The following is a 45,193-nucleotide window of genomic DNA, read 5'->3' as shown; positions in this document are numbered from 1 at the left end:
GATATGCCCCGGCAAGCCGGGGCATAGTGACGGCTCCGCTGACGCTCCGCCAAATTCCCGCGCAAGCGCGGGAATTGAATTCCGCAAGCGGAATTCCAAAGGAGTGTCAATTCGCGCAAGCGCGAATTGAAAGCACCCGCGCAAGCGCGGGCGCCGAGGCTGGCAGCAAGGGGGGTGCATCACGCTTGCGCCTGTGTAGGGCTTGGGAATCCCAGCCACTACCCCCGCAACGGGATGACGGGCCATCGGCCTGACGGGGTGCCGGCCGCACCTCAGTGACGGGCTCCGCTGCGCTTCACCCGAACCCCTCCCCCAACCTGGAAGCCGCCCTGGCACGTTCACCGATACCCCGTCAGCATACACGCCAACCTATCGCCGCGACACAGGATCTATCGACGTATCACCCGAGCGAGCGAACACCCAGCGCGGCTGATGCATCACGGCAACTAGCTGTGTAGCGTTTGGATCCTGGCCCCGCCACCCCTGCCTTGACTAGAAAACTTCCGGCAGAATTCAGAATTGAGCGGACCCTAAATCGCTCAGCCACAGAACGGAAGCCCCGATATGCAGATGCTGAAATTCAGCGTGCGGAGGTACCGGAGCCGAACGGCCCCTCAGGGCCGGGCGGCGCAACCGACCACCGGCATCGGCCACGCCTCGATGCGTTTGAGCGTCACGGTCGGCACCACCCGAGACGCAGCTCCGCTGATGCCGCCTACGGTCCGCACCGGTCCACGGAGCCGCACGCGAAGCTGCCTCAGCCACAGACCCTGGCCGAGGCGTCGCAGGAAGCCGCCTATGGGCCCCGTACAGACCTCGGCCCATCGATCCGGGCCAGCCCGGGAGGAACGGCCTGAGGCGCGCTTGGGGGCCTTCGCGGGCGCAGTAGCCGTACAGACCGGGTGGCGGCTACGGGCCGGGAATGCCCGAGGGCTACGCAGCGTCGGCTGTACCGGTTGGTGCCGTCGGTAGCGGGGTTGCCCACCGTGGCGGAGGCCCTGGTGTCGCCCCGCGCGCGCGTGCGTCTTAGGGAAAAGAGGGCCCGCGCGGAAAACCGGCTCTGACCTGAGCTTTTGCGGAAGGCGATGTGTCGGCGCTGACACATTGACCTGCGGAAATGTGTCCGTGGTGCCACAGCGACACCCGTATTTGGCAACCCTGCTTGTACAAATTTGGAACATTGCTGGTGAGGGCTGGTTTCGAGGAAACAGGCCTCGAAACCGTTGTGTCGGCGTCGACACCAAAGCGCCACGCCAGCGTGTACAAATCTGCCAACCGAGCTTGAACAACTGCTAGTGTCCGGCGCGACCCCCAAGATCGAGGACAGGACCACCGTCGATGCCCCGCCAGCCCAAGCGCTCCGCCGCCGGCCGCGGCAAGGCCCGGATCACCGCCGTGCCACCCGGTGGTGACAGCGCCTTCCGCGAGACCCTGTCCTCCCGGCTGGGCAAGGACATCAAGCCGCCCACCCGTAAGCGGCCGGTGCAGCAGATGGACGTCAGCGTCCGGTACACCTACCGCGCGCCGCACGACATGTACGGGCGTTCCGGCTACAGCGTGGTGTCCAACGACTTCCTCGCCGACGTCCTGGCCGTGCTCATCGCTCAGCACGGCATGTCGCCGATCCAGTCCGCGGTCCTGCTGTGGTGCATCGGCCGGCAGCGCGAGGGCTGGCTGCGCGCCACCCACAAGAAGATCGCCGACAAGCTGGGTGTGGAGCGGTCGAACGTGACCCGGGCGATCGGCCGCCTGGAGCAGTGGCACATGATCCAGCGCGTGGACAGTGGGCTGATCTTCGTGAACCCGATGCTCGGGTTCGAGGGCAACGGAGACGTGCAGCGCGAGATCCTGGACTCCTTGCGCGACAAGGACGGGAAGCTGCCGGAAGACGTCTTCCCGGCCCTGAACGCCCCGCCGCCACCGCGCAGCGTCCAGCTGGAGCTCGGTGTCGAAGACGGGGAAGATGAAGTGGTCGACGAAGAGGGGCGGGCATGCTGATCCAGGCGAGCGCCGGTTTCGGAATGCTGTACCGGCTGGACCTCACCAAGGCCGCGATGGAGCTGCTGAGCGTCCTCATCGAGCGCCAGGAGCCCGGCGGCGAGGTGAACGCCTCCCAGGCCGAGCTGGGGGCCCGCGTGGGCCTGTCGCGGAACTCCGCGAACACCGCGATGGGACTGCTGGAGAGCAGGAACCTCGTGCTGAGGCCGAAAGACCGCAAGTACCGGACCTACTACCTCCACCCCTACATCGCCTCCTACGCCTCCCAGGAAGAGCTGGAGGAAGCGATCGAGGACGCATCCGAGCGCATCGAGGCCGGCGAACTGCCCGAGATCACCGTTCCGCTCTACGAGACCGCGCCGCCCAAGCGCCAGAGCCAACCGCTCCGGGCTGTCCGCGCCGCCGGCTGATGCCGCCCGCCATCACCCGCGGGTGATAACCAGCCGCGAAATGTGCCCCTGACGCACAGGAATGTGCGTCAGGGGCACATTCGTCTGTCCCAAGCGGTGAGCACCCGGTGCGTACGTCGTTCCCCTCCAGGGGAAAGTCACAGCTTAGGCGCGGGTGGTCGGTAGCACCAGGTAACCGGTTTGTTCTGGTTCTCCAGAACAACCAGCGGCTGCTCCGGCTCGTGCGTACATCGGTCCCCTCTGCGGGAGACCGCAGGCAGCCGTCCCGCACGGTGGCGCTGCTGCCACCGTTTCGTGGCAGCAGCGCCACCGAACAGCGCCGTAGGTCAGCAGACTCTGACCTACGGCGCTGTATGCAGCCGCGCATAGATCTCGCCCGGAGCATCGCAGATCTGCGATGTTATGCAGCCGCCGGGCCGGGCCCACGGCTGTGCTGGCTGTCGCGGAACAGCGGGCGCCGACCGTGAGCAGCGGGGCCGAGGGGCGTGCTGCACCGGCCGGGTCGGCCTGCTACCCGTGCAGCACCCGTGTGCCGCCTGGCCCATGCAAATGCTGCGCTGCACCCACGACACCGCCCTGCTGCAACCCCACCAGGACCACGAGCAGCACCCCACCGACGACGTCCGCCACCCACTCGTGCTGCGACTCGCTGCACACCACGGTGAGCAGCACGACCAGGAGTAGCGTGCCCCGTCGCCGCAGGCCCTCGGCTCGCACCTCACACCCTCACACCGCGCCTCGCCCACCTGGGGAAACGAGGTGTGTGCCTCACAGGAGCAGCCGGGAGCGGCGGTCTACAGGACGGTGCCGTGCAGGGAGCGGCGGTCGCCGGACATCGCGTAACGGCGGGCGGCGAGGCCGTGCTCGAGTTCCTCTCCGATCGCCTCGCACAGCGGGGCGAGGACGTCGGCGGCGTCGGTGTCGGAGAGGTAGGCCGGGGCGACTTCGAGCATCAGCTCGTCAATCGCGTGGGTGCTGGCGGCGAGGTCGTCGACGACGGCGCGCAGCGCGGCGAGGGCGGGATCCGCCGGCGGATCGACAGGCGGCGGAGGCGGGGCGGTACGAACGTCGCGGACGGCCTGGCGGAACACGGCGCGCACGGTCGGCTCATCGATGGCTTGGAGGCCGCTGTGGGCGAGCGTGGTGAGTCGGTGGGTGATCAGCTCCGCGACGTCGCCGCTACGGCTGGAGACGGCGATCAGGGCGCGCTGGGAGAGGCCGTAGTCGAGCGCGGCCGCGGCGACCGGGTCGGTGTCTCGTGCGAGACGTCTCGGTGCCGGCGGCGACGGCGCCGTGGATCGCGGCGAGGGAGCGGGCGACGTCCAGGAGCCGGTACGCCTGGGTGCGGCTGATACCGAACTCCGCGTCGCAGTACGCCTCCCAGCTCGGCTGCCCGAGAGGTGTCCAGACACGGGCGGCGTGCGCGTCGCGGACCCGGGCGGCGAGCACCGTCACGGAGCGCCGGACGTCGTCCATCGCCTCGCGCAGCCCAGCCGTCATCTCCCGGGCCTGCGCCGCGCTGAGCGGCGGCCGCGTCGGTTCGGCGACGCCGCCCTGGTCCTGGTCGTGCTCGCCCATGATTCCATCGTCCTCCGCGCCGGTGGGCCGGACCAGGGCGTAGGGAAGCACGGACGCAAGCTCCAACTCACAGGCTCACAGGCTCACAGATCACCGCGTCTACCTGGGGAGATGGGGTGTGAGGCTCATAGCTGGAGCCGGGGCCGACTCCAGCTAGAGCCCCAGATCGCGCCGGGCTTCCAGCCCGTACTCCCGCAGTTCTGAACCGTCCGTCCCGTAGCACTCCCAGCCGTCAGCCACGTACTGCCGGACCATCTGCCGCAGCAGTTCGCCAGTGGGCGAGGGTCCCAGCGCCACATGGACCACGACGACCGGGCCGGGCTCGTCATAGCTGTCCCACCAGACGGGAACCTTGCCCTCGCGCTCAGGCACCAGGTGGTGCTCGACCGAGCGCACCGGCAGTTGCACCGGCCCCGGCAGCGGGCGGGCCGTCTCGCGGTCAACGACACGCAGCGACGCAGCCATGAGGTAGGTCCCGATCTGCGGGACCGCTGCGGCCCGGTAGCCCTCGGTCCGCTCCAGCGCGCCGAGGTAGCCCTTGGATGGCTCGCCGACCTGTCCGACGCTTTCATAGAACTCGACTCGCACTCCCAGATTGATCACCTGGGGATCCTCCCAGCCCGGCACTGCGGCGTCCGGCGATCCCAGCGGATCGGCTGGGAGACGCCCTGCCCAGGCAAGAATCCCGTTCTCATCGACATCGGCGGCCGCTGTGTCACCTCGGGCGGCGGGGCAGAGGCGCTGTCAGGTGTTGGCGCTGAAGTATGCAGCGGCAGCGTCGATGAATCGGTCGTGTGCGGCCCGTGCGGCGTCCTGCGCTGCGGTGAGCTCCTCGATGCTCGTGGCAGCATCGACCATGTCGTAGGTGGCGACGACCATCGCCTTTGCGGTGGCGTGGACAGCCGGGTCGGGCACGAGGAGCCGCAGCGCAACCAGGGGGCGGGTGATGGCGGAGCGGGTGATATGGGACTTGGCTCGCAGTTCTTCCAGCTCATCGTTGCTGGCGCCGCGCAGCCGAGCCTCTCCGCGCATCCACAGGGCCCGGCGGTGGTCGGAGTCGGCGGAGGCGAGCGTGGTCACCGCGTCGAGCCTGTCACGGCGCAACTGCTCAGCGGCGGCTGCGCGTTCGGCGCGGCCAGCCGCCAGGTGTTGGAAGGTGCCGGTGACGATCGATCCGAGGAGCGTCCCGATGACGGCAACGAGAGTGGTGATCACGGGCTGCTTCCTTGGTCGGGTGTCTGGTCCCGGGCCAGAGCTGAAACGGGTGCGGCCACCGTTGATCATCGTGATTTGTGTGGAGTAACGATGAGACGGTGGCCGCACCCCGTAGGGCTCGGAGAGTGTCGGTCCGTACGTGGTGACGGTCCGTGCCGTGGCTGAGGAGCGCGGCAAGTCCTGCATCCATCGCGCCACTGTGGCGGCCGGCGCGCGACCAGCACGAGACGATGATCAGCCAGATGACGACTCTGGCCTGCCCACCTCGCTGTGCGGCTTCAGATGGTCGACGGAGGAAGACCGCCCCGTGAGCGGTTTGCCGGACTGCCGCGAATGCCTCCGCGAGCTCCAGCTCGGTGCCGAACGGCCCCGCGGCAACTGGTAAGCAGTAGCCACCCGGCTGACTACGCGTTGCCGCCCAGGGTGGCCACTGGTGGATCCGGCCGTGGATACGATGCGAAACGCCCCGACCCCGGCAGCTGCAAGACACTGTTGGCGAATTCGGTTCAGAAGCTTCTCCTGATCCTTGCGTGACAGAAAGGTGTGCTCGCGTACAGGCGGATGAGTCCGAAGCAGCTGTGCCCGCCCAAGCCGAAACCAGGTGGTCGCGAGCTGGTGCAGGAACCAGAGGATGAGTAAAAGGCGTCTCCCAGGCGATCAAGCTTGAGGGGATGGCAGAGTGCGGATCTACATCAGTGCGGACATGGAGGGCGTCACAGGGCTCGTTGACGCTGACGACGTCCAGCCCAGCGGCCGGGACTACGAGCGTGGACGGCTGATGATGGCTGAGGACGTCAACGCCGCCGTCCGTGGCGCCGTCACGGCCGGCGCCACCGAGATCACCGTCAACGATGCGCACGGCCCGATGCGCAACCTCCTACCCGAGTCCCTGCACCCGGCAGTCCGCCTCATCCGCGGCAAGCCCAAGCACATGGGCATGTTGGAAGGCCTCAACCCCGAACACGACGCTGTCATCTGCGTCGGCTACCACTCCCGGGCCGGGGCACTCGGCGTTCTCAGCCACAGCTTTATGGGCCACGAGATCGAAGACATGTGGCTGGACGGCCGACCCGTCGGTGAGATCGGCCTGACCCACGCCACCGCGGCCGCCATCGGCGTTCCGGTGACGGTTCTCACCGGGGACGACTGCGCCTGCACAGAGATGTCGGAACGCGACGCCTCGGTGAGAACTGTGGCCGTGAAGTACGCACGGGACCGATTCGCGGCGGATCTACGCCCTGCGGAAGAAGCACGTGCGGCCATCGAGAAAGCGGTCGCCTCCAGTCTCTCCACACCGCCGAAGGCACCGGTGGCCCCTGCGACCCCATCCACTCTTACAGTGCGCTGGCAGTCGGCTTCAGTGGCCTCGACCCTCCTTGGAATCCCAGGGGTTACCTCAACAAACAGCCGGACGGTGCAGGCGCAGGGCACTCTCCCCGGCCTTTACCGGCTGTTCGGCGTGTGGATGCGGGTGGCAGCGTCCCTGACCAACCAGCCACCGTATTGCTGACCGTCACGCGAGCGCGCGACGGTCAGCAGCTTCCGCCCCCCTCGCGCTCTAGGAGCAGGAGTTCTGCGCGGGGGGGGGCGGAGCGCTGCCAGGTGAGAAACGCGCGTCCGGGCCCGTGGGGTATCGGTCCACCAGGCGTTGAGGCGGTGGAGGTTCATCGCGGTGGCAGTGAGCTGGTGCTGTAGCCGCGCCTTGGCCAGGCCGTGATAGCGACATCGCCGCAGGCCGAAGGCCCGAACGCCTTGGGAGATCGTGCCTTCGACACCGGCTCGGTGTGCGTACTGTTTTTTCCATTCCTGGGTGTCTTCCTGGGCCCGCGCCTGCTGGATCGCCTCATACTCTGCTTGTGGGCGGAGGGTGATCCGGCGGCCCATGTCCGACTTGTTGTTGGAGCGGGTGCACTGCTCTCGGGCCTTGCAGGGACGGCAGGCGGCTGTCGGAAACCGTGCTCGGACTACGGCTGTCCCCTCCTGGGAGCGGTCTTCGGCCCATCGGCTGCTGGTCGCGCCGTTCGGGCAGGTCGCCTGCTGGTTCTCCCAGTCGATAATGAAGTCGGCCTGGGAGAAGCCACTGCCGTCCTTGGTCTGCCAGCTGGTGGATGCGAGAATTGGGCCCACCAGGTTGACTTTGTGGTCTCGGCGGGCGGTGACTACTTCCCGGGCTGTCGCGTAGCCCGCGTCGACCAGGTGGTGGTCGGGCAGGAGCTCGCGTTCGGCGAGGTGGGCGTGGATCGGAGCGACCAGGCGCACGTCCTGGACGGTGGAGTCGGTTGTGGCGACGTGTGTGATCAGGTTTGGGCTGTCCGGCTCGCAGATTTCGGTGAGGTGGACCTTGTAGCCGTCCCAGAAGATGCCGCGTTTCACGCTGCCCCGCGCGTCGGTGTCGTAGGGCGTGACAAATCGCTCCGCGCCCGGCGGGCGGTCCTTGAGGTCCCGGCGGTGGACCTGCCCGTCGTCGACGAAGTACTGCTGGATCCACATCTGCCGCAGGGTCTGGACCCGGTCGAGCAGCTTTAGGGACGGCGGGGCGTCCGGTCCGTGCAGGGCCGCCAGCAGGCTCAGCCCGTCGGCGCCGATCTGCTCGATCAGCTCGGTCTGCTTGACCTTCCCCTTGGGCAGGCGGGTGTCTTCGAACCGGATCGCGTACCGGTCGAACCACTCAGGTGGAACCCAGCCGGCCAGCCACTCCGGCTCGCGGACGGCCATGCTGTTCAGCGTGGCTCGCAGGGTCTCACCGAGCCGTACCAGTCCGTTGATCTGCCGCGCGGCGGACAGCACGATCGTGGAGTCCGTGCGCGCACGGCGGCCATCCTTGAGCAAGCCGCGTTCCGCGGCGGCCTCAAGGACTCGGTCCAAGAGCAGGATCCCGGCGTCTCCTGCGATCAGCCGGTCCCTGAATTCCGTCAGTACCGAGTGGTCGAATCCCGGATCGGCCAGCTCCAGCCCCAGCAGCTACTTCCAGTCCAGCCGCCCGCGCACCGTGTCCGCGGCCTGCCGGTCCGACAGTCCCTCGGCGAACTGCATGACCGACACCAGCGCCAGCCTGCCCGGCGACCACGCTGGCTTCCCCCTGTTCGGATACAGTCCGGCGAAGTCGGCGTCCAAGAACAGCTCGCCCAGCTCGTCACGGATCCGCATCGCCAGGCTGCCCTTCGGGAACGCAGCCCGTGCTACCCGAGCTGTCTCCTCGGGGACTCCGTCGATCTTCCTGGCGTGCAACGACACCGGCCCTCCCCAAACGTGACGTCGGCTTCCACGACCACAACGGGTCGTGGAAGCCGACGTCACGTTCAGCCCCAGGATTCACCAACAGTGTCGCTGCAATGCCGGGGTCGGGGCGTTGTCACCAGGTGGCTACCCGAGCCAGACGATGTCCAGCGTGGCGGGAGGAGCTGCGGGGCTCAGAGGCTCCATCCGATGCGGTTGAAGACGTAGCCCCGCTCCGCCAGCTCGCTTCGGGAGTCGGTCTGCTCCCGCGCCCACACCAGCGGGAGGACCAGGTCCTCGGTGGGATCGGCCGTCGGGTAGTCGGCCCAGACGTCTCCCTCGTTGTCCAGCCACACGCAGGCGTACTGCGCGGACCTGTCCACCTGCGGCACTCCGAAGGTGGAGACCAGTTCAGTGCGGCAGACAGCGATCCGGGACAGGACATACCAACTCGCCTCGGGAGATGGGACGGCCCTCAGCCCACACCAGCGGCAGCACGTGGTCGTCCAGCGGCACGGTGGGATAGTCGGCCCACACGCCGCCGTCCTCCTCCAGCCACATGGCGGCATGGGTGTCGGCGGGAGGGGTCTCCGGTGCCGTGACGCAGGCTCGTACGCGATCAGGAGGGCGGGCCTCCTGACGCTGGCCGGGCTCACGGACGGCGTCGACGGCCGGGAATTCCGTGGTCACGATTTCCCCTGCTTTCAGAAGTCCAGGTCCAGATAGTCGATGTCGTTAATGGCGACGTCCGAGAGTCCCAATGCGCGGGCACCGCCGTCCTGGAAATACACGTCCTTAAAGCCTTCGGCGATGATTCCACGCATCTCCTGGTCGCTGGCTCCGGCGTCGCGGGCGTCGAACAGGCGCTGCGCATACGTGGGAGGGAGGTGCACGGTGAGGCGTCGGAAGCGTCCGTCGTCGGTCGTGCCGACCGGCGCGGTGTACCCGAACCGGGCTCGGGTCTCCACTGTGATCCCGCCGGTGGTGGCGGCCTGGCGCTGGCGACGCTTGCGCACCTGCGGCTGCCACCGCTGCCGTACGGCGTCGTCGATCTTCGCGGCGACGTCGGCGCGGGCGTGCTTGCGGGCGCCGCGCCGATAGCGGTTGACGGAGTCGGCGGTGACACCGATCTCCTGCGCGACGGCCTTCGCGCTGCCCAACTGCTTGAGCAGGTAGCCGATCTGGCCCTTGAGTGTCTTGGGCGGCTCCCGGGTGAAGCCCTCCCGGTCGGCCCGCTCGATCGCGTCGTGGATCTCCACGGCGGTATTCAGCTCCCTTCGGGGGTGGGGTCCTGGCCGTCGGGGTCGACCAGGCGGAACCAGGTCTCGCGGGTCTCGTGGAGGTCGTGCCTCCAGAGTTCGAACCGACGCGATCCCCGGTGGGCGCGCATGGAGAGCTGCAGGGCCTCCATGCGCGCCTCCAGGCGGTCCAGCGTCCGATCCAGCTCCGCGCCGGCCTCCAGCGACGACGTGCCGCTTATGGCGGATCCGCCGTAAGCGGCGGGCCGGCCGGTGTCGGTGGCCACGGTCTACTCGCCTTCGTCCAGGACGGCGTCGCCGCCCTTGATGTGGCGAGCGGGGTTGTAGCCCTGCTCCATCAGGTCGACCGCCCACAGCATCGACTGGGCGCCCTCCAGCTTCGCCAGGCCGGGCGTGGGTCCGAGGCGGAAGGCGCCCGGTTTCGGCTTGCCGGACTCCGCGTAGGGCAGGAAGTCCAGCGGGCTCGGGCTGGGAGCGGGGTAGACGACGCAGTCGGAGAGCACCGCCAGCGGGTACAGGCCGGTGAACTCCGCCATCTTCAGCATCTTGCGGTGCATGTTGACCCGGGCCTTGGAGATGACGGCGGCGCGGATGTCCGGGCGCCAGGTCGGGCGCTGCATGGCCGGCCACGGGTCGCCGTCCTTGTAGCCCTTGCCCTGCGGGTTCTCGAACAGTTTCCCGATGCCGCCCTTGACCGTGGCCTTGATCGCCGCGAGTACGGCGGCCATCGCCGGGTCGACGTCCTTGTGCCGCTCCATCGCCGCCAGGAACTGAGCGTCCGGCAGGTCCTTGGTGACGCCGAGGTCAGCGAGGGTATCGACGTACGCGGTCTTGAGCCGGTCGTGCCACGGGTCCAGGTACGCGCCGGTCTCACGGCGCAGGTACGCCTCGATCGGCTCCACGTTGTAGCCGAGCTCCTGGGCGTAGGCGACGGTGTGTGTCTGGTACCAGGCAGGTCCCGTCGGACGCTCGCCAGTCGGCGTGAACGGCGAGGGCAGGCGCGGATCCAGCTCCACGTGAGAGAGGTCGACCAGCCAGGAGCCAGGGATCTTCGGGTTGAACTTCGGGCCCACGAAGTGGTCGGGGGCGGACAGACCGACGACCAGACGGGCGGCGGCCGCGAGGAAGGCGGTGTTCAGGTCCAGGCCCACCGCGTGCGGCAGCGTGCACTCCTCATCGGTGAGCAGGTCCACCGGCCGCACCCACTGGTACGCCTCCTCGTGCAGGAAGCCGCCCTTCCAGCCGGAGTGGTAGACCGCGGGGTGCTCGTGCTGCCCCTCCGGCGGCGCCGGGTCCATCGGCTCCGTGCCCAGCGATCCGGGGTTGTGCCCGCTCACCCAGTTGCCGGTCTCCTCATCGCGCACCGGGCGCGTGGGCGGGCGCAGCGCGGTCATCAGCTCCAAGCCGTTGACGGCCGTGCCACCGCGCGGGGTGATGACGCGCTGGGCGTAGATCCCGAGGACGCGGGCGACGTCGGCCGGTTCCATCTCGGACACGCCGGGCCAGGCCCGGGAGTCGAGGGCGTCCCACGGCAGGATCGCCAGCTGCACGCACTGCCGGTCGCGGCCCTGGGCCTTGCGGTAGATCCGGGCCCACGGGCCGAAGCCGCGCTGAGTGAGCTGCCACTTCGCCTTCAGGACCTGCTTGACGACCGGGTGGTCCTCCGGCAGGCGCAGGCCCCGGCGGTCCTCCAGGCGCTCGGGCAGCCCGAACCGTGCGGCCGCGGCTGCTGTGAGCACGATCAGCGGGTCCTGATCTTTGCCGTGGCGGTGCAGCTTCGGCGCACCGAGGCCGGACTCGCGCAGCGTCCACTCCACCAGCTGGGGGATCGTGGCCGCGGGGCAGTCCAGCACGATGCCGTCCGCGCCGTACGCGGAGCCGTCACCGTCCAGCACGGCGAGCGGGCCGTGCGGGAACCGCGGGTCGGTCGCGGGCTTGACGGCCTTCTTCGCCGCCGGGCGCCGCGACGACGTCGCCAGGCGCGCGGACGGACGGGTGGGACGCGCGGGCGCGGCAGTGGCGGCGGGCGCCTCCACCGGCGCGGCGGTCTCCGGCTCAGCCTCGGAAGCGACTGGGCCGGTGAACGTCTCCGGCGCCTCCGGCTGCGATGCGGTGGCCGGGGTGGGTGCAGCAACGGGGGAGCCGTGCGCGGGGTACTTCGCCGCCCAGCCGTTCAGCAGTCGCTGGTATGCCTCCAGGCGCGGCGACTTCGGCTCCGAGCGGCCGTTCTCGTAGTTCTTCACTGTCTGCGTCGACGTCTTCAACGCGGTCGCGAGACGGGCCTGGGTGATGCCAGCGGCCTCGCGCAGCCGGGCGCGCTCCGCCGGGGGTGGGAGTTGCGGCTCCTCCTCCAGCAGCGCGTCGACGGACGCGAACAGCTCTTCCTCAGTTGCCATATCTCTCTACCTCCACCCCGAACACTAGCATCTCTTGCCCTAACATTTAACCCATTCCTTTAACCCGTTCGGATAAGTCTGATAGGGTGATCTTGACGTTACGCGGAGCAGTACGGACGCCAGCAGGAGGGGACAGTGGAGGGATCGGGCAAGGCGCCGGACTTGTCGTCTGAAGCACCAGGGCAACCCCCGGAAGCGGGCCCGGCTGGGTCTCCTGCAACAGCTCCGGTCAGCGCCTGGTCCGAGGAGGTCCTCACCAACACCGTCCTGCCCGGCGCCCTGGAGGGCGCGGTTCCTCAGGCCCGGCCGGTGGTGGTGTACGTCCTGGGACAGCCCGGCAGCGGCAAGACCACGGTCATCGACCTCGTGCACGCCGCACTGGCGGCGCGGGGCGGCGCGGTGCGGGTCGACCGCGACACCTACAAGACCCACCATCCCCACTACGGCCAGTACCTGGCCGAGGACGTGCGCACCGCCGGGGAAAGGGCCCGGCCGGAGACGTACCGGTGGCAGGCCGCCGTGGAGGCCGCGGTACGCGAGGGCCGCTACGACGCGGTCGTGGAGGTACCGCTGGCCCGCCCGGACGACTTCCTCGCCGGTGCACTCGCGTCCCGGCAGGCGGGCTACTGGGTCGAGGTCGTGGCCCTGGCCGTGTCCTGGGCGGTCAGCGAACTCAGCGCCCTGGAGCGGTATCTGCGCCTTGCCCGGGAGGGCCGGGCGCCCCGGTACGTCTCCTGGGACAACCACGGCACATGCGCCGACGCGCTGGTCCCGACCCTCGGGGCGGTGGAGGCCGCGCACCTGGCGCACCGGCTGTTCGTCATCCGGCGCGGCGAAGCGGCGGCGCTGGAGGTCATCTACGGCAACGAACTCGGCCCCAGCGGGCGTTTGCTCCGCCCGGCAGACGCCCCGGGCGCGGTGCTCACCGAGTGGCGCCGGCCGTGGGGTGCCAGGGAGACGGGTCGGGTCCGTCGGCAGCTCGTTGACGCCGACCGGCGCCTGGCCGATCCCGCGCTGCCGGAGGACTGGACGCTCGCGGTGCGCCGCAACTCCGAGCGCGCCGCCGCGCTGGCCGAGCCGGTCCGGCGCATCGCCCAGCCCCGCCGGGATGCGCCCGGGGTGGACTACCACCGGCTCTCCACCGAGGAGCACAAGTGGATCTACGACGAGCTGATCGTGCCGTCCCTGGGGCCTATCACCGGGCAGGAACAGCCGGTTGTCGTCTACGTGATGGGCCAGCCGGGCGCCGGGAAGACGCGGCTCGCCCAGATGATCCTGCGCAGCCTGCGCAATCCGGTGCACATCACGGGCGAGATCTTCAAGCAGGCTCATCCGGACTACCTGCAGCTGCTGCGCGAGGAGCCGCGCACGGCCTCGGCCCGGATACGCACCGACTACCGGGCCTGGCAGGCATGGGCCGAAGCGCACGTGCGCGATCGGCGCGGGGACATGGTCATCGAGATCACCCCGGAAAGCGCTGCCCAGTTCGCCGCCCGCGCGGCCGTGGACCGGCAGGCGGGCTACCGCGTGCAACTGGCGGCCCTGGCGGTCCGCGAGGCCGATTCCCGCCAGGGCACGGCCGCCCGTTATGCCCACCTGAGCCAGCGGGACATTCCCGCGCGGTTCACCACCGCCGCCGGGCACAACGCTTGCTTCGCCGTCGTCCCTGAGACGGTGGCTCTGGCCGAGCAGATGGCCGTGGTCGATGAGGTGGTGGTGATGCGGCGCGATGCCCATCCCCTCTACCGCAACCACTTGACCGACCAGGAGCGTTGGGCCCGACGCCCTGCTGCCGACCTCGCCGTGACCGCGGAGCATTACCGCCCCTACACCCTCGAGGAAGCTGCTGCGTTCTGGGCCACCCAGCGCTGGCTGCACACAGCGGTGCCGCAGTACCGCGACGACCTGGTCGCGATCGCCGGGCTGGCCTGCCCCCTGATGCCCACCCAGCGGCCGCACCAGCTCGACATGCCCTCCCCCGCCGCCGCGCTGCCCCTGCCTGCCTGACCGGCGGCGCGGCCCGGCACCCGAACCAGTCTGGGCCCGCGGCGCCCCGCCGCTACGACTCGGGGCCCGGTTCGGCGGCTTTCAGCTCCTTCAGCCGTGTGGCGTATTCGGCGGCGATGCGCGCGATCTCCTTGGGCCCGGCGTCCTTGAGTCGCTGCTGGTCTTCCACGCACTTCTGCCGCTGCGTCTTCAGCTCCTCCAGGCGCTGCTGGTCCCCGGAGCGCCGGGCGAGCAGCAGCGCTCGGCCGTGCCAGGCGATGACGGCCCCCACGGTTGCGAACGCCTCCTCGTATGAGACGGCATCGCCGCCCGGGCCCTGGGCCGGCTCGGACGAGGGGTGCGGGTCAGAGGACGAAGGCGAGGACGATGCGGCGTCGTGCATAGGAAGACCACCTCGGTGCCGGAACCCACAGCGAAACGATCATTCTCGTTGTGGGCTGAAACGGGGACTGGGCCGACCACGGTACGCGGCATACATTGGGGCCCAGTGATCACTTCCGGGGGGACCTCATCACATGGACCTACGTGCGCTGTTCAGCTCCAACGACCCCGTGGGCAGCAGTGAGGCGTTCACCAACCGCCAGAGTCAGTGGAACGTCATCGCCACCGCCATCGAGGAGCACCTGCGGCACATCGCTGCCCCAAGTTTCGACGTGGAGGACCTGGAGAGCCCGCGTACCAACGTGATCGTGTTTCACGGGGTGGGTGGCGTCGGCAAGTCGACCCTGCTGCGCAAGATCGAATCGGCGCTCACTGCGGCCGAGCAGCGCCCCCAGCAGTGGGGTGCCCCCGCCTGGGCAGGCGAGACGATCCTGCCTGTCCGTATCGATCTGGCCCGCTCGGCCTCCATGGACTTCGAGCGCGTCGTGCTGACGATCCGACTCGCCCTAGCTGCCGCCGTTGGCCGCCCCCTGCCCAGTTTCGACCTGGCGCTGCGCCGCTACTGGGACGCTCAGCACCCCGGGGAGCCGCTCGAGGAGTACGTCCGGCGCACCGGACTGGTGGGCAAGTTCGGACAGCTGTTGCCGCAGCAGGTGCAGTCCGCGGTCAGCCAGGCCGCCGGGGCCTTGCAACTGCCCGGCCTGGTCGGATCGGCGGCCGGGCAGGTTGCCACGGCGCTCGTGCAGGCACTGCGCGAGCGCCGCGAACGTGCACGGGCCCTGGCCGGCTGCGCCCGGACCGCTGCTCTGCTGGAGGCCGACCCCGACTTGGAGGGGCTTTCCTACTATCCGCACCTGCTGGCGTGGGAGATCAGCCGTCTGCCGGCCAAGCGAGCGGTGGTTCCGGTCATCCTGCTGGACACCTTCGAGGACACCGGCGACCGCCACCGCGACACCGAGCGCCTCCTTCAGCGCCTGGTGTGGCTGATGCCGAACGCGTTCTTCGTGATCGGCGGCCGCAATCGCCTGGCGTGGGCCGACCCTGTTTTGCAAGGGCAGTTGGACTTCACCGGCCCTCACGCCTGGCCCGGCCTTGCCCTTCAGGCCGGGCAGCCTGCCCGGGCCGCGGGCGGCGATCGCCAGCACCTGATCGGCGACTTCTCCCCCGAGGACTGCGACGATTACCTCGCACGCCGCCTCACCCAGGACGGCCAGCCGCTCATCACGCCCGCCATCCGCGCTGTCATCACCGAGCGCGCCCACGGGCTGCCGCTCCATCTGGACCTGGCCGTCGCCCGCTACCTGGAGATCCGCCGCACCGGCCGCACCCCCACCCCGGACGACTTCGACCACACCTTCCCTGCCCTCGTCGCCCGCGCGATGTCGGACCTCACCGTCGACGAGCGCCATGTCCTGCGCAGCGCCAGCCTGCTGGATGCTTTCGACCTGGAGCTGGCCACCCAAGCGGCGGGCCTGACCCACCAGGCGGCGGCACGCCAGCTCGTCGAGCGTCCGATGATCAGCGAGGATACGTACGCGATCTGGCCCTACCACCTGCACGGCGCCATCCGCACCGCGCTGCGGGCTGATGACCACACCGAGGACCGCTGGACCCCCGCCGACTGGAACCGAGCCGCCGAACGCGCTCTGGCCGCCCTCGGTCGGCAGTGGCAGGACACCAGCGCCCTGCTTCCCAGCCGGGCCCTCCTCATCGCCTGCCTGCGTCAGGGCCTGCGCCTGGCCCGCGACCACCACCTGGGCGACCTCGGCTGGCTCACCGACGCCGCCTTCACCTACACCGACGACTCCGTCTGGGAACCCCTCGCCCCACCCACCCACACCCCCGGCACCGGGCCGCAGACCGGCCCGGACACGCCCGCCGACGCCCTGGCCGAACTCCTCACCGCCATCGCCCGCCGCCAGCACGAACACCGCGAACGCACCGCCGAACGCCTCACCGCCGTCCTGGACACCGGCCTGCTCTCCGGCGAACTGGCTGAGCTGGCTCTGTATTACCGGGCCAAAGCCCACAAAGACCTCGCCCGCACCGACGCGGCCCTGGACGGCATGCGCCAGGTCGCCGACGCAGGCGGCCGGCTCGCCCCGCGCGCCCGCCGCGGCCTGGCCAACCTCGCCCGCATCCGCGGTGATTTCCCCACCGCCCTGGCCGCCATCCCCACCCTGGGCTGGGAAGGCCGCCACCACCGCGTCCTGGCCCACATCCGGTGGCCCCACGGCGACATCGACCGCGCCATCGCCGCCTTCGAAGCCGCACGGGCCGAAGCAGAACAGCACGACGCCCCGGGCGAGCGGGCCATCGCCCAGACCCTCCTCGCCCTGGTCACCGCCTTCACCGACCCACACCGCGCCGACGACGAACTCGCCCTCGCCCACCAGTACCTCGCCCAGCTCGACCAGCGCGCCACCACCTACTACGCCACCGTCGCGGCCCTCATCCGCGACGCCGGCACCGACCGCGACGTCACCGACCGCGCCACCGTCCTGCACACCGAGAGCACCGTCGCCGGTCTTCCCTGGCTCACCCCACTCATCCACACCGCCGTCGCCTTCCACCACGCCGTACGCGATGCCCAGGACGACCTGACAGCCACCATCGACCGCCTGCGCGAGACGACCGCGAACGGTGACTTCGCCTACTACGTCGACATCGCCGCGGCCATGGGCGGCCGGCCCCAGCCCGTTGGAAGCACCGTCCTGTGGCTCGACGACGCACACACCGTCCGACAACGCTGGCGCGCCCTGGTCACCGCCCGGCGCGGTCATCTTCATGTCGATCTGTGAAATGGCCGCCCCTATCGGCTCTGCGCTCCCGTGCCAGGGCCGGTGTCCGTGCGGGCGCGCTGTGTCCTGAGTCGGTGAGCCAGCGAACGACGGCCCGGAATGCACGGTATTTCCCTGTCCGGGAAATTATCGCCGTTACTATTCGTTCGTTACCATTTGTTGCTCTGAGGTTCCATCGAGGGGAGGAATTTCCCTGCTATGGCACGGGGTCGCCCCCTACACCGCATAGAGTGAACCTGTGGCTCGGGTTACCTGAGCCTCTCGTCGGTCTATCGACCTCTTCGCCGGTTGTGGAGGGAGGTGAGATGTATTGGCGAAACACAGGAAGCGGCCAGGCCGAGACTTTGGTTTAGCGCGCTTGATGATCACCTTCGTGCGACTGGTCGTAGCACTGATCATCTGGCGCGATAGAGACCACTAGCCCCAGCCTGACCGTCTCACACTGGGGGTACCTCGGCCAGGAGGTGCCCCCAGTTCACTGCCGACACAACACTATGTGCATGCAATGACTGTTGCGGTTCACTGTAGTACAGGAACATAGGCCGCGATTAGTGATCCCAATAGTTGGCCACTTTATTCGCGACTCATTGGCAAACTAGTTCGCGAGCATTCGACTCGTCATTGCTACTGCAGAGTGAATATTTGGGCTGGTTTCAGCGTCTTCCTGCCAGTCGGTGGTCGGTGTATGGCGTGCATCCGGTGACCGCCGCAGCGGGGTTTGGCCAGCTCCGTGCGGCGTGCCGCAGCGTCGCGTGCCGCTGCCCTGGTGCCGTCACATACCAGCGCAGCGGGTCAGTGGACCTTCGTGGCACAGCTGTGGGCTGGTCAGCCGATGGGGTTGACGAAGGTGCCGGGGTGGGTGGCGCTGCGCTGGTCGACGAGGCTGTCGGTCTCCCGGGGCCACTCGATCTTGAGGGCCTTGGTCTCGTCGGGCGGGGTGATCTCGACCCAGGCCGGCTGGTAGAAGCCCTCGTCCTCCTTGGTGAAGGCGAGGTTGAGGGGGAACTCGGTGCTCTGCCCGGCCGCCACCTCCAACGAGCTCCACTTCTGCGAGGAGCGGGCCAGGGACCAGCGCTCGCCACCGTTGATCGAGGTCAGGTCCACACCGGGGAAGCCGCCAAGCTTGCAGGAGTAGGAGCCCTTGTTCATCAGGACGATGGTGGCGGTCGTCGTGCCCTCCCCTCGCCCCGGCGAAACTCGGCGGGACCCTGACCAGCATCAAGGCGGTACAGCGCCGCGTCGGCCCGGCCGACGCGTCCCGGCTGCTCCAGCGGAATGAGCGGGCCCGGCTCTACCACATCGACCGGCCGCTGGTTGAAGGGCTCAGGCGGGCCTTCGCGATCGCCGACACCAGCCCCGACCTGCTGCGCGGTGAACCCGCCACACGCGTCACCTGACGTGGCCGCTGGGCGTTGTATGCCGTCCGCCTCTCGTCGGCGCGACCGCGTGTCAGTCGTCGGTGGGATGTTCGTGCAGGCGCCGGGTGAGGTCGTCGCACCAGTCCCGGGCCCAGGCGCGCAGGGTGGCGGTGTCCGCATCGGTGAGGCCGTAGGCGGTGAACTCCTCGTCCTCGTACCACTCGGCGCCGGCCAGGCGGGCTTGGAGGTCCTCGAGGCAGAACTCGTCGCGGGCGTGGCGGCGGCCGAGTGTCTCCAGGTCGGCTGTGGTGTGGTGGCGGGAGGCGGCGTGGACGTCGATGAGGTCGCGGACGGCTCCGCGGTCCGCCAGAGCCCGGACCTTGGTGCCGATGACGTCGTCGAGAGCGAGGACGGGGCCGTACTCGGTAGCCGTGGGCGGGCGCCAGAAGGCTTCTTTGAGGATGTCGACCTCGCACTCCTCGCCGCTGGCGGGGTCCGTGACGACGAGGCGGCCGGATAGTGGGTCGACGCCGATTTCCTGCACCTGCCAGCCGCGCTCGGTCAGCCCAGCGGTGAGGGTGTGGGTGATCTCCGCCATGGGGGCGGGGTTCTCCGTAGCGACGTCGAGATCCTGGCTGAGCCGGTCGACCAGGCCGTGGGCCTGCACGGCGTATCCGCCGGTGATGACCAGCGGGTAGGGGGTACCGATGGCCAGGACGTCGGAGAGGAGCCGGCGGTGCGGGTCGCTGAGGTTCACGCTGCGGCTGCCGGGCGGGCGGCGGCCAGCTCGGGGAACGCGGCTTCCCACACATCTCGGATGGCACGGCTGATCAGCGTGCTCAGCACAGGCCACTGGGCGACCAGGAGGTCCCGGTTCAGCAGGGTGATGAGGTCACCGTGCTGCCCTTCGGCCAGCACGGTGCGGTACATGCTCATCCGCGACCGTGGCCGGTCAAGATCGAACCGTGTCAGTCCCGACCAGGCCACATGCAGTGGCAGCTGCACCGTGCCGTGCGCCGGCCCGGCCAGCTCGCCGAGCGAGGCAGGCAGCCTGCGGGCATACCGCTCCCGCAGCACCTCGGCAGCAGACGGCGACGGCTCGGCAGCAGGCATGGCGGACATGCAGACCAGTATGACGCAGCACTCAGGTCATCTCCTCGGCCAGCGACGGCCGCGCAATGGCGTCAGAGGGAGGCCCGTTCCGGCGTGCGAAGAACGAAGGCCACCCGGGAGATTCCGGGTGGCCTTCATCTTCTGGCTTTCGGCCGCATGCTGCCGAGTCGGTGCCCTTCGCCGCTGTCTGCTGGCTACGCGAAGTGCTCTTCGAGCTCGGCGGCGAGGGCCGGGTCGGGCCGTGGCACATGGCCGTAGTCCTCATCGGCGAATGCGTCCAGCCGGCATACGGCATCCGCGAGCTTCGCGTGATCCAGGGCCCAGCAGGACACCTCGACCACCTCGGTCTCGCGCTGGTAAACCGTAGCGGGGCCCGTGTCCGTATCGGTGATAACCGTGGGCCGAGGAGTGGACGACATCGGAGTAGGTGGGCCGATGTTGATGCCAGGGCAGAGTTCACCGCCGACGCCGGAGTGGAGCTCATACGCCTGGCTGAACCAGAACGCGGCCATACCTTCCTCGCTGTACTGCGCGTGGTGCAGGTAGAGGCAGTAGGCAGCGGTTGCCATCCCGGCGCCGGCGGCGAACTGCCACCAGAACTGCGCGCCCTCGTGGCGATCGGACAGATACAGCAGGCAGGCGAAGGTCAGCGCCCCGGCCGGCTCGATGCGGGAACGATTGTTGACCAGCCGTGCCATCGCATCCACCGTGTCGGGGTTGCGTACCACCTCCGACGACAGCCAATCCAGTTCGGCCGTAGCCTGCCGGAAGCGTGCCCGCGCTCCCCTGTCGGCGTCGGCGTGGGTATCCGAGCGGACCCGGAGGTCGGACTGGGCCTTCACCATACGAGCGCAGTGATCCATCTCGTCGGTGGCCTGGCTGACCGCGAGCCGGGCGATGCGCTTCAGCGATGCCTCCCAGTCGAAATCGCTGAACTCGTCGGCCAGGACCTCCGCCGTCGGCAGTGTCGCGTCGATGTAGGCGAGTTCGTCCCTTCCGCCGCTCATACGATCTCCTCCTCTTCCATGCTGTTCCCCCGGCTGGTGCCTCGGATGCCCAGCTCCCTGGCCAGCTGCCGGCGCGCCGCATGGATGTGCGAGCGGACCGTCCCATTGGAGACGCCCATGATCTCCGCGACCCGGGGGAGGTCGTAACCCAGCAAGAAGCGGAAGATGATGACGTCCAGCTGACGCTCGGGAAGGTTCGCGATCGCCGCGTACAGGCCCAGCGACGACTCCATCACCTCCAGCTGGCGACGGGCAGTGGCACGCACCCGGTCGAAGACCGCGGTCTCCACGAAAGCGCTCGCGCGCCCCGTGCGTACCAGCCGGGAATGGATCGCGGAACGGAGGACCGACTGCGCGTAGCGTTGCACGCTGGGCGCGGTCAGCACGTCCGGCCAGCACTGCAGCAGCTCGGCGAAGGCCAGCTCCACCGTCTCGATCGCGGCCTCGCGGTTCCCGAGATGCAGCTTGGCGTAGCGCAGGTAAGCGCGATGATACTGCTGGTAGAACGCCTTGAAATCGAGAGGCGGTTCGTCCGGTACCTTGCTGGCCATCTACTCCTCCACCGCCTGCTGCGCGCCGATGATCACGTGCACTGTCGGCGCGGGTTGAGCGAACGCTGCCTGGCCTATGACCTGGGCCGTAGTGGTGGCTGTCGCCGACACGTCCTCGGCGAGTGCGGAGTTCACCAAAGATTCCTTTCACTCAAGGCATCGTCGACTCCGCCTCATGCGGGCCGAACACCTTATGTGATCAGGCCATCACATAGCGGCCCTGTTCGTTCAGCAGCCAAACCAGCTATCTCAACAAATAGGCGCACTCACCCCGCTGCGCGCCCCCTTTCCGCTTCAAGAGCTTCGTCCGCATGCCGTCACCCGGTACCCGCCGCGAGGCAGGTCGCACTGGTGTGACTGAGCGCCGTAGTTGGCGAGTCTGAGCGCCTTAGTTGGCGGGCAGGGTAGCGCTGAGGACGTACGTCTGGTCCCGATTCGAGCGAAGACGGCAGTCTTGTGCTCCCTGAGCGCTGTGCTGGGTGCATGGGACCGTCAGTCAGTGCGTGCGAGGTCGAGCTCGGGCCGGTGTGGTCGCACACCTGTGAGCTGGATGATCTTCTGGTTCCGTACCGCGTCGGTGCTGAGGCGGCCGGGCGGCTGGAGACAGGTCCGGGATGGTCGCGGCGGTGGACAGCGACATGGAGGACAGCCCAGGCGGATGTGATCTGTCCGGTGCGCGGGCTCGCGGCGGTGCCCGCAGCTCAGACGGTGCCGGTTCGTCGGTTTGCTTGGCGGCCTGATCAGCGCCATCGGCCTGGGCTGAAGTACATGCTCTCCACGGGCCGGATGCACGGGTTCGAGAGCTTGAACGCCTCCTCGCGCCCGCCCTGCGCTCCACACAAGGCGTCCCCTCCAGGCAGACAAGGAGGGCCGCCGCCACCGAATCCTGGTGGCTGGAGAACCCCAACCACCGGCGGGGACGCCGCAGCCCAATCCATCAGCTTCTCCATGCTGCACTCCAGGAGTACAGCGGTCAGCTCATCACACAGCTCGATGCCTGACCACGGCCCCACCGTCGACGGCGTTCAGGATCAGCCCGAGGGCCGCTGAGGTCGTTCTCGCGTTGATGCTGCCAGCTCCTGGAGTTTGCCCAGAAGCTGGCAGTCGCTGCAGCGATTTCTGCGGATGGGTGATTGCTGGCACGCCGCCGGGAACCACCCGATTGATGAAGTTCCAGCCTCACCCGGTATTGCGGCGAGCCGGAGTCGGTGCTTCCCTGGGCTGTCCCAGGAAGCTGGCACCGTAGCGACCCTGGTAGCGGATGTGTCCGCACCCCAAGAACGCTGACACCTCTGCCCTCAACCCCAGATTACTCGGGGTGCAGGCCCTAAATGCGCTCGCCCAGTGTCGACCGGTGAGCACGTCCTGCTCGGGGGTCGCACATATGGGATCCACAGGGCTGTCTAGGCAGTAGGACTGCGAGCGGTTGTTGAGCGCTCCGGGCAGGTAGGGGTCACGAGGGCCGAGGGCCCGCGCAGCGATCCCGACAGTCCTCGGAGGCCCATCCTGGCCAGGCTGCCTGGCTGCCGCAGGGGACCTGGAGTCGAACTTGGGGTCACCCGAGAGTAGTACGGCATCGATCCTCGGGTAGATCTCTTCGAGCTTTGGGAGTATGTCTCCCAGCACCCACGCACCCAAGGAATGCCCTGCGAGGATGAAGTGCTGGTTGGGGCAGCGAGCCGCTTGCCGGCGGAGCTGTACCAGACCGTTTTTCACGCCGTCATCGCGGCCGCGCAGGAGAGCGTCCGGCAGCTTGTCCTGTCCCGTGGGGAAGGCCTGGCCCTGAGGCTGCGGAAAGCTGGTTGCCGCGGCCAAGGCTGCCTTCGCCTTCTTGTCTTGGAAGACTTCGTCGTACTTGGGGCGCTTGTATTCAAGCCGCAAAACGCCGACTTGTCCCTTGCCATGGAGGTCCTGCGCCTTTTTGACGATGCTGTCGAAGAACTCGCCCGGCTCACGCAAGGCGGATCCCGGTGGAGGCATTACGCCCAGGGCCTCGATGACGAGCCACCGCGGGCACTGCTGCGACGGCGGCGTCGTGTGTTCCGTCGATGGTGGCTGCGACGGTGGCGTCGTGTGTTCCGTCGACGGTGGCTCCGACGGCGGTTTCGACGGCGGCGTCGTGTGTTCCGTCGATGGTGGCTGCGACGGTGGCGTCGTGTGTTCCGTCGACGGTGGTGTCATGTGTTCCGTTGGCGGTGGCTCCGGAGGCTGTTGGGCCACGCTGAGGGAGCTTGACGTGAAAGCCATGACAGCAGCAGTCACGCTGCTGATGGCCAGCAGGGTTGCTTGGTGGCCGGACCGTATGCGCGGAGTCTTCGCTTTTCGTCGCATCTTCCACCTCCTCGTGGGCGGTGGTACAAGGTGGCGCCCGAATGCCACTAGACGACCGTAAATGACCCATTTAGGTGTCGCCCGGAAGTGTTAGGCCATCCGAGTTAGTCCGATGCGTGGACACTGTGATCAACCAGATGCAGGCTGAGGGCTTCGACGTCCACGACGAGGACCCCCGCGCCTCTCCCCGTTCGCCCAGACCCGTACAGGCTGTTCCATAGCCGCTGATTCGCCGCCTCGCGCCAGCCGGGCCAGGCAGCTCGCCCCGGGCAGCAGCACCTGCGGCAGCCGCAGCATCGAGCAGCACACTGGAGTCGATACGCCCCATGCGACCACTCACGGCGATATTCAGGTCGCATCGGCGAGAAATACACGACACCTCAACATGCGAGCCCACCAGCCCCCAGCCCTCACGTCGCCTCCGCTCGAACGCCGCAGCCCACCATCACCCAACCAAGACTGAAGCCGCCCTCTCGTGCCCGCCAAGTACAACCTCAGGACCCGCCAGCTAAGGCGCTCACTCGCCAACTACGGCGCTCAGTCACAACTGGTGACACTCCGCGCGTCGTCTCACCGGGCGCATGAATCGAACAGGCGTATGATTCGGGCCATGGCCAGAGCCTACGACTTCCCCCCGGACCTGCTCGCCGCGCAGGAAGAACTTCATCAGGTCGCCGCCGCCCTCACCGCGCTCCTCGAGGGCCTTCCATGGTCCGTTGAGCCGCACCCGGGGTTCAGTGACTCCGACATCTGGCGCCCGCGGCAGCGCCCCGCGTCCGACGGCTGGTCCGAGGAGGACCAGGCAGAGGTGCGGCGGCTGCGGGACCGGCAGCGGGAGCTGACCATCACCGTCGTTACCCACGCCTTCTGGGCAGCCTTCGAGGGCCCGGACCTCGTCACCGCGCGGATGCAGCTCAAGCACACCCACGACGCCGCCGCACCCGCCGCGTAGCCGTGGACGCCTTCAGCCCCGACGCCCCGGACCCGGACGCTCCCGGGCCTCCGGCGTGGGTTGAGCTGGCTGACGGCCAGAGTGTCACAGCCCAGGTCATCGGCTGCCTCGACCGCCGCGGTGCCGGGGGCGGCTGGTGGTACGAGGTGCGTTTGCCTGTTTGGACCGAGGTGGAGCTGCCGAATCGCATCACGGTCGAGCCCGACTCGATCGTGATGCGCGTCCCCGCTCGCCTGATCAGCGCCATCGAGGGCACCGACTACTCCGCCGTGCCGACCCGGCGGCAACACCGGCCAGCCCGGCCGCCCCGCTCTTCCCCCGGTGTCCCGGCAGGCCGGTGGAGCGTGCAGCACCTGCCCGCGCCCGCCGGCGGCCCCGGGCGCCGGGTCATCCACCACGAATCGTGCTGGCTGCCGGCCGACGACGCGGACCTCACGCTCGACCAGGCGCTGCGCGAGCTCACCCGGCCGGGCAGCGAACCGTGCACCGCCTGCGATGCCCGCCATCTCCCGGCGTCCTGAAGGCGGCAGACCCGGCATCGCCCGTCGGCCGCCTTGGCGCACCCAGAGTCTGCATCCGGCGGACAGCGGCCTGAGCTGGGCACTCTGCCGCTCGCGTGTTTAGGCTGGGACACCCCAGGGGGGCGTAGGAGGTGTCCCATGCGTCCCGTCTGGAGCGGAGCTGTCAGCTTCGGTTTGGTGACGATTCCGATCAAGGTCATGCCCGCGACCGAGGATCACTCGATCAGCTTCCGGCAGATCCACACCGCCGACGGCGGCCGCATCCGCTACCGCAAAATCTGCGAGATCGAAGACCGCGTACTCGACCCGGACGAGATCGGGCGAGCCTACGAAGCCTCCAAAGATCAGCTCGTGCCCGTCAGCGACCAGGAACTCGACGATCTGCCCTTGCCCACCGCCAAGGCCATCGATGTCGAAGCCTTCGTGGAGGCCGAACGACTGGACCCCATCCGCTTCGGCAAGCCGTACTTCCTCCAGGCCGATGGCGCCGTCGCCGCCAAGCCGTATGTGCTGCTCAGGGAGGCGCTCCAGCGCAGCGACAAGGTCGCCGTCGCCAAATTCGCCTGGCACAACCGCGAGCGGCTCGGCGCGCTCAGGGTCGTCGGCGACGCCATCGTCCTTCAGGTCCTCCACTGGCCGGATGAGATCCGCTCGGCCGAAGGACTCGCCCCCAAGCCCGTCGACATCTCCGACTCCGAGGTCGACGCAGCCATGACGTTGATGGAGGCCATCGGCGGCACCGACATCACCCAGTACAAGGACCAGTACCGCGAAGCGATGGAAGCCGTCATCTCGGCCAAGGCCGCGGGCGTCGAGCCGCCCGAGATGGAGGCACCGGCCGAACCCAAGGGCAAGGTCGTCGACCTCATGGCCGCCCTCCAGGACAGCGTGCGCGCCGCCAAGAAGAGCCGCGGCGAGGACACCGGCGACGAGGCTGACGTGCACGAGATCAGCGGGCAACGGGCGGCGCCGAAGAAGAAGGCCGCGAAGAAGACCGCGGCGAAGAAGACGAGCGCCAGCGGGAAGAAGGCAGCGGCGAAGAAGACCTCGAGGAAGCGGCCGGCGTCGTAACCGAGCGCGGGCGGTGGCACGGCCTGGTGACGGCCTGCCGTGACCACCCACGCGCAGCGCAGTGGCAGCCGGCACGGAAGAAGGTCCGAGTCCCGGCGGCCGGGGTTCGGGCCCTGTCCTGGCGAGCAACGCGTTCAGCTGGCGTTCGGGTCCTGGCCGACCAGCCGCGTGAGCAGCTCCACGATCTGCGCCTGGTTCCGGTCCATCTTCTGCCCGAGCTCCTCGAGGCGGCCTTCCAGCCGGTCCACCTTCTGATCGAGGTTCCCGACCTGGAGACGCACCGCCGTCAGGTCGCTCTTGATGATCCCGAACTCGCGGTCGGTCTTCTCCGCGACCTCTTCGAACCGCCGTGTGAGAGCGGCGAGTTCGCTGTGAGCTATGGGGTCCTCGGGCACGCGGGGCGCTCCTGCCAAGCCAGGGATACGAGCAGTCATCAGGCTGTCCACGATATCGCGCTCACCGGGCGCCGGTCCCGACCTCGGACGTGCTCGAGGCGGGCGCCAGCGATCCCTGGTGGAGTGTGGAGCCCGGGGCAGGCAGGGGTACGTACGAGCGGGCCAGCCGCTGCCGAGTGATCGGGGCGGCCCGATCGGGGCAGTGGCATTTGGGGTCAGGGGGATGACGCTGCGCAGTCCTCCAGTCGGGCGGCGAGTTCGAAGGAGGCTTTGGGGATGGTCCCGTAGTCGGCGTCGGATTTGGTCTCCAGACGCTGGACCGCCACGGCCAGTGACTGGCACAGCGGCTGATCGGCGAGGGCGGGGTTGTCGACGACGCGCGTGCTGGCGGCGACGCCGGAGTGCAGAATCGCCATGGTGCGGTTGATCATGGACTGGGGCGTATACCAGCTGCCGCGGTGTCCCTGGCTGGGCGGCCGGAGCAGGAGGCTGACCAGGTCGTCATGGGGGCTGGTCTGGTTCTCCAGGTGTTCCAGGCAGGCGGCCTCGTGTGCCCAGTGCTCGGCATCGCGGAGCTCTCCGCGCTGCATATGCATCAGGTACAGGCACAGTGCCGCGGTGGCGCTTCCAGCGCCGGCGGAGAACTGCCACCAAAACTGTGCTCCCTCCCGGTCCGCCAGGTGCAGCAGGCAGGCGAAGATCAGCGCGCTGGCGGGTTCGACGCGGCACGACTGGGCCAGGAGCGCGATGTGGTGAGCGGCACGGGAGTCGCGGATCACCAGGGTGGACAGCTTGCGCAGATCCTGAGCGGCCTGTTCGTGCTGGGCCGTGCACAGGGGAGTGCGGTGGCGGGGGGCGTCCTCAGGGAGCCAGGGCTTGACCTGTTGAGCGGAGGACTCGAGCAGCAGCGCGCTGCGCCACCAGGTGTCGGCGATCTCGCGTTCGATACGCAGACGTGAGGCCGCGGTGTCCTCGTCGTCGTACTCGTGCTGCAGGATCTCGGCGTCGGCCAGGAGTTCATCGAGGCTGCGCGGTGTCATGTCACTCCTCATCGTCGCAGTCCGTCTCGAACGCTATGCCCAGTTCCCGAGCGATCTTCCGGCGCGCGAAGTGGCAGTGCGAACGCACCGTGGCCTTAGTGACTCCCATGATGCGGGCGACAGTATCGGTGGAGAAGCCGAGGACGTAGCGGAGCACCATCACGTCGAACTGCCGCTCGGGCAGCCTGGCTATCGCCGGATACAGGCCCAGAGCGCTCTCGATGACCTCGAATTCCTGGCGGCTTGACTCCAGCACCGCGCGCACCACGAGCTGCAGCATGGCCGTCTCGGGCACCGCGGGCTTGCGGCCCTGGATCCTCAGCTCCCCGGCGACACTCTCCTTGAGCAGAGCCCACGCGGAGGCGGCGGGGTTCGCCTCCTCCATCAGGTGGGCCCAGTTCATCGCCAGGTGCATCAGCACCTGGTGGACCAGCTCACCGGCCGCGTGCGGATCCCCCAGATGCACGTGGGCGTAGCGGCGGTAGGCCCGGTAGTACTGGTCGTGGAAAGCCCAGAACGCCTTCGGCAGTTGTGGCAGCGGCACCATCAGGGCGGGCCTGGACTGCGACGTGTGGTGGTCGCTCACTCCGGGCCACCGTCCTCGCGGACAGCGCAGGCAGCCGGGGTGCCGTCACGGCGTTCCATCAAGGCCGCGGCTCCCACGCGCACCCCTGCCCCGAGCAGCCGGCGGGCCAGTGCCATGGCGTCCGGGGTGAATACGCGCAGCGCGATAGCCGAAGCCAGCACGCTGTTGGCGACATCGTGAGTCACGAGTGCAAGGCCCTTCTGGTCAACAAGGTGAGCAGCGCCTGGTCCCCCCTCGGGGCGCTGGAGAGCGTCCTTGCCCTCGATCACCAGCTAATCGACCACGAGGCCCAAACGTTGAACGGCACACTCGAGATTTTTATACGCGAAGCAACCGGGCGGTTACTCTCGTTCGAATCCGCTCCCGCGCCACACGCCGACGCCCCCGGGGTGATGGCTTTGCAGAGCCTGCGACAGCATCCCCACCTGCGCCCTCTTCTCACCGACCGCAATATGGTTCTGACGTCAAGTAACCATCGTTAATCGCACTCCACTTGCGTCGCACCAAAGCCGCATGTTCCAGATCACAGATGCGACGGGTGCAGCCTGCGGACCAGGCCAGCGTCGCACGGCGCGCCACTGGCCCAGCCCACGGCTGGCCAGGATCCCCTCAGCAGTGTGGGAAGGCACCAGGGCGGGAGGCCAGCGAGCGACAGCCCGGTCGTGGCCCTGGAGCGGCCAGCGCGGCCCCGTTGCCGCATCTCGGCACCATACGTACTGGCGCTGGGGTTCCACGGTCATGCCGAAGTCGTACAGGGTCGGCTGTCCTTCGGTCAGCCACCAGTCCCAGGCAGGTTCCAGTTCGTTGGCCAGGCGCCGCGGCCCGCCCTGGTACGCGACGGCCTTCCCATCGGGGAGTGTGGTGAGTGTGGCCCAGGAGGCGACGCCGTCGTGGAGCCATACGTTCACGCCGTCGTCGTCCATGCCCGTGCTGATCTGCACGTCGGGGAGGTGGATGCGCAGGGCGAACAGCAGGTGCGCGTCGTCCTTCAGCGGGTGCAGGTCCCGTGCGAAGGGGCGTTCGTCGTCGGCGGGGCCGGTGCCGCGCACGTGCGACCAGCTGCTCGCGGGCGGTGTGCCGCGGGCGGGCATGAACGTCGCCAGTCCCTGCATCCACCCCACGGCCGAGCGGTGGTCGTCGGCGACGGTCAGCGCGACGTGCCCCAGCCTCCCCCACGGGGTGACGATCCTCCCGCCCGGCTGCGTCTGCTCCACCCGCGCCCAGGGCACCTGGTCGACGGCGTAGGTGGAGACCACGCGGTCGTACGGCGCGCCGGGCGGCCAGCCATCGGTGCCGTCGGCGGCCACGACCGCCGCGTCGGTGCCGGTCGCGTCGAGGTGTTCCTTGTCCAAGCCGGATCCTGATCCGGGGCAGGGAACTCCGCCGCCGAACAACTCGGACGGGCAGGTGCCGCCGCCTCCGCCGCCGTCCGGGACACACCGGAAGTAGACCGCGTGACCGACTACGACGCCTTGCGGAAGCGGCTGGACGAAGCCATGGACCAACTGGGGCTGTGGCCTGGCCGCTCGCCTCTGTAACCGCGCCATGATGACGCGGTATCAGGGGCAGCGGTAGAGCGCGCGGAAGCACCTGCGGGGCGGCGACGGCCGCCATCGCCTGGTGCCCGGCGGCTTCCCCCTCCCCCGGCTCCCGGCGCGCCGGACACGCCAGCGCGCCGGGAGCTGAGGCGCATCAGGGGCAGGTGTCGAGCATGCCGGTCAGCGCGGCATGTTCTTCCTCGTCCGTGGTGAGAGCGTAGGCGTGCTTGACCGAGATCCACGCACGTGCGTACGTACAGCGGTAACTGACCAGATCCGGCTGCCAATCAGAGGGGTCTTTATCACTCTTTGCCCGGTTGGAGCGGGCCGAGACGGCAATGAGCTGGGAATGGGCGAGATCGTTGGCGAAGGCCCGGCGATCCGCGGTCGTCCACTGCGAGGCGCCGGACCTCCACGCCTCCTTCAGCGGCACGACATGGTCGATGTCCACCTTGGATGCCGCGTCGAGCACCGCGCCGTCGTACGCCGAGCGCCAGCTGCCGGACGTCGCCCGGCACTGCCCGTCCTGGGTGACCTGATCGCCGTCCCGGGCGAGGACGATCTCACGGGTGTCGCAGGTGCCGTACTGGGTGGCCCAGTGGGGGAACTTCGCCCGGCTGTAGCCGGGCACATCGTCCTCGGGTGCGACCGCCAACTCGTCTAGTTCCGCCCGGGCCTCCTCAGCAGTCGGCGGTTCTGGGAGCTCCGTCGCCGATACGGGACCGGCGATGGAAGACTCAGTACTCGGGGTGCTCGGTACGGCCCAGCTGGAGGGAGCGGAGCCCACGAGGCCGACCGTTGCCAGCGTGGCGGCCGCGGCAGCGGCCCAGCGACGAATCATCATGACCGTCACCGTGGACCGACCCACCAGGCCGAACGCTCAATTCCCCGAGCCGCCACCCCAAAGTGGATACACAGCAGCGAGGCTCCAGCTGCCCTCGAGCCCGCAGGCATATCGACCGAAAACCTCTCGCACCGACTTCCTGCCGCACATCCCTCGGGGCGTCTGGTTGTCTCGAAATTCGAACAAGCGATCCAATACGAGGCATGAGCCAGCACGACTTCCCCCTCGACCTCGTGGAGGCGCAGACCGCCTGGTACCGCACGTACTGGCAACTCGCCGAATCCGGTCCGACGGCCAGCACCACCACGGACCGTCGACGCCTGCAGCAGCTGTCGAAACAGATCGCCGCGCATCCGTACTGGTGTGGGCCGTCGGGCACACCGGCCGCGCGCATGGAGCTCAAGGAGCTCGCCCGGCGTGAGGCCGGACGATGAGACTCGCCGCCCGATCGGAGGCGTTACTCCGTATTTTCAGGGGGTGTCTGTCGGGTTCAGCTGTACTGATGGCTTCCTCAGTGAGCGGACCGCAGAGGGTCCTGTCGGGTGAGGCAGACGAGAATGCCCACGAAGACGATGGCTGCCGTGATGAGCGGGGCGATCAGGGAGTTCGCGGGGTACAGGATCCAGGCCCATGGCGCGGGGCGGCCGCCGCTTCTCCAGCCGGCCGCCGCGCACACAAAGGGCACGATGGCGACGGTGACAGCGGCGATGCGGTGGCCGAGGAAGGGGAAGAGCAGCAGGGCCAGGCCGACGTATCCGGCGATGTTGCGCCCCAGTACCAGAGCGATGCTGTCGGCCCCCAGGGCGTAGCAGAGGGCTGCCATCCCCGCCCCGGTGGCGGCGACCGCCAGGCCGAGGGTGGCGTCCCACTTCCGGACGGGGCGGCAGGCGACGCTTTCGGTGCGCAGGTCGCCGCGTCCCATGCCGTGGAGCAGCATCATCGCCGGCAGCAGGGTGATGAGGTGGCCGACGAGGAAGTGTCCGGACTGGCCGGTCAGAACGGGTACAGGGAGTTCGGCGTTGCCCATGAGGAGTCCCACCGCATTGGTCAGGACGACGGATACGCTCAGTGCGGGAACGGCGCGGGCCTTCAGCCACCAGTTCATCCGTGGCTCCCGTTGATGTCCAGTTGGGGGGTTGCGTTGCAGGATCGCATGGCGCGGGTGTTGCGCTCGTACCAGGTGAGCTGGGTTTGTCGGGGCTGTTTGAGGACGTGTTGGGCCAGGGCCAGTTCTGGCGGTGCGACCCGGTTGGTGAGGGTCGTGGGCGAGGCGCCGGCGGTCAGGGAAAGCCATGCTCCGACGGGGCCGTAGGCGTCAGCGGCCGGGTAGGGCTCTCCGTTGTCCGCGCAGGTGGGAGATTGTGGAAGGAGTCCTGCCGCGACGCCGGTGGGCACACCGGCGGCGCTGATGCCGGGCCCGATGGCGAGCTTGGTCTCGTCAGTGCCTGGCCGGTCGGCCATGGTCAGGGTGGCGGGCACCGTGACGCCGACCTGGCGGAGCCTTGCGACGGCTTTGCGTGATTCGGTGCGGATCATGCCGGCTTGGTGGTCCATCTCGGGCCATAGGCAGATGCGGGGCCGGCCGTGGTCGCACACCAGGTCGCTGGTGGGACGGGAGGTCACCGGGTCCGCTCCGATGCCGTGGGCGGAGGCGGCACCGCCCGCGAACCCTCCGGCGAGCAGCGCGGCCGCGGCGACGGCGGCGGGAGCGGCCTTGCGGTACTGGATCAGTACGGCGGCGGACAGACACACCGCCGTACCGAACGCTCCCGCGCTCACCAGCGCCCACACGTCCAGGCTCTGATCGAGCACACAGCAGTCCTGCAATCCTCCGCCCACCAGGTGGCGGATCCACACGATGCTCCAGGAGACCGGGTAGGCGTTGGCGACGAAGCTCGCAACCAGCGTGAGCGGCACCGCGATGATCGGAGCCCACAGACGGCCCAGAACGAAGCCGACCAGGGTGTTGGCCGCGAGAAGCACCGCTTCGACCGCGAGGATGCCGAAGTTGGGCACACCGAAGCCGACGTCGGCAGCGGCCGCGGAGACGAGCAGGGCCGCGGTCATACCGGCTACGCCCATCACGAACACCGGCAGCAGCAGGGGGAAGGCGATGGCCAGCGGCGAGCGGACCGCGTTCTGGTCGGAGATGCGTGCGCGCCTGAGCCGGCTTCCCTCCCAGGCCCCGGCTCCGGCACACGCAGGACCCACGAAGGACAGGGCCAGGCTCGCGGTGCCGGTGGCGGAGAGCCAGTAGTGGGGCGTGACCCACTCGGAGAGGTTGTCACCGAGGGCTATGACGATGAAGCCGACCAGAATCGGCAGGAGGCGGGTGCCGGAGGAGACGCGGATGACGGTGCGGAGCAGCACGGGTCAGATCTCCTCGCCTACGAGCTGGGCATAGGCGGCCTCCGCGCGCTCGCGAGGACCCTGGGCGCTGTCGGCGTTGCCGGCCATGGCATGGAATTGGGCGGTGGTGCCGTGGAAGCGCACCGTGCCCCGGTCCAGGACGATCACGTGCTGGTAGAGGTCGGCGAGGTCTTCGGTCTGGTGGGTGGAGACGACGATGTGGACGTCGTCGGCGAGCTGTTCGAGTAAGGACCGGAAGACCTTGCGCTGGGTGGGGTCCAGGCCCGCGGTCGGTTCGTCCATGAGGATGAGCTCGCTGTGGTGGGTGAGGGCGCCGGCGATGCCCATCCGGCGCAGTTGGCCGCCGGAGACCTGGTGGCTGCGGCGGTCGGCGAGCTTGTCCAGGCCGACACGGCCGAGCGTGGTGGCCGATGCCTTCCAGGCGTCAGTGCGGTTCATGCCCTTGAGCCAGCCGGCGAAGGCGACCTGCTCCCGCACCGTCAGGCCCGGCACAGGCGTGATGTGCTGCGGCAGCCAGGCCACCGCCTTCCGGTACGCCGTCACGTCCTTGCGGGCCGCGGGGCTGCGGCCCTTCCAGGTGACAGTGCCGTCCAGGGGCTTGAGCTGGGAGGCGGCCAGCGCCATCAGCGTGGACTTCCCCGCCCCGTTCGGGCCGAGCAGCACCGTTGCCGCGCTGCTGACGCGAAGGTCGAAGCTGTCGAGAACGGTCGTCTTCCGGTTGTACCGGAAGCAGACACCGCGGAATTCCAAGGCCATGAGCCGCACAATCCGCCGCCAGGGGTGACCCCGAGGAGGCTGTAGTGAGGAGCGGAGCGGGAAGTGCCCGGGCGCGGGCAGAACCCGCCTGCGCCCGGGCACCGGTGAAGACGTGCCGTACTGTCTTCGGGTTCTAGTAGGCGATGACCACCTTGTTGGCGCTCATGGTGCCGCCCGAGTTGAAGCTGAAGAGCTCGAAGTAGTACTTACCAGACGACTGGTCCCCCCAGGCGGACTTGCCGCAGCTGTTGCTGCGGGTGCCCTTGTCGTCGTCGGGCAGCAGGTCGCGGTTCTTCCACAGCTTCAGGTTGGCCTTCTGAAACCCGTTGGCCCCGTCGGTGTGGCAGCCGCTGAGGGTCACCGAGGTGCTGACACCGTCGGTGTTGTTGTCACTCCAGCGGGAGGACTCGTTGCCGGGGTGCCAGCCGGTGAAGTACGTGGTGCGGCTACCCTCGGCATGGGCAGGGACCGCGCCGGCGAATCCCAGCAACACGGCCCCAGCGACGAGACCAACGGCTCTTCGATGCATGTGCATTCTTTGCTCCTTTGTCCTGCGCATGACATCAGCCATGCAGGCATGACGGAGGAAGCACCTTTCGCATTCCCCCCCGGATGCAGCGCTGTCGTGCTCGCGATCGCTGCACGAACATATATCCACATCACCGATTCACAGCGATGATCATGTCAAATAACGACCAAAAGCGTGCGAGTGTCGCACTGCTTTTCGCATTGCTCGAATCCACTCGTAAGCGACCACATCGCTCGACCGAAGAGGTGGACGCCGCATCCATCCAGGTCGCACGCGTGAGCGAGTCGCAATCCGAGACCACCCCGAGGCTCAGCCGCCCTCCGCAATGCTCACGCGGACCCCAGCAGCCACAATGGCCGAAAACGCACAGTCATCACATAGTTACGGTCCAGAACCAGATGTGCCGCACACAAAGCCATCAGCCCACCGGCCGCCGACTACGACCTGGGTCGGGCCCGGCAAGACGTAGGCAGCATCTCCGAGCCGGGCCCCGCACCGGTTCACCTACCGCTCGTCCTCGCGGGTCTCGCCTCTGCGGTACAGCCCGGTGATCCTCCGGCGTCCAGCTCGAACATGACGCACCTAAAAGGTGGCCGATAATCGGCGAAATGACCGGATCTCATAGTGCGAAATTTAATGCTGAATTAAACAACTGCTTTCCCGGCAACTCGGCGTCAGCGCAATGCCTGGCGCGCCCGGAACACCATGTGGATGGATTCCCGGTCGACACCGTCCGCCGTGCCCCGTACGTCCAAGGCGGGCGACCGGGTGTCGGGTTCACCGGGCGAGTGTGTAGGTGATGCGGGCATCACGGCAACCGTCAGCGGGGCCGGTGAGAGCCGCCACTTCGCCGGGGTCCACCGACAGGCCCCGGCGGGACTTCACCACGGTCCATTCCTCAAGGTCACGCCCGTCAGCGATGTAGGCCGAACGGCGGTATCCATCGACGGGCCGGCGGTGGCCCCCCATCGGCAGGTCGGCGGCGACACGGCTCCCGGTGCGGCTGACCGGCGACGTGCTCAGCGCCTCACGGTCGGCTTGTTGTCATCACAGCGGCCGCTGGAGAAGTGGCTCTCTACCCACGGCGGTGGGTCCGGTGTCAGGCGGGCTTGCGGGCCTCGATGAGGAACCGCGCGGTGTGGGCGACGAACGGACCCTCGCTCTGGATCTGGTCGTGCAGCTGCCGCAGCCGGTCCCGGTACTGGTCGACGGTGAACCCCGGCACCATCCAGATCACCTTCCGCAGGAAGTAGATCACCGCGCCGACGTCGAAGAACTCGGTGCGCAGGGACCCCGAGCGCAGGTCCTCGACCTCCAGCCCGGCCGCCTCGGCCGCCCAACGGGCGTCGTCGGGGTGCCGCTTGCGGCGCACCTCCTCCGGCTGCGGGCCGAGGAAGTACTCGACCAGCTCGAAGACGCTGGCAGGGCCGACCTGCTGGGAGAAGTACGCGCCGCCCGGCCGGAGCACCCGGGCGATCTCCTCCCACCAGACGGTCACTGGGTGTCGGCTGACCACCAGGTCAAAGGCCTCGTCGGCGAACGGCAGCGGCGGCTCGTCCTCGTCTGCGACGACCACCACTCCCAGTGGATGCAGCAGCGCGGTGGCCTTGGCGATGTTCGGCTGCCAGGACTCCGTGGCCACCACCAGCGGCGGCAGCTTCGGCACCCCGGCCAGAACCTCCCCGCCGCCGGTCTGGATGTCCAACGCGGCCGAGGCCCGTGCCATCCGCTCACCCATCAGACGCTGGTAGCCCCACGACGGGCGCTGTTCGATGGCCCGCCCTTGCAGCCAGGAGAAGTCCCAGCCCCCTACCGGGGCCGACTCCGCCTCCGCCACCAGATCCTCAAACGTTCCTGTCATACCTGAACCGTCCCAGCTCGGCCCGTGGATCGGCGACCGGATATCGCTGTCCCGGCGCATGCGTCGGCTGCTGCGGGGGACTCACTCGCCACTGACACTGGTGAGCCCCCGTCCGCTGGTTGGATCCAGGGACGGGGGCTTTGCCGTGTCACCGGGACACGGCCGCGTGTCAGCGCTTCTTCGCCTTCTTCGTCTGCCGCTTGTTCCACTCCCCGCGGTGAAGCTGGCATCGTGAGTAGCCGACCATTGCCAGCCGCGTGCAGCGCGTTCCCTTCTTGGTCTTCGCGCCGCACAGCGTCTGCTTGCCCATCCGTTCACCCCCTTCCCCGTGGCCATGGCTGGTTGAGGGCATGGTGCCTGGGCTGGCTGATCGTCTGAGGTAGTGGGCGGTGTGGTGGCTGGGATGGTGCGTGGATCGGCCTGTTTGGTGCGGCTCGGTCCGGCTGGTGGCGGGCCCTGTCGGCCCCGGCGTTGTCGGTGGCGGGAGATACCGTCAATCAGTCAGGCGCGTGGCATTGTGCCGGGCGCCGACCGGAGGCGGATCTCATCGCAGTACTGCTGGAGGGTGCATGGCCCTGGACAAACGCCGAGTGCAGACCGCAGTGATCGGCCACTTCGATTCCGAGCTCCCTGTGGTCCTTCCGATGGAAGCGATAGAGCTCGACGACTTCCGGGCCCGCCACACCGGCCAGACCTACTGGTGCGGCGTGTGGCTGGGTGGCTGCGGACACCAACTCGTCACCAAGCTGTACACCGATCGCGCATGCCACTTCGCGCACGTGCCGGATCCCGACCACACATCCGCCTGCGCCCGGAAGTCGGCCGGGGTCTCCAGCGCGGACCACCTGTACATCAAGCACGGTCTGCTGACCTGGCTGGCGGAGCAGGACGTCAACGCCACAGCAACCATCCCGCGCGATGAGGACGGTTCGATCGGAGGGGAAGTGCTCTTCGCCCCCGCCGGGCACGCCAGCTTGCGGGTTCTGCTCTCCGAGCCGGCCGACTCACCCGCACCAGCAGATGACGACTCTGCTCAGCTGGTACTCGGCCCCGAGATGGCATCCGACCCGAACGTGCTGTTGCGGCAGGGATACATCAACCGCATCCAGCTCATCCCCGACGGCACCGGCCGCCGGATCCAGGTCGGAACCGAACGCCATGGCGGCACCACCGAGTGGTTCGACCTGCACGATGTGGAGTTCACTGCCTCGGGACTGACCACCCCTGCGGTCGAAGAAGTCCGCCGACTGCGTACCACACGGCGACCCATCGGCGTGCGAGCGCCCAAGGCCGCGCCACCGCAGACCGGGCCGACCGTACAGGCCGCCAGCGAGGAGACACACGGCATCCCGTCGCCAGATCGTGCAACCGTCATAGCGGCCCTCGAACAGGCGGTCAACGAGGGACGCAGCCGCATGGAGATCCGCCGGTGGCTGAACAGGGCGGAAGAGGTGACGCACGGCGGGGCCACCGCCGAGGAGAACGACCTGATCAAGGCTGCCGCTGACGCGCTGTTGAGGCTGGAACGAGCCGTCGGCCTGCCGACACCGCGTGAGCCGACCTTTCAGGAGCGCAAGGCCATACAGAAGGTCGAGCGGATGCTGGGCGATCTCGCGCGGCAGAAGGACCGAGGGATCCGGACTATCGCGCCCCGCCAGCGCCGCCAGCTTGCTCAGGCCGCGAAGCAGGCTTCCGCCTGGCTCACCGTCGACCAGCGCGCCCAGGTACAGGCATGGCAGACCGCTCCGACGGAGTCCGCGCCCGTACCGCGTGCCCCTCAGCGGCCGTTGCCTGGCCGATCGCCGCGCAAACCTCCTGCGGCCCCCCGCTCTGAGCAGCGCATCGACGCGGCCAGCCTTGCTGACGCCGTCCGGGACGTCCTGGAGCACACAGCCCGGTTAGGGAAGACCGTGCCCCTCGCCGATCTGTGTGCCCAGATCAAGGGCCTGGGGGAGCTGACGGAATCTGATCAGGTGCAGGTGCTTCGGCGGGTGAAGCCCACCGCGCGCCCTCGCAGTCCGAAGCCTCAGCGTCCAGCTCTGCTCACCGCCCTGATCACCACTGAAACAGGGACTATGCACCCGATCTACCGGCAGCTGGCCGACCACGCCGGCCACCACCAGCCTCAGCAAGCCGACAGCACATGGACCGACACCGTCAAGATCCTTCACGACCGCTACCGCAACCCGTAGCGGCGCAAGCGGCGCCGTCGGCCCGGCAGCGAACTGGTGTCGCCAATCCAGGCCACAGTGAAGTTCGCCTTCACCCCGGCCGAAGAAGACATCTCCAGCATGCGCCTGGCCGAAGCGTTCACCTGCTGACCCGCCCGTGGCACGGGAGGCCAACGCCGTCACCCTCGGCATCAGCCCCTACAGCGAGTTCAGCGACGTCGGGGAAGTCACAGCGCTGAAGCTGTTCACCCAGCGCGTGGAGGACCACCGCAACGATCAGCGGCGCCGCCAGCAGCAGCTGGACCAGCCCGCCGACCAGGCCCCGCCCGCAGCCGGGCCACAGGCACCCTGGTCCGGCGCACGCCCCGGGGCTGACAGATGGTCCGGGCGTTTCGGTCAGCCGGTTCGGCCGATGTGGATGACCACGATGGTGACGGTGGTTTCTGTGATTTCGTACAGGACCCGGTAGCGGCCGACGTGCATGCGGCGCAGGTCCGGGGAGCCGTACTCCGCGGTGCCTGCCGGTCGGGGGTGTCGGCGAGCAGGTCGACAGCGTCCATCAGCTGCCGCAGGCCGTCAGGGTCGTCCTTGAGGAACCGGACGGCCGCGTTCACCGCGCCCTCGTCCCAGATGATCGAGTAGGTCAAGAAGCGTGCCCCAGCCCGAGCTGGGCACGCACCTGCTCGTGCGGCACGCCGGTGGTCTCGCCGGACGCCTGCCGCGCCCGGTACTGCGCCAGGGCCAGGGCGTCCTCGAGGTCGGCCAGTTCCTGCGGGTTGATCAGGATCGCCGCCGGCTGGCCATGGTCGGTGATGGTGATGCGTTCACGGGCATGGGACGCGCGACGCACCAGCGCCCCGAACCGGGCCCGCGCCTCCGTGATCGGCAACGTGTCACTCATGAACAGAAGTGTACACTTCATGCGCCTCGCGTCTTCACCATCTCGAAGCACAGACAGCGCCCGGGACGGTGTTGTTCCGTGCTCTCGGCGCGAGCAGTGGCGTCGCCAGCAGCAGCTGGACCAGCCCGCCGGCCGGGCTCCGCCTCCCACCGGACCGCAATCAGCCTGAAGCGAAGCGTCTACCGTCGGCGGCGGCCGCCGCCACTGAGCCGTCGGGAGAGGAGATCCTGCCTCGCCTGGTGGGATCCGGCAGGCAGCGCACACTCAGCATCAGGCTTGGCGTGGCACACCGGGCAGGCGATCTTCATCAGCTTGAAGGCGGGCACCATGTTCGCGGTTCCCCGGCCCGTCCGCCGGTCCTCCTCGCGTTGGGCTTTCTTGGCCTTCGCGGCAGCCTCGCGTTCCTTCACGATCGGCACGATCCGCTCGTCGTGGCCGTGTTCCCGCTGTACTGCTTCGCCCCCCGACTCGTCCGGGTCGGTGCAGTCCTGGCCGGCCTTCGCGCCACAGCCAGGGCAGCGGCGCCGAATCCAGAGCCGGCGGGCGACCTTCTCGTGCAGGGGAACCTTCCGCCCGTCGGGCGGGGCTGGACCGGCTGTGCAACCTTGAAGGGCTCGCACTCGCCGGGCAGATGCCGGAGACGGCCGTTCAGACGCTGCTTCCTCTGCCCCTCCTTGAACCCCCCCCCCGTCGCAGCTGGCGCACTTCTCATCCAACCGCCGGGGCTTGACGCGGGCGGGGTCGTACGAGCCCCGCGACAACCGCGGCGCCAGGGCCGGCCGCGACTCCTGGGTGCCGTCGCGGCGCACGATGGTGACGTCCGAGGCCGGAGGCCGGTCGTACGCCGGGAGCTGCGGCGCGGCAACGTATGACTGCCCCTTCGGGCCTGGCCCCTGGTGGTCGCGCTTCGACATGCTGGGCAGCGTAGCCATGTGCCTCAGCGAGCGGCAGAGCGCAAACTGCCCATCCGGCATGGCCAGTTGAGCAGCGCGGGTCTTCACGTCTTCTCGGCGGCCGGCCGGCTGGGGTGAAGGATGGTCACTCGAACGGAGTAGCTCCGGAACCAGGATCGCGGTCTCTTCTCTCTCCTGCTGTACGGCCGTGTGGCGGGTGCGTCAGCCGTGCTCGGTGAAGATGGCCGACTCGGCGTTATGGACATTAAGTCCCTTAGCGGTGACGCTGGGTGTCTAACCGGTGTGGGGCCAGGGGAGGGGACCATGCGGCGGGTTGAAGAATTGCGGGAGCGGACTGTCTGGAAGAGCGATCCGCACACGCAGGTCAAGCATCTGGTGTACCGGCACTACCTACAGTGCTGGATGGGCAAGATACTCCAGAAGTTCCCCGAGGCCACCATCGTGGACGCCTTCGCGGGCCCGGGTGTGTACACCGACGGCCCGCCCGGCTCCCCCATCGTGGTCGCCAAGACCTTCCTCGAGCACACGGCATACCGGCGCTTCGGCCGGCTCAACCTCATCTGCCTGGAAGAGCGGCCCGACCGGGTGGAAGAGCTCAAGCGGCAGTTCGCCAAACTGGCCCCTTCGCCGCAGCTGAACGTCAGCATCCAGCCGCCGGGCACCTTCGCCGAACGACAGGCCCAGTTGTCCGTGCTCGCCCACCGCGGCCGCGCCGAGACCCCCGTGCTGTGGCTGATCGACCCGTTCCGCCTCAAGAGCGCGCCGTTCTCGCTGATCAGGCAGTGCCTGGCCGGCCCCCGCGACGAAGTGCTGCTCACCCTTTTCACGAATGAGCTGCACCGTTTCTGCCAGCGCGAGGGCTTCGACAAGACGATGACCCCCTACTTCGGTGGAGAGCACTGGCAGGCGGCGACGCCCGAGCGGCGCGCCGGGGCACGCAAGGAAGCCTTCGCCATGGCTTATCAGCAAGGCCTGAGGCGGCAAGGCCTGTTCACCGGCAGCTTCGGCATCAAGATCAGCAACCAGAGCGCCCGCTACCACCTGATCCTGGCCACCCACAGCGAAGCCGGCCTGAAGTGCTGGGCGCCTGTCACCTGGAAGCTGGACAGCTACAGCGGACAGGGCGCCTCCGCCGACACAGCAGACGCCCCGTCGCTGTTCGATGAGGCCTCGGTCGTGGACCGGCTGGACATCGCCCTGCGCGCCCACGCCGGTACCGAGCAACGGTGGGAGACACTGTCCAGCCAGGCAGCCCAGCTGAACCACATGGACAAGCACCTGCGCCAGGTCCTGGACAAACTGGCCGCCCAGGGCCTGGCCTTCCGCGTCGACCCCGTCCGTGCACGCACCGCCTGGCCGGAAGGGTGCACCGTGCGCTTCTACGCCCCCGAAGACGTCGCGGACGAAACCTCCTAGCCCGTGGGCAGGAGCGGGCGGTCCGGCATGTCGTCCCAGGTGCGGCCGTCCAGCTCGCGGCCGCCGGCCTTCGGGGTGCGGCCGCCCCACTGCTTGAAGAAGAAGGCCACACCGGCCTGCTGGCAGATATCCCGGATCTGCGTCACCCACGCCTCGTCCAGCGGCCGATGCCCAGGCCCCGACTCGCCTCCCGCGATGACCCAGTCGATCTCGGTCAGCTCCAGCCCGTCCAGCGGCCCCAGCAGCGGCTCACACGACAAGAACTTCACCGCCGCGGGAACCTGCCGCAGATCATCGACGCGCGGCAGCTCTTTCGCGCTCTCCACGGACACCCCCATCCAGAGGTTGTCCGGCCACTGAAGCCGGTTGGCGACCTGCCGCAGCCGTCGCGCCCGCTTGGTGAGCACCTGGTAGGTGTGCTGCGGTGTCTCCGCGATCACCTCGAAGACCTGCCGCACGTAGTCCAGCGGCACCCGGGCGTGGAACAAGTCGCTCATGGAATTCACAAACACGGTGCGGGGACTCTTCCACCCGTACGGCACGTCCAGCGCGTCCGGGTGCAGGGTCAGCCCGAACCCGGGGCCGGAGGTACGCGGGTCACCGTCGGCTTGATACTTCGGCGACCCCATCGCCTTCAGCCGCTTCGCCAGCGTCAGCGCGTAGCAGTTGTCACACCCTTCCGAGACGCGGTCGCATCCTGTGGTCGGGTTCCACGTCGCCTCGGTCCACTCGATCGCGCTGCGGTCACTCACCGGCCGGCCCTCCATCCCCTCGAACCGAGCCCCATCCCCGATGGCACAGCCACGGCCCGCTGTATGCCCAACGACCCGTCACACCACCGGACACCGGCATCCAACCATCTGACACCCGCGCTGTACCCACTACCCCCAATATCGAACATGCGTTCCCTCTCTTTTGGTAGTACGTACACCGCAAACTGGCCATTCCTGTCCTGCGCTGAAGCTGCTGTCGTACACACCGACCCAGAGCCCTTCATGCGGTGGAGCGCTGCGAACCCAATACGGCCACAGCGCCGGGCCTCTGGGCGCGATCGGCACGCGCCCGCCGCAGCGCGCGAACACGACTGCTGTCCGCGACCGCCGACCGCGCGGCCTTCGCCTGCAGCTCCTCGACCGCGGCCCGACCATCGCCGAATGCTTCCTCCGGCTCCCGCATCAAGGAGCCTGCGTTCTGCTGCTCGATGGCGGCCGCGGTCCTCGGGTCGAGGACCCGTTCCGGCCTGCTGGCCCGATGAGCGGCCAGCGCCTGCTGGTAGCCCGGCGACGCTGCTTCCCGCGTATGGACCGGCGCCTCGGACGCGGCCGGCCGCTGGCCCGGGTCGGCGGCCGCCGAAGCGGAATCCGCGTCGCCGGGCGCGGGCGGCAGGACATACAGGCTGCGCACGTTCGCGCCCGGTACCTCCGCGTTGGCCGCTGCGATCAGCTTCGGCGCGCTCCAGCGCAGCTTGGTGCCGTACGCGGGGGCGTCGGGGACGACGTCCAGGCGGCCAGTGTCCGCATCGAACTTAACCGCCCGGGCGTGGCCGACGAGTTCGGGCGCGGCCGCGGCGAGGATGCCGTCGAACCGGGCGAGGACGCTGCCGCGGGCAGCCGGGGCGACCATGCCGCGCTCGGTCATCATCCAGGTGATCGCGGTGCCGAGTCCGAGCGGCTCGCGACCCTCCCGCCGTACGACCCGGCCGGTACGCCGCTTCGGCTTCCTCTTGCGAGTGGAGCCGTTCTTCTTCGCCTGCTCGCGGGCGGCGACCAGGGCCTGGCGGGCGAGGTCGACGCCGCTCGGCCCGGTGGTCATGCGATCACCGCCCCGGCCGTGTCGCCATCCAGCGGCCGGGCGGCGAGCTCGCGCAGCCGGTCCCTCCACCGCACGGCGTCGGCCGTCCCGGTCTCGGTGTGGGTCACGGTCTGCTCGTGCAGCTGCTCCAGCCGCGTTGCCAGGAGGTACTCGGCGGTGCGTTCCCGGGCGGCGTCAGCGGCCTTCGTCGCGGCGGCCACCGCGTCCGCGCCGTTCGGGTTCGCGCGGAACCAGCGGCGTTTCTGCTCAGTCGCGTACGCCCGCCGTGCCTCGGCTTCGGCTTCCTCGGTCCGGCCCAGCATCGCCAGGGCGCACCGCCGGTATTCCGACGCCGCCTGCTGCACCGCCTGGAGCGCGGCGAAAGCGAGCGCGGACGCCGCCGCGACCGGGTCCGCGTCCAGCTCGCCCGGCTCCACCAGCTCCATGAACGCCCGCACAGCGGTGGCGATATCGGTCTCCAGGGACTCCCTCACGCGGGCGGTGACGGCGGCGACGGCGTCCGGGGCGTCCAGATCGGCAGACCAGGTGGCCGCGACCATGCCGACCTCCACCGTCAAAGCCTCGGCCCGGCGCCGGTAGCCGCACGCCTCACACAGCCCGGCCGACCGCTCCTGCCCGCAGTCCTCACACGGCACAGCCCGGCGAACCGCCTCCGCGGCAGCCCCGATCGCGCGTTCGCGCTCCGCCCGTTCCTGAGCGGCCGCACGAGCAGCATCCTGGCGGGCCTGCTCGGCTGCGGCCTGCTCGCGCCGCCACACGAAGTCCTCCGCATCGAGGGCCGCCTGCTGACGGAGCCGGTCCTCAAGGACCTGGCGGCGCTGGTCGACCTCGAGGCCGGGCAGCTCCCGATCGACCTGCGCCGCGACCCGGGCGCGACGAGCGCGCCGGAGGTGGATCACATTGCCGCAGTTCTCGCACTCGCCGCCGGTGTCCAGCCGGATCCCGTCGTCGCACCGCATGTCCGAGCAGGCCGGCCGCTGCACCAGGCCCCGCCGGATCAGCCAGCCATACCGGCTCCGAACCAGGGCCTCACCGCCGGCTTCCTCCAGCCGGTCGGTGAGCCGGTCGGCCAGCAACTGCGGGGCGGCATCCGGCTGCATCAGCAGGTTCTTCAGCCGCCCCAGCTCCCTCTTCGTAGCTTCCTCGACCTGGTGCTGCTGCCAGCCGTTCAGCCGCTCCCACAACCACGCGACCGGCCCCAGCGCCACCCGCAGACCAAGATCAGCCGGAAGGCCCACCCTCCGCTGCTGCTGCGCCTTGTGCCAACTCACGGTCTCCGGGTGGCCACCGGCCTCAGCACCGGCAGCACGCTGCCCATCACGCCCTTCGACCGGGGACTCCTTGGGCTTTTCCCCGCGCAGCGGGCCGTCCTCCGCCACCGGCGGCGTCGACTCGACACCAGCGTTTCCGCCGTCGGTGGCCTGGTCCTCGCGTGCGCACGCGCGCTCCGGCCAAGGGCCTTCACCCCCACGGCCTTCGCCGGAAAAACCACCAGAGAGCTGCGGAGGAACAACAGGAGAAACCACAGGAGCGTGAGAAGAGTGAAGGTATGCAGCAACGGCGAGGTCTGCCGACCCGGCCCCCAGCCCCTGCCCCGGGTCCTCCGTCCCAGTAATCACAGAGGCCACAGAGCTACCGGGCATCTCATGATCTCCGGATGCAGTACCGGCGAGGTCTGAAAACACCGAGGTAGCCGCCTCACGGGCCTCCCGGATACGCAGACCATGAGCCCGGGCGACCGGCAGCAGCCGCACCCGGCTGCGCGCGTTCAACCCCGACGCCGTCTCACGACGCCCCACCGTCACCACGCCCCACTCCTGGAGCCGCCCCAGCACCTTCGCCCCAGCCGCCGGCGAGCAGCCCAGCAGCCGCCCCGCCGTCGCCGCCGGACGCCC

47 protein-coding genes and 2 pseudogenes (1 of these 49 only partly in view) are annotated in these 45,193 nt (G+C 68.9%); 12 read left to right on the top strand and 37 right to left on the bottom strand.

What is annotated here, in order from left to right; translation table 11 throughout:
- Window positions 1-1,338: 1,338 nt before the first annotated feature.
- Both ACMTAK_RS00575 and ACMTAK_RS00570 read left to right on the top strand, forming a co-directional pair.
- Window positions 1,339-1,998: a MarR family transcriptional regulator gene (locus ACMTAK_RS00575; RefSeq protein WP_413804293.1), complete on the top strand. Its 660-nt coding sequence runs from the start codon at window positions 1,339-1,341 to the stop codon at window positions 1,996-1,998.
- The gene (locus ACMTAK_RS00570) at window positions 1,992-2,408 is read left to right on the top strand and encodes a hypothetical protein (protein ID WP_413804292.1); all 417 of its coding nucleotides are present in this window, start codon (window positions 1,992-1,994) and stop codon (window positions 2,406-2,408) included. Before ACMTAK_RS00575 ends, ACMTAK_RS00570 begins: the two co-directional genes overlap by 7 nt.
- A 510-nt stretch (window positions 2,409-2,918) precedes the next feature.
- On the opposite strand, the gene ACMTAK_RS00565 is transcribed toward ACMTAK_RS00570, so the two are convergent.
- The 5 genes from ACMTAK_RS00565 to ACMTAK_RS00545 all read right to left on the bottom strand — a co-directional run bounded on the left by ACMTAK_RS00565 (window position 2,919) and on the right by ACMTAK_RS00545 (window position 5,201).
- Window positions 2,919-3,125 (bottom strand): hypothetical protein, encoded by a 207-nt coding sequence (locus tag ACMTAK_RS00565; RefSeq protein WP_413804291.1) that lies wholly within the window; start codon window positions 3,123-3,125, stop codon window positions 2,919-2,921.
- Between the two features lie 77 nt (window positions 3,126-3,202).
- Window positions 3,203-3,508 (bottom strand): hypothetical protein, encoded by a 306-nt coding sequence (locus tag ACMTAK_RS00560; RefSeq protein WP_413804290.1) that lies wholly within the window; start codon window positions 3,506-3,508, stop codon window positions 3,203-3,205.
- Between the two features lie 79 nt (window positions 3,509-3,587).
- On the bottom strand, window positions 3,588-4,037 hold the full coding sequence (locus ACMTAK_RS00555) for a hypothetical protein (protein ID WP_413804289.1): 450 nt from the start codon (window positions 4,035-4,037) through the stop codon (window positions 3,588-3,590).
- A 102-nt stretch (window positions 4,038-4,139) separates the two neighbouring features.
- A complete protein-coding gene (locus ACMTAK_RS00550; RefSeq protein WP_413804288.1) occupies window positions 4,140-4,589 on the bottom strand; it encodes a hypothetical protein in 450 nt (149 codons plus the stop codon).
- A gap of 141 nt (window positions 4,590-4,730) precedes the next feature.
- On the bottom strand, window positions 4,731-5,201 hold the full coding sequence (locus tag ACMTAK_RS00545) for a hypothetical protein (protein ID WP_413804287.1): 471 nt from the start codon (window positions 5,199-5,201) through the stop codon (window positions 4,731-4,733).
- A gap of 679 nt (window positions 5,202-5,880) precedes the next feature.
- On the opposite strand from ACMTAK_RS00545, the gene ACMTAK_RS00540 reads away from it, so the two are divergent.
- On the top strand, window positions 5,881-6,711 hold the full coding sequence (locus tag ACMTAK_RS00540) for a M55 family metallopeptidase (RefSeq protein ID WP_413804286.1): 831 nt from the start codon (window positions 5,881-5,883) through the stop codon (window positions 6,709-6,711).
- A 74-nt stretch (window positions 6,712-6,785) separates the two neighbouring features.
- Here ACMTAK_RS00540 and ACMTAK_RS00535 read toward each other — a convergent pair.
- The 6 genes and pseudogenes from ACMTAK_RS00535 to tap form a co-directional block, all read right to left on the bottom strand.
- Window positions 6,786-8,435, bottom strand: a pseudogene (locus tag ACMTAK_RS00535) (IS1182 family transposase); the annotation flags it as partial.
- Window positions 8,436-8,611: 176 nt separating this feature from the next.
- Window positions 8,612-8,800, bottom strand: a complete 189-nt coding sequence (locus tag ACMTAK_RS00530) for a hypothetical protein (protein WP_413804285.1) — start codon at window positions 8,798-8,800, stop codon at window positions 8,612-8,614.
- A gap of 28 nt (window positions 8,801-8,828) precedes the next feature.
- A complete protein-coding gene (locus ACMTAK_RS00525) occupies window positions 8,829-9,107 on the bottom strand; it encodes a hypothetical protein (RefSeq protein ID WP_413804284.1) in 279 nt (92 codons plus the stop codon).
- Window positions 9,108-9,121: 14 nt separating this feature from the next.
- Window positions 9,122-9,676, bottom strand: coding sequence for a telomere-protecting terminal protein Tpg (gene tpg, locus ACMTAK_RS00520; RefSeq protein ID WP_413804283.1), 555 nt, complete (start codon window positions 9,674-9,676; stop codon window positions 9,122-9,124).
- An 8-nt stretch (window positions 9,677-9,684) separates the two neighbouring features.
- Window positions 9,685-9,942, bottom strand: a complete 258-nt coding sequence (locus ACMTAK_RS00515) for a hypothetical protein (RefSeq protein ID WP_413804282.1) — start codon at window positions 9,940-9,942, stop codon at window positions 9,685-9,687.
- Window positions 9,943-9,945: 3 nt separating this feature from the next.
- Entirely contained in the window at window positions 9,946-12,072 is a 2,127-nt protein-coding gene (gene tap / locus ACMTAK_RS00510; RefSeq protein ID WP_413804281.1) for a telomere-associated protein Tap, read from the bottom strand.
- A 162-nt stretch (window positions 12,073-12,234) separates the two neighbouring features.
- Here tap and ACMTAK_RS00505 point away from each other — a divergent pair, with 162 nt between their 5' ends.
- Complete coding sequence (locus ACMTAK_RS00505; RefSeq protein WP_413804280.1) at window positions 12,235-14,079, top strand: zeta toxin family protein; 1,845 nt, start codon at window positions 12,235-12,237, stop codon at window positions 14,077-14,079.
- 52 nt (window positions 14,080-14,131) lie between these two features.
- Here ACMTAK_RS00505 and ACMTAK_RS00500 read toward each other — a convergent pair whose 3' ends face one another.
- Window positions 14,132-14,461, bottom strand: a complete 330-nt coding sequence (locus ACMTAK_RS00500) for a hypothetical protein (protein ID WP_413804279.1) — start codon at window positions 14,459-14,461, stop codon at window positions 14,132-14,134.
- A gap of 133 nt (window positions 14,462-14,594) precedes the next feature.
- On the opposite strand from ACMTAK_RS00500, the gene ACMTAK_RS00495 reads away from it, so the two are divergent.
- Window positions 14,595-17,261 carry an ATP/GTP-binding protein gene (locus ACMTAK_RS00495; protein WP_413804278.1) on the top strand — a complete coding sequence of 889 codons (2,667 nt, stop codon included), beginning with the start codon at window positions 14,595-14,597 and terminating at the stop codon, window positions 17,259-17,261.
- Between the two features lie 825 nt (window positions 17,262-18,086).
- On the opposite strand, the gene ACMTAK_RS00490 is transcribed toward ACMTAK_RS00495, so the two are convergent.
- The 7 genes from ACMTAK_RS00490 to ACMTAK_RS00460 form a co-directional block, all read right to left on the bottom strand.
- The gene (locus ACMTAK_RS00490) at window positions 18,087-18,410 is read right to left on the bottom strand and encodes a DUF4232 domain-containing protein (RefSeq protein WP_413804277.1); all 324 of its coding nucleotides are present in this window, start codon (window positions 18,408-18,410) and stop codon (window positions 18,087-18,089) included.
- Window positions 18,411-18,710: 300 nt separating this feature from the next.
- Entirely contained in the window at window positions 18,711-19,376 is a 666-nt protein-coding gene (locus ACMTAK_RS00485; RefSeq protein ID WP_413804276.1) for a nucleotidyl transferase AbiEii/AbiGii toxin family protein, read from the bottom strand.
- Window positions 19,373-19,732 (bottom strand): hypothetical protein, encoded by a 360-nt coding sequence (locus tag ACMTAK_RS00480; protein WP_413804296.1) that lies wholly within the window; start codon window positions 19,730-19,732, stop codon window positions 19,373-19,375. The genes ACMTAK_RS00485 and ACMTAK_RS00480 overlap by 4 nt, the downstream gene beginning before the upstream one ends.
- Before the next feature lie 194 nt (window positions 19,733-19,926).
- Window positions 19,927-20,739 carry a hypothetical protein gene (locus ACMTAK_RS00475; protein WP_413804275.1) on the bottom strand — a complete coding sequence of 271 codons (813 nt, stop codon included), beginning with the start codon at window positions 20,737-20,739 and terminating at the stop codon, window positions 19,927-19,929.
- Complete coding sequence (locus tag ACMTAK_RS00470) at window positions 20,736-21,290, bottom strand: RNA polymerase sigma factor (protein WP_413804274.1); 555 nt, start codon at window positions 21,288-21,290, stop codon at window positions 20,736-20,738. The genes ACMTAK_RS00475 and ACMTAK_RS00470 overlap by 4 nt, the downstream gene beginning before the upstream one ends.
- Window positions 21,291-21,425: a hypothetical protein gene (locus tag ACMTAK_RS00465; RefSeq protein WP_413804273.1), complete on the bottom strand. Its 135-nt coding sequence runs from the start codon at window positions 21,423-21,425 to the stop codon at window positions 21,291-21,293.
- 1,044 nt (window positions 21,426-22,469) lie between these two features.
- The gene (locus tag ACMTAK_RS00460) at window positions 22,470-23,249 is read right to left on the bottom strand and encodes a cutinase family protein (protein ID WP_413804272.1); all 780 of its coding nucleotides are present in this window, start codon (window positions 23,247-23,249) and stop codon (window positions 22,470-22,472) included.
- A gap of 982 nt (window positions 23,250-24,231) precedes the next feature.
- Between ACMTAK_RS00460 and ACMTAK_RS00455 the strand changes: the two genes are divergently transcribed.
- From ACMTAK_RS00455 to ku, 3 genes are all read left to right on the top strand, one after another.
- Complete coding sequence (locus ACMTAK_RS00455) at window positions 24,232-24,573, top strand: hypothetical protein (protein WP_413804271.1); 342 nt, start codon at window positions 24,232-24,234, stop codon at window positions 24,571-24,573.
- Window positions 24,574-24,719: 146 nt separating this feature from the next.
- Complete coding sequence (locus ACMTAK_RS00450) at window positions 24,720-25,094, top strand: DUF6233 domain-containing protein (protein WP_413804270.1); 375 nt, start codon at window positions 24,720-24,722, stop codon at window positions 25,092-25,094.
- 138 nt (window positions 25,095-25,232) lie between these two features.
- A complete protein-coding gene (gene ku / locus ACMTAK_RS00445) occupies window positions 25,233-26,165 on the top strand; it encodes a non-homologous end joining protein Ku (RefSeq protein ID WP_413804269.1) in 933 nt (310 codons plus the stop codon).
- Between the two features lie 134 nt (window positions 26,166-26,299).
- On the opposite strand, the gene ACMTAK_RS00440 is transcribed toward ku, so the two are convergent.
- The 6 genes from ACMTAK_RS00440 to ACMTAK_RS00415 all read right to left on the bottom strand — a co-directional run bounded on the left by ACMTAK_RS00440 (window position 26,300) and on the right by ACMTAK_RS00415 (window position 30,568).
- Entirely contained in the window at window positions 26,300-26,560 is a 261-nt protein-coding gene (locus ACMTAK_RS00440; protein WP_413804268.1) for a hypothetical protein, read from the bottom strand.
- A 215-nt stretch (window positions 26,561-26,775) separates the two neighbouring features.
- Window positions 26,776-27,600, bottom strand: coding sequence for a hypothetical protein (locus ACMTAK_RS00435; RefSeq protein ID WP_413804267.1), 825 nt, complete (start codon window positions 27,598-27,600; stop codon window positions 26,776-26,778).
- A 1-nt stretch (window position 27,601) separates the two neighbouring features.
- On the bottom strand, window positions 27,602-28,186 hold the full coding sequence (locus tag ACMTAK_RS00430; protein ID WP_413804266.1) for a sigma-70 family RNA polymerase sigma factor: 585 nt from the start codon (window positions 28,184-28,186) through the stop codon (window positions 27,602-27,604).
- Complete coding sequence (locus ACMTAK_RS00425; protein ID WP_413804265.1) at window positions 28,183-28,371, bottom strand: hypothetical protein; 189 nt, start codon at window positions 28,369-28,371, stop codon at window positions 28,183-28,185. Before ACMTAK_RS00425 ends, ACMTAK_RS00430 begins: the two co-directional genes overlap by 4 nt.
- A gap of 279 nt (window positions 28,372-28,650) precedes the next feature.
- Window positions 28,651-29,538: a methyltransferase domain-containing protein gene (locus ACMTAK_RS00420; protein ID WP_413804264.1), complete on the bottom strand. Its 888-nt coding sequence runs from the start codon at window positions 29,536-29,538 to the stop codon at window positions 28,651-28,653.
- Window positions 29,539-29,878: 340 nt separating this feature from the next.
- Window positions 29,879-30,568, bottom strand: coding sequence for an HNH endonuclease family protein (locus ACMTAK_RS00415; RefSeq protein WP_413804263.1), 690 nt, complete (start codon window positions 30,566-30,568; stop codon window positions 29,879-29,881).
- A gap of 203 nt (window positions 30,569-30,771) precedes the next feature.
- On the opposite strand from ACMTAK_RS00415, the gene ACMTAK_RS00410 reads away from it, so the two are divergent.
- On the top strand, window positions 30,772-31,002 hold the full coding sequence (locus tag ACMTAK_RS00410; protein ID WP_413804262.1) for a hypothetical protein: 231 nt from the start codon (window positions 30,772-30,774) through the stop codon (window positions 31,000-31,002).
- A 77-nt stretch (window positions 31,003-31,079) separates the two neighbouring features.
- Here ACMTAK_RS00410 and ACMTAK_RS00405 read toward each other — a convergent pair whose 3' ends face one another.
- From ACMTAK_RS00405 to ACMTAK_RS00380, 6 genes are all read right to left on the bottom strand, one after another.
- Window positions 31,080-31,673 (bottom strand): hypothetical protein, encoded by a 594-nt coding sequence (locus tag ACMTAK_RS00405; protein ID WP_413804261.1) that lies wholly within the window; start codon window positions 31,671-31,673, stop codon window positions 31,080-31,082.
- The gene (locus ACMTAK_RS00400; protein WP_413804260.1) at window positions 31,670-32,938 is read right to left on the bottom strand and encodes a DUF7224 domain-containing protein; all 1,269 of its coding nucleotides are present in this window, start codon (window positions 32,936-32,938) and stop codon (window positions 31,670-31,672) included. Before ACMTAK_RS00400 ends, ACMTAK_RS00405 begins: the two co-directional genes overlap by 4 nt.
- 3 nt (window positions 32,939-32,941) lie before the next feature.
- Window positions 32,942-33,694 carry an ATP-binding cassette domain-containing protein gene (locus ACMTAK_RS00395; RefSeq protein WP_413804259.1) on the bottom strand — a complete coding sequence of 251 codons (753 nt, stop codon included), beginning with the start codon at window positions 33,692-33,694 and terminating at the stop codon, window positions 32,942-32,944.
- Window positions 33,695-33,827: 133 nt separating this feature from the next.
- Window positions 33,828-34,229: a hypothetical protein gene (locus tag ACMTAK_RS00390; RefSeq protein ID WP_413804258.1), complete on the bottom strand. Its 402-nt coding sequence runs from the start codon at window positions 34,227-34,229 to the stop codon at window positions 33,828-33,830.
- Between the two features lie 1,093 nt (window positions 34,230-35,322).
- Window positions 35,323-36,084, bottom strand: coding sequence for a class I SAM-dependent methyltransferase (locus tag ACMTAK_RS00385; RefSeq protein ID WP_413804257.1), 762 nt, complete (start codon window positions 36,082-36,084; stop codon window positions 35,323-35,325).
- Between the two features lie 169 nt (window positions 36,085-36,253).
- The gene (locus tag ACMTAK_RS00380) at window positions 36,254-36,394 is read right to left on the bottom strand and encodes an HGGxSTG domain-containing protein (protein WP_413804256.1); all 141 of its coding nucleotides are present in this window, start codon (window positions 36,392-36,394) and stop codon (window positions 36,254-36,256) included.
- Between the two features lie 259 nt (window positions 36,395-36,653).
- On the opposite strand from ACMTAK_RS00380, the gene ACMTAK_RS00375 reads away from it, so the two are divergent.
- Window positions 36,654-38,276 carry a competence protein CoiA family protein gene (locus ACMTAK_RS00375; RefSeq protein ID WP_413804255.1) on the top strand — a complete coding sequence of 541 codons (1,623 nt, stop codon included), beginning with the start codon at window positions 36,654-36,656 and terminating at the stop codon, window positions 38,274-38,276.
- 136 nt (window positions 38,277-38,412) lie between these two features.
- A complete protein-coding gene (locus tag ACMTAK_RS00370; protein ID WP_413804297.1) occupies window positions 38,413-38,724 on the top strand; it encodes a hypothetical protein in 312 nt (103 codons plus the stop codon).
- Here the strand turns inward: ACMTAK_RS00370 and ACMTAK_RS00365 are convergent.
- The 3 genes and pseudogenes from ACMTAK_RS00365 to ACMTAK_RS00355 all read right to left on the bottom strand — a co-directional run bounded on the left by ACMTAK_RS00365 (window position 38,652) and on the right by ACMTAK_RS00355 (window position 39,575).
- Window positions 38,652-38,902: pseudogene (locus ACMTAK_RS00365) on the bottom strand (type II toxin-antitoxin system RelE family toxin). The gene ACMTAK_RS00370 and the pseudogene ACMTAK_RS00365 sit on opposite strands and share 73 nt — an antisense overlap.
- On the bottom strand, window positions 38,899-39,156 hold the full coding sequence (locus ACMTAK_RS00360) for a type II toxin-antitoxin system Phd/YefM family antitoxin (RefSeq protein ID WP_413804254.1): 258 nt from the start codon (window positions 39,154-39,156) through the stop codon (window positions 38,899-38,901). Before ACMTAK_RS00360 ends, ACMTAK_RS00365 begins: the two are co-directional and overlap by 4 nt.
- A gap of 179 nt (window positions 39,157-39,335) precedes the next feature.
- Window positions 39,336-39,575, bottom strand: a complete 240-nt coding sequence (locus ACMTAK_RS00355) for a hypothetical protein (protein ID WP_413804253.1) — start codon at window positions 39,573-39,575, stop codon at window positions 39,336-39,338.
- 798 nt (window positions 39,576-40,373) lie between these two features.
- Between ACMTAK_RS00355 and tcmP the strand changes: the two genes are divergently transcribed.
- Window positions 40,374-41,486, top strand: a complete 1,113-nt coding sequence (tcmP, locus tag ACMTAK_RS00350) for a three-Cys-motif partner protein TcmP (RefSeq protein WP_413804252.1) — start codon at window positions 40,374-40,376, stop codon at window positions 41,484-41,486.
- Here the strand turns inward: tcmP and ACMTAK_RS00345 are convergent.
- The 3 genes from ACMTAK_RS00345 to ACMTAK_RS00335 form a co-directional block, all read right to left on the bottom strand.
- Window positions 41,483-42,238, bottom strand: coding sequence for a DUF5131 family protein (locus ACMTAK_RS00345; protein ID WP_413804251.1), 756 nt, complete (start codon window positions 42,236-42,238; stop codon window positions 41,483-41,485). The two genes, tcmP and ACMTAK_RS00345, sit on opposite strands and share 4 nt — an antisense overlap.
- A 241-nt stretch (window positions 42,239-42,479) precedes the next feature.
- Window positions 42,480-43,298 carry a DciA family protein gene (locus ACMTAK_RS00340; RefSeq protein WP_413804250.1) on the bottom strand — a complete coding sequence of 273 codons (819 nt, stop codon included), beginning with the start codon at window positions 43,296-43,298 and terminating at the stop codon, window positions 42,480-42,482.
- Window positions 43,295-45,193, bottom strand: partial view of a hypothetical protein gene (locus ACMTAK_RS00335; RefSeq protein ID WP_413804249.1) — the 3' portion only. It continues 621 nt past the right edge of the window; only the last 1,899 of its 2,520 coding nucleotides appear in the window; its start codon lies beyond the right edge, outside the window — the gene reads right to left on this strand; the stop codon is at window positions 43,295-43,297. Before ACMTAK_RS00335 ends, ACMTAK_RS00340 begins: the two co-directional genes overlap by 4 nt.

The organism is Streptomyces lacaronensis (assembly GCF_047337785.1).
Lineage (GTDB): Bacteria > Actinomycetota > Actinomycetes > Streptomycetales > Streptomycetaceae > Streptomyces > Streptomyces lycopersici.
This window is presented reverse-complemented; position numbering and strand designations above follow the sequence as displayed.

What these genes read in the sequence shown, in the direction of transcription:
- ACMTAK_RS00575 (WP_413804293.1), top strand. Translation starts at nt 1,339, where the DNA reads ATGCCCCGCCAGCCCAAGCGCTCCGCCGCCGGCCGCGGCAAGGCCCGG.
- ACMTAK_RS00570 (WP_413804292.1), top strand. Translation starts at nt 1,992, where the DNA reads ATGCTGATCCAGGCGAGCGCCGGTTTCGGAATGCTGTACCGGCTGGAC.
- tap (WP_413804281.1), bottom strand. Translation starts at nt 12,072, where the DNA reads ATGGCAACTGAGGAAGAGCTGTTCGCGTCCGTCGACGCGCTGCTGGAG.
- ACMTAK_RS00500 (WP_413804279.1), bottom strand. Translation starts at nt 14,461, where the DNA reads ATGCACGACGCCGCATCGTCCTCGCCTTCGTCCTCTGACCCGCACCCC.
- ACMTAK_RS00495 (WP_413804278.1), top strand. Translation starts at nt 14,595, where the DNA reads ATGGACCTACGTGCGCTGTTCAGCTCCAACGACCCCGTGGGCAGCAGT.
- ACMTAK_RS00490 (WP_413804277.1), bottom strand. Translation starts at nt 18,410, where the DNA reads ATGAACAAGGGCTCCTACTCCTGCAAGCTTGGCGGCTTCCCCGGTGTG.
- ACMTAK_RS00480 (WP_413804296.1), bottom strand. Translation starts at nt 19,732, where the DNA reads ATGCCTGCTGCCGAGCCGTCGCCGTCTGCTGCCGAGGTGCTGCGGGAG.
- ACMTAK_RS00475 (WP_413804275.1), bottom strand. Translation starts at nt 20,739, where the DNA reads ATGAGCGGCGGAAGGGACGAACTCGCCTACATCGACGCGACACTGCCG.
- ACMTAK_RS00470 (WP_413804274.1), bottom strand. Translation starts at nt 21,290, where the DNA reads ATGGCCAGCAAGGTACCGGACGAACCGCCTCTCGATTTCAAGGCGTTC.
- ACMTAK_RS00455 (WP_413804271.1), top strand. Translation starts at nt 24,232, where the DNA reads ATGGCCAGAGCCTACGACTTCCCCCCGGACCTGCTCGCCGCGCAGGAA.
- ku (WP_413804269.1), top strand. Translation starts at nt 25,233, where the DNA reads ATGCGTCCCGTCTGGAGCGGAGCTGTCAGCTTCGGTTTGGTGACGATT.
- ACMTAK_RS00435 (WP_413804267.1), bottom strand. Translation starts at nt 27,600, where the DNA reads ATGACACCGCGCAGCCTCGATGAACTCCTGGCCGACGCCGAGATCCTG.
- ACMTAK_RS00415 (WP_413804263.1), bottom strand. Translation starts at nt 30,568, where the DNA reads ATGATGATTCGTCGCTGGGCCGCTGCCGCGGCCGCCACGCTGGCAACG.
- ACMTAK_RS00410 (WP_413804262.1), top strand. Translation starts at nt 30,772, where the DNA reads ATGAGCCAGCACGACTTCCCCCTCGACCTCGTGGAGGCGCAGACCGCC.
- ACMTAK_RS00405 (WP_413804261.1), bottom strand. Translation starts at nt 31,673, where the DNA reads ATGAACTGGTGGCTGAAGGCCCGCGCCGTTCCCGCACTGAGCGTATCC.
- ACMTAK_RS00395 (WP_413804259.1), bottom strand. Translation starts at nt 33,694, where the DNA reads ATGGCCTTGGAATTCCGCGGTGTCTGCTTCCGGTACAACCGGAAGACG.
- ACMTAK_RS00390 (WP_413804258.1), bottom strand. Translation starts at nt 34,229, where the DNA reads ATGCACATGCATCGAAGAGCCGTTGGTCTCGTCGCTGGGGCCGTGTTG.
- ACMTAK_RS00385 (WP_413804257.1), bottom strand. Translation starts at nt 36,084, where the DNA reads ATGACAGGAACGTTTGAGGATCTGGTGGCGGAGGCGGAGTCGGCCCCG.
- ACMTAK_RS00380 (WP_413804256.1), bottom strand. Translation starts at nt 36,394, where the DNA reads ATGGGCAAGCAGACGCTGTGCGGCGCGAAGACCAAGAAGGGAACGCGC.
- ACMTAK_RS00375 (WP_413804255.1), top strand. Translation starts at nt 36,654, where the DNA reads ATGGCCCTGGACAAACGCCGAGTGCAGACCGCAGTGATCGGCCACTTC.
- ACMTAK_RS00360 (WP_413804254.1), bottom strand. Translation starts at nt 39,156, where the DNA reads ATGAGTGACACGTTGCCGATCACGGAGGCGCGGGCCCGGTTCGGGGCG.
- tcmP (WP_413804252.1), top strand. Translation starts at nt 40,374, where the DNA reads ATGCGGCGGGTTGAAGAATTGCGGGAGCGGACTGTCTGGAAGAGCGAT.
- ACMTAK_RS00340 (WP_413804250.1), bottom strand. Translation starts at nt 43,298, where the DNA reads ATGACCACCGGGCCGAGCGGCGTCGACCTCGCCCGCCAGGCCCTGGTC.